Annotated in this window: 56 protein-coding genes, 1 tRNA gene and 1 pseudogene (2 of these 58 running past the window's edge); 16 read left to right on the forward strand and 42 right to left on the reverse strand. The window is 67.3% G+C overall.

Going from position 1 to position 54717, the window contains the following annotated elements; translation table 11 throughout:
- The 13 genes from ureA to hemN form a co-directional block, all read right to left on the reverse strand.
- Positions 1-192: the 5' portion of an urease subunit gamma gene (gene ureA / locus DIE22_RS12730; RefSeq protein ID WP_006406310.1), read on the reverse strand. It extends 111 nt beyond the left edge of the window; 192 of the gene's 303 nt are visible here — the first part of the coding sequence; the start codon lies at positions 190-192; its stop codon lies beyond the left edge, outside the window.
- Between the two features lie 239 nt (positions 193-431).
- Positions 432-1307 (reverse strand): urease accessory protein UreD, encoded by an 876-nt coding sequence (locus DIE22_RS12735; RefSeq protein WP_124605228.1) that lies wholly within the window; start codon positions 1305-1307, stop codon positions 432-434.
- A 234-nt stretch (positions 1308-1541) separates the two neighbouring features.
- A complete protein-coding gene (locus DIE22_RS12740) occupies positions 1542-2534 on the reverse strand; it encodes a nucleotidyl transferase AbiEii/AbiGii toxin family protein (protein ID WP_124605229.1) in 993 nt (330 codons plus the stop codon).
- Positions 2534-3265: a type IV toxin-antitoxin system AbiEi family antitoxin domain-containing protein gene (locus DIE22_RS12745; RefSeq protein WP_124605230.1), complete on the reverse strand. Its 732-nt coding sequence runs from the start codon at positions 3263-3265 to the stop codon at positions 2534-2536. The genes DIE22_RS12740 and DIE22_RS12745 overlap by 1 nt, the downstream gene beginning before the upstream one ends.
- Positions 3266-3745: 480 nt before the next feature.
- A complete protein-coding gene (gene urtE / locus DIE22_RS12750; RefSeq protein ID WP_124605231.1) occupies positions 3746-4438 on the reverse strand; it encodes an urea ABC transporter ATP-binding subunit UrtE in 693 nt (230 codons plus the stop codon).
- A gap of 4 nt (positions 4439-4442) precedes the next feature.
- On the reverse strand, positions 4443-5300 hold the full coding sequence (gene urtD, locus DIE22_RS12755; RefSeq protein ID WP_124496871.1) for an urea ABC transporter ATP-binding protein UrtD: 858 nt from the start codon (positions 5298-5300) through the stop codon (positions 4443-4445).
- On the reverse strand, positions 5297-6484 hold the full coding sequence (urtC, locus tag DIE22_RS12760) for an urea ABC transporter permease subunit UrtC (protein ID WP_124496870.1): 1188 nt from the start codon (positions 6482-6484) through the stop codon (positions 5297-5299). The genes urtD and urtC overlap by 4 nt, the downstream gene beginning before the upstream one ends.
- A gap of 1 nt (position 6485) precedes the next feature.
- Entirely contained in the window at positions 6486-8105 is a 1620-nt protein-coding gene (gene urtB, locus DIE22_RS12765; protein WP_124605232.1) for an urea ABC transporter permease subunit UrtB, read from the reverse strand.
- A gap of 141 nt (positions 8106-8246) precedes the next feature.
- Positions 8247-9554, reverse strand: a complete 1308-nt coding sequence (urtA, locus tag DIE22_RS12770; protein ID WP_124496868.1) for an urea ABC transporter substrate-binding protein — start codon at positions 9552-9554, stop codon at positions 8247-8249.
- Between the two features lie 363 nt (positions 9555-9917).
- Positions 9918-10241, reverse strand: coding sequence for a rhodanese-like domain-containing protein (locus DIE22_RS12775; protein ID WP_124496867.1), 324 nt, complete (start codon positions 10239-10241; stop codon positions 9918-9920).
- Between the two features lie 14 nt (positions 10242-10255).
- The gene (locus DIE22_RS12780; RefSeq protein ID WP_124496866.1) at positions 10256-10912 is read right to left on the reverse strand and encodes a protein-L-isoaspartate O-methyltransferase; all 657 of its coding nucleotides are present in this window, start codon (positions 10910-10912) and stop codon (positions 10256-10258) included.
- 104 nt (positions 10913-11016) lie between these two features.
- Positions 11017-11274, reverse strand: coding sequence for a hypothetical protein (locus tag DIE22_RS12785; protein ID WP_124605233.1), 258 nt, complete (start codon positions 11272-11274; stop codon positions 11017-11019).
- A 72-nt stretch (positions 11275-11346) separates the two neighbouring features.
- Positions 11347-12738 carry an oxygen-independent coproporphyrinogen III oxidase gene (gene hemN / locus DIE22_RS12790; RefSeq protein WP_124605234.1) on the reverse strand — a complete coding sequence of 464 codons (1392 nt, stop codon included), beginning with the start codon at positions 12736-12738 and terminating at the stop codon, positions 11347-11349.
- A gap of 173 nt (positions 12739-12911) precedes the next feature.
- Here hemN and DIE22_RS12795 point away from each other — a divergent pair, with 173 nt between their 5' ends.
- The 3 genes from DIE22_RS12795 to DIE22_RS12805 all read left to right on the forward strand — a co-directional run bounded on the left by DIE22_RS12795 (position 12912) and on the right by DIE22_RS12805 (position 14852).
- Positions 12912-13229, forward strand: a complete 318-nt coding sequence (locus DIE22_RS12795; protein ID WP_124605235.1) for a YkgJ family cysteine cluster protein — start codon at positions 12912-12914, stop codon at positions 13227-13229.
- Positions 13230-13364: 135 nt separating this feature from the next.
- A complete protein-coding gene (locus DIE22_RS12800) occupies positions 13365-13946 on the forward strand; it encodes a DUF1439 domain-containing protein (protein ID WP_124605236.1) in 582 nt (193 codons plus the stop codon).
- A 75-nt stretch (positions 13947-14021) separates the two neighbouring features.
- Positions 14022-14852, forward strand: coding sequence for an undecaprenyl-diphosphate phosphatase (locus DIE22_RS12805; RefSeq protein WP_124605237.1), 831 nt, complete (start codon positions 14022-14024; stop codon positions 14850-14852).
- A 118-nt stretch (positions 14853-14970) separates the two neighbouring features.
- Here the strand turns inward: DIE22_RS12805 and trmB are convergent, their stop codons facing one another.
- Positions 14971-15738, reverse strand: a complete 768-nt coding sequence (gene trmB / locus DIE22_RS12810; protein WP_124496861.1) for a tRNA (guanosine(46)-N7)-methyltransferase TrmB — start codon at positions 15736-15738, stop codon at positions 14971-14973.
- 132 nt (positions 15739-15870) lie between these two features.
- A tRNA-Gly gene (locus DIE22_RS12815) sits at positions 15871-15945 on the reverse strand.
- 289 nt (positions 15946-16234) lie between these two features.
- On the opposite strand from DIE22_RS12815, the gene DIE22_RS12820 reads away from it, so the two are divergent.
- Positions 16235-16579: a cupin domain-containing protein gene (locus DIE22_RS12820; RefSeq protein WP_027788152.1), complete on the forward strand. Its 345-nt coding sequence runs from the start codon at positions 16235-16237 to the stop codon at positions 16577-16579.
- A gap of 63 nt (positions 16580-16642) precedes the next feature.
- Here the strand turns inward: DIE22_RS12820 and DIE22_RS12825 are convergent, their stop codons facing one another.
- The 3 genes from DIE22_RS12825 to DIE22_RS12835 form a co-directional block, all read right to left on the reverse strand.
- A complete protein-coding gene (locus DIE22_RS12825) occupies positions 16643-17740 on the reverse strand; it encodes a GlxA family transcriptional regulator (RefSeq protein ID WP_124496860.1) in 1098 nt (365 codons plus the stop codon).
- 291 nt (positions 17741-18031) lie between these two features.
- Positions 18032-19426 (reverse strand): GABA permease, encoded by a 1395-nt coding sequence (gabP, locus tag DIE22_RS12830; protein ID WP_124605238.1) that lies wholly within the window; start codon positions 19424-19426, stop codon positions 18032-18034.
- A 567-nt stretch (positions 19427-19993) separates the two neighbouring features.
- Positions 19994-20278: a hypothetical protein gene (locus DIE22_RS12835; RefSeq protein ID WP_124496858.1), complete on the reverse strand. Its 285-nt coding sequence runs from the start codon at positions 20276-20278 to the stop codon at positions 19994-19996.
- Positions 20279-20768: 490 nt separating this feature from the next.
- Here DIE22_RS12835 and DIE22_RS12840 point away from each other — a divergent pair, with 490 nt between their 5' ends.
- Entirely contained in the window at positions 20769-21929 is a 1161-nt protein-coding gene (locus tag DIE22_RS12840) for an enolase C-terminal domain-like protein (protein WP_124605239.1), read from the forward strand.
- Positions 21930-21931: 2 nt separating this feature from the next.
- Here DIE22_RS12840 and DIE22_RS12845 read toward each other — a convergent pair.
- Both DIE22_RS12845 and DIE22_RS12850 read right to left on the reverse strand, forming a co-directional pair.
- Positions 21932-22225, reverse strand: a pseudogene (locus tag DIE22_RS12845) (chromate transporter); the annotation flags it as partial.
- Between the two features lie 129 nt (positions 22226-22354).
- Positions 22355-23110 carry a DeoR/GlpR family DNA-binding transcription regulator gene (locus tag DIE22_RS12850; protein WP_124496856.1) on the reverse strand — a complete coding sequence of 252 codons (756 nt, stop codon included), beginning with the start codon at positions 23108-23110 and terminating at the stop codon, positions 22355-22357.
- An 81-nt stretch (positions 23111-23191) separates the two neighbouring features.
- On the opposite strand from DIE22_RS12850, the gene DIE22_RS12855 reads away from it, so the two are divergent.
- Entirely contained in the window at positions 23192-23797 is a 606-nt protein-coding gene (locus DIE22_RS12855) for an NUDIX domain-containing protein (RefSeq protein ID WP_124496855.1), read from the forward strand.
- A 79-nt stretch (positions 23798-23876) separates the two neighbouring features.
- Complete coding sequence (locus DIE22_RS12860; protein WP_124605240.1) at positions 23877-24779, forward strand: SIR2 family NAD-dependent protein deacylase; 903 nt, start codon at positions 23877-23879, stop codon at positions 24777-24779.
- A gap of 43 nt (positions 24780-24822) precedes the next feature.
- Here DIE22_RS12860 and DIE22_RS12865 read toward each other — a convergent pair whose 3' ends face one another.
- Positions 24823-26034 (reverse strand): S53 family peptidase, encoded by a 1212-nt coding sequence (locus tag DIE22_RS12865; RefSeq protein ID WP_124496853.1) that lies wholly within the window; start codon positions 26032-26034, stop codon positions 24823-24825.
- Positions 26035-26447: 413 nt separating this feature from the next.
- Between DIE22_RS12865 and crcB the strand changes: the two genes are divergently transcribed.
- Positions 26448-26834, forward strand: a complete 387-nt coding sequence (gene crcB / locus DIE22_RS12875) for a fluoride efflux transporter CrcB (protein WP_124496851.1) — start codon at positions 26448-26450, stop codon at positions 26832-26834.
- 24 nt (positions 26835-26858) lie between these two features.
- Entirely contained in the window at positions 26859-27209 is a 351-nt protein-coding gene (locus DIE22_RS12880; RefSeq protein ID WP_034183430.1) for a DUF190 domain-containing protein, read from the forward strand.
- A 9-nt stretch (positions 27210-27218) separates the two neighbouring features.
- On the opposite strand, the gene DIE22_RS12885 is transcribed toward DIE22_RS12880, so the two are convergent.
- Both DIE22_RS12885 and DIE22_RS12890 read right to left on the reverse strand, forming a co-directional pair.
- Complete coding sequence (locus DIE22_RS12885; protein WP_124496850.1) at positions 27219-27782, reverse strand: YggT family protein; 564 nt, start codon at positions 27780-27782, stop codon at positions 27219-27221.
- Positions 27783-27858: 76 nt separating this feature from the next.
- A complete protein-coding gene (locus DIE22_RS12890; RefSeq protein WP_124496849.1) occupies positions 27859-28788 on the reverse strand; it encodes a Rossmann-like and DUF2520 domain-containing protein in 930 nt (309 codons plus the stop codon).
- Between the two features lie 512 nt (positions 28789-29300).
- On the opposite strand from DIE22_RS12890, the gene DIE22_RS12900 reads away from it, so the two are divergent.
- Positions 29301-29600, forward strand: coding sequence for a hypothetical protein (locus tag DIE22_RS12900; protein ID WP_124496847.1), 300 nt, complete (start codon positions 29301-29303; stop codon positions 29598-29600).
- Between the two features lie 103 nt (positions 29601-29703).
- Here the strand turns inward: DIE22_RS12900 and DIE22_RS12905 are convergent, their stop codons facing one another.
- Both DIE22_RS12905 and DIE22_RS12910 read right to left on the reverse strand, forming a co-directional pair.
- The gene (locus DIE22_RS12905; RefSeq protein ID WP_124605241.1) at positions 29704-30375 is read right to left on the reverse strand and encodes a LysE family translocator; all 672 of its coding nucleotides are present in this window, start codon (positions 30373-30375) and stop codon (positions 29704-29706) included.
- Positions 30376-30409: 34 nt separating this feature from the next.
- A complete protein-coding gene (locus DIE22_RS12910) occupies positions 30410-31966 on the reverse strand; it encodes a UbiD family decarboxylase (RefSeq protein ID WP_124496845.1) in 1557 nt (518 codons plus the stop codon).
- A gap of 596 nt (positions 31967-32562) precedes the next feature.
- Here DIE22_RS12910 and DIE22_RS12915 point away from each other — a divergent pair.
- Positions 32563-33687: a lytic transglycosylase domain-containing protein gene (locus DIE22_RS12915; RefSeq protein ID WP_124496844.1), complete on the forward strand. Its 1125-nt coding sequence runs from the start codon at positions 32563-32565 to the stop codon at positions 33685-33687.
- Positions 33688-33808: 121 nt separating this feature from the next.
- Here DIE22_RS12915 and DIE22_RS12920 read toward each other — a convergent pair whose 3' ends face one another.
- The 9 genes from DIE22_RS12920 to DIE22_RS12960 form a co-directional block, all read right to left on the reverse strand.
- Positions 33809-35005, reverse strand: a complete 1197-nt coding sequence (locus DIE22_RS12920) for a pyridoxal phosphate-dependent aminotransferase (RefSeq protein WP_124605242.1) — start codon at positions 35003-35005, stop codon at positions 33809-33811.
- Positions 35006-35075: 70 nt separating this feature from the next.
- Positions 35076-35513 (reverse strand): transcription antitermination factor NusB, encoded by a 438-nt coding sequence (gene nusB / locus DIE22_RS12925; protein WP_124605243.1) that lies wholly within the window; start codon positions 35511-35513, stop codon positions 35076-35078.
- Positions 35510-36028 carry a 6,7-dimethyl-8-ribityllumazine synthase gene (gene ribH, locus DIE22_RS12930; RefSeq protein WP_124496842.1) on the reverse strand — a complete coding sequence of 173 codons (519 nt, stop codon included), beginning with the start codon at positions 36026-36028 and terminating at the stop codon, positions 35510-35512. The genes nusB and ribH overlap by 4 nt, the downstream gene beginning before the upstream one ends.
- A gap of 53 nt (positions 36029-36081) precedes the next feature.
- Positions 36082-37224 (reverse strand): bifunctional 3,4-dihydroxy-2-butanone-4-phosphate synthase/GTP cyclohydrolase II, encoded by a 1143-nt coding sequence (ribBA, locus tag DIE22_RS12935; protein ID WP_124605244.1) that lies wholly within the window; start codon positions 37222-37224, stop codon positions 36082-36084.
- A 187-nt stretch (positions 37225-37411) separates the two neighbouring features.
- Entirely contained in the window at positions 37412-37930 is a 519-nt protein-coding gene (locus DIE22_RS12940) for a DUF1993 family protein (RefSeq protein WP_124496840.1), read from the reverse strand.
- A gap of 180 nt (positions 37931-38110) precedes the next feature.
- Positions 38111-38740, reverse strand: a complete 630-nt coding sequence (locus tag DIE22_RS12945) for a riboflavin synthase (RefSeq protein WP_124605245.1) — start codon at positions 38738-38740, stop codon at positions 38111-38113.
- Between the two features lie 14 nt (positions 38741-38754).
- Complete coding sequence (gene ribD / locus DIE22_RS12950; protein WP_124496838.1) at positions 38755-39876, reverse strand: bifunctional diaminohydroxyphosphoribosylaminopyrimidine deaminase/5-amino-6-(5-phosphoribosylamino)uracil reductase RibD; 1122 nt, start codon at positions 39874-39876, stop codon at positions 38755-38757.
- Positions 39877-39891: 15 nt separating this feature from the next.
- Complete coding sequence (hemL, locus tag DIE22_RS12955) at positions 39892-41175, reverse strand: glutamate-1-semialdehyde 2,1-aminomutase (protein ID WP_124605246.1); 1284 nt, start codon at positions 41173-41175, stop codon at positions 39892-39894.
- A 190-nt stretch (positions 41176-41365) separates the two neighbouring features.
- The gene (locus DIE22_RS12960; RefSeq protein ID WP_124496836.1) at positions 41366-41818 is read right to left on the reverse strand and encodes a hypothetical protein; all 453 of its coding nucleotides are present in this window, start codon (positions 41816-41818) and stop codon (positions 41366-41368) included.
- 243 nt (positions 41819-42061) lie between these two features.
- Here DIE22_RS12960 and DIE22_RS12970 point away from each other — a divergent pair, with 243 nt between their 5' ends.
- Positions 42062-43279: a Bcr/CflA family multidrug efflux MFS transporter gene (locus DIE22_RS12970; RefSeq protein WP_124605247.1), complete on the forward strand. Its 1218-nt coding sequence runs from the start codon at positions 42062-42064 to the stop codon at positions 43277-43279.
- Positions 43280-43381: 102 nt separating this feature from the next.
- On the opposite strand, the gene DIE22_RS12975 is transcribed toward DIE22_RS12970, so the two are convergent.
- From DIE22_RS12975 to zwf, 3 genes are all read right to left on the reverse strand, one after another.
- A complete protein-coding gene (locus DIE22_RS12975) occupies positions 43382-45310 on the reverse strand; it encodes a bifunctional transcriptional regulator/glucokinase (RefSeq protein WP_124605248.1) in 1929 nt (642 codons plus the stop codon).
- Complete coding sequence (pgl, locus tag DIE22_RS12980; protein ID WP_124496833.1) at positions 45288-45968, reverse strand: 6-phosphogluconolactonase; 681 nt, start codon at positions 45966-45968, stop codon at positions 45288-45290. Before pgl ends, DIE22_RS12975 begins: the two co-directional genes overlap by 23 nt.
- An 87-nt stretch (positions 45969-46055) precedes the next feature.
- A complete protein-coding gene (gene zwf / locus DIE22_RS12985) occupies positions 46056-47525 on the reverse strand; it encodes a glucose-6-phosphate dehydrogenase (protein ID WP_124496832.1) in 1470 nt (489 codons plus the stop codon).
- A 429-nt stretch (positions 47526-47954) separates the two neighbouring features.
- On the opposite strand from zwf, the gene DIE22_RS12990 reads away from it, so the two are divergent.
- The 4 genes from DIE22_RS12990 to DIE22_RS13005 all read left to right on the forward strand — a co-directional run bounded on the left by DIE22_RS12990 (position 47955) and on the right by DIE22_RS13005 (position 52357).
- Complete coding sequence (locus tag DIE22_RS12990) at positions 47955-49202, forward strand: ABC transporter substrate-binding protein (RefSeq protein ID WP_124496831.1); 1248 nt, start codon at positions 47955-47957, stop codon at positions 49200-49202.
- 138 nt (positions 49203-49340) lie between these two features.
- Positions 49341-50279: a carbohydrate ABC transporter permease gene (locus DIE22_RS12995; protein WP_124496830.1), complete on the forward strand. Its 939-nt coding sequence runs from the start codon at positions 49341-49343 to the stop codon at positions 50277-50279.
- Complete coding sequence (locus tag DIE22_RS13000) at positions 50269-51126, forward strand: carbohydrate ABC transporter permease (RefSeq protein WP_124496829.1); 858 nt, start codon at positions 50269-50271, stop codon at positions 51124-51126. Before DIE22_RS12995 ends, DIE22_RS13000 begins: the two co-directional genes overlap by 11 nt.
- Positions 51127-51238: 112 nt before the next feature.
- The gene (locus DIE22_RS13005) at positions 51239-52357 is read left to right on the forward strand and encodes an ABC transporter ATP-binding protein (RefSeq protein ID WP_124496828.1); all 1119 of its coding nucleotides are present in this window, start codon (positions 51239-51241) and stop codon (positions 52355-52357) included.
- Between the two features lie 141 nt (positions 52358-52498).
- On the opposite strand, the gene DIE22_RS13010 is transcribed toward DIE22_RS13005, so the two are convergent.
- From DIE22_RS13010 to DIE22_RS13030, 5 genes are all read right to left on the reverse strand, one after another.
- Positions 52499-52699, reverse strand: coding sequence for a hypothetical protein (locus tag DIE22_RS13010; RefSeq protein WP_124605249.1), 201 nt, complete (start codon positions 52697-52699; stop codon positions 52499-52501).
- A 13-nt stretch (positions 52700-52712) separates the two neighbouring features.
- Positions 52713-53108 (reverse strand): hypothetical protein, encoded by a 396-nt coding sequence (locus DIE22_RS13015; protein ID WP_124496826.1) that lies wholly within the window; start codon positions 53106-53108, stop codon positions 52713-52715.
- A 2-nt stretch (positions 53109-53110) separates the two neighbouring features.
- Positions 53111-53680 carry a hypothetical protein gene (locus DIE22_RS13020; protein ID WP_124496825.1) on the reverse strand — a complete coding sequence of 190 codons (570 nt, stop codon included), beginning with the start codon at positions 53678-53680 and terminating at the stop codon, positions 53111-53113.
- A 167-nt stretch (positions 53681-53847) separates the two neighbouring features.
- Complete coding sequence (locus tag DIE22_RS13025; RefSeq protein WP_124496824.1) at positions 53848-54471, reverse strand: trimeric intracellular cation channel family protein; 624 nt, start codon at positions 54469-54471, stop codon at positions 53848-53850.
- On the reverse strand, positions 54458-54717 hold the 3' end of the coding sequence (locus tag DIE22_RS13030; protein WP_124496823.1) for a Smr/MutS family protein. It continues 520 nt past the right edge of the window; 260 of the gene's 780 nt are visible here — the last part of the coding sequence; the start codon falls outside the window, past its right edge — the gene reads right to left on this strand; its stop codon occupies positions 54458-54460. Before DIE22_RS13030 ends, DIE22_RS13025 begins: the two co-directional genes overlap by 14 nt.

A 54717-nucleotide genomic window follows, 5' to 3' on the forward strand; every position in this document is an offset into this window, starting at 1 on the left:
GAGCAGCGTCGTGCCGTAGTGCATCACCTCGGCGACGGTCTTGCCGTCGCGCGCGGCTTCCATCAGCGCGGCGGTGATGAACGCGACCGCTTCCGGATAGTTGAGCTTCAGCCCGCGCGCGCGGCGACGCTCGGCCAGCAGCGCCGCCGTGAAGATCAGCAGCTTGTCCTTCTCTCGGGGAGTCAGTTTCATGAAGGCAGTCGTTCAGGAAAACGTAATTTTTATCGATGCGCAGCGGTTCCGGCGACGGCGCGGTTCATCGTAGCACCGTGCCGATTTGCGCGCGTCGTGTATCCGTTATGTAAGCAGCAAGGGGCGTGCCATGCCGCTGGAACGCGCGGCGATGCGCGTTCGTGGTGCGCGATGCATGGATCGCGGGCACCGCGGGCGGCGGCGCTGCGCCGAAACGGTGCGTGCGGGGCCAGGCGCCTTCAGGTTTGCCAGAGGCGCAGCGGCCGTGCATCGACGCCGTGCACGAGCGGCCGCAGGTATAGCCAGCAGTCGGTGAAGTGACGCTGCAGCGCTTCCATCGAGGTCGACAGCGCGCGCACCAGCACGACGCCGGACGTCACGCAGGTCGCGCCCGCGCGCAGCGTGTCGTCGAACGGCATCCGCGCGGCGAGCGCTTCGGCGAGTGCCGCGTCGCACGCGGCGCCGGCCGCCCACAGCGTGCCGTATGCGGGAAAGCCGGCGAGACCCTGCAGCGCGCCGCGCAGCGGATCGTGCGCGTCGAGCAGCGCGCGCTCGGTCCACAGCGGCCGGCCGTCGGCATCGACGAGTGCGGAACCCGACGCGATGCGGCCTGCCGACCACGTCTCGCCGGCCGCCTGCCGGCCGAGCTGCGTCGCGTCCCAGCCGATCGCGCTCGCGCCGGCGCCGAGCGTCACGGTGAAGTCGAGCGCGGCGTGGGCCGCGTCGAAGAACAGGTTGTTCTGCGGCAGCCAGTCGAGCTTCGCGTGCGCGCCGACCGTGATGTCGATGCGTTGTGTCGCGTCGAGGCCGTTCGACTTGTACCACTTGGTCGCGCCGGGCGTCGTCAGTACCGCGTGCGTGCCGTCGCCGAGCGCGATGTCGATGTCGAGCCGGTCGCCGCCCGCGACGCCGCCCGGCGGGTGAACGATGACCGCGTGGCAGATCGCGTCGCCTTCCGGATACAGCGGCCGCTGCACGCGCAGCGGGCCATCGTGCAGCCGATGGACGAGCGTCGTGCGCGCGCCGTGCCGTTCGAAGCCGAGTTCGAGGCGGCCGCGCCACGATTTGGCGACGGCGGGGCGGGATAGCGGGGCGTGGGAGTCGGGGGCGGACATCGGCGGAAAGGGCGCGGAAAACGTGGATGCTACTGGAACAATAATGCAGATGCCGTCTGCGTTGAAAGCGCCGGGTTCGGGCGAGCCGCGAATCCGCTGGGTCACCGGCCTGGGCGGTTCCTTCGACGGGGCTTGGAAGCGTTCGAGGCCCGCCAAATTGCGGTGCTGACCGCTAGCACGCGACGCGCACGCTGGACGGAGCGGCGCGAAAACGGCGCCACGTGGCTGACGCCCTTACTCCGGGCTCCGTGGCGTGGTGTCGGTCACCGCGTCAGCTGGCGCATGTTCCTTGTCCTGCCTGGCGAAGTTCTCGCGGAGCGCCGACTCCTGCTGTGCGAACACCTCCGGTTTTTTCTTCTTGAGATTCTCGAGGTTGATGAGCTTCCCTCTCAGGGCCGGCAACTCGCGCAGATGCGCGTATGGCATCAAGGACCAGTCGGGCTCGGCCCGGACCAGCGATATCAGGAATTGACGATGGTTCTCCGTGAGCGAGGCCGGCAGTTCCCGATGGAGCCGCTTTTGCGTTTCTTCGAGCGTTGCCAGGTCGATGGGGTCGGCTGTCATGCCGACGAAATCGGCGTCATAGGCCTCTGCCATCGAATGCTTCGGTCCAAAGAGCACCTCGTGAATCGGCCTGTTATGCCCGGACAGGTAGCCCACGAACGCATCCACGATATCCGGGCGCAACCCATGGCGCGAGTACATATGCATCACGTCGAAAAGATCGCGCGGATGCTGGCGGTCCAATGCAGCCACCAGCTTGCTGCCGTAGAGCTCGGCTTCATGAAGCGTCGGGACTTCGATGCTGGTGCTGAACGTGTCCTCGGCCTGCTTCGTGAGGGCGCGCTGGACGGGGTCAAGCAATGTGCCTCGGAAGATGTAGTTGACTTCGACCTTGACCGCGGTCGCGCCGGAAATGACCACGAGCTTCACATCGTCGCCTTGCGCTTTCCCGGATGAGGAGGCGGCCGAGAACTCCGTCGCATGTCCGTCGGCCTCGATTTGCTTCCGGGTTCGATCCAGCTCTTGGTCGATCGCTTCGAGCGCTTCTTCGCGGTTCAGGCTTCGATCGGTGACCACGACATCGATATCGACCGAAAGACGCGGCATGTCATGCAGGAACAGGTTTAGCGCGGTACCGCCTTTCATCGCGAAGCACGGCGTGTCGAAGACGATCGGTGCAATCGCGAGCATCAGCCGGACGGTGTCTACATAGATCTGGTTCATCACGGTTTGAGTGTGAGTCGCTTGCCGTTCTTCATCTTGTTCGACCATCGCGTGCCTTCGCCGAGACGGTTGACATGCTTCTGAAGGTCTCGTGCCCATGGAAAATCCGCGCCCTGTCCAAGATCCCGCACCAGCCGTACGACCTTCACGCTCGTACAGTGGTGTAGAAGCACGTCCAGCGTCTTGACGTGCAGGTTGCGCAATCCGATCACTAGATTGGTCGTTTCCTCCATCGACTGGCCCTTTCCGATGTCGCTTGCAAGTTCCAATATGGCTCGCTCCGGAACGGACACAAGCACGTCAGGCCCCCCGGCGGGAAGCTGTGTCAGCCCGAACGAGTAGGGCAACGATTCGTCGAACAACGCAGTGGTCTGGTACGTGTAGGGCATGTGCTCCGCTACCCATGAGGGAATGCGATACGGTCGCGGGCCCCATAGAACGACCTTCTCCTTGAACGCGATGTTGTGGCGCACACCTTGCCAGGCGAGGGCTGTTTTGCCGCCGACGTGGATGCCGGGGACTCGTCGGCCAAGATACGCGATGATGCCGTCTCGCGAGGGTGTGTCACCGGTCAGCAGGTAGATGCCCTTTGAAAGGCGCTGCAGCCAGCCGGACTTGAGCATATGCGACGCCAAGGCCGCGCTGACACCCATGTTCCGAAGCGTTTCGGAATCGATGGGGTAGCCGCGCAGGGTCTCCTGCATCAACCGCTGGACTGTTTTGTTGCTCATCGAGGGTGACTAGGGCGTTGTCTGATTGCAGTATATACAGGGAATATTTGATTATCTGCAATTTTTTAACGCTATTGCGCCGAATCGCGCCGCACCTTGAGTCACCCGCCCAGGACACGGGCTCACGTGCGCCTGGCGGGATGGCGGTGTATCGGGATGACAGGACCCATTGCGGGGGCAACGCGTTGACTGTGTGCGAGAAATAGCGACTTTATTTGATAATTTGCGAATAATTAACGCATGGATCGTGACGGTCGGAAGCGACCTGGACACCGGCAACGGGAGCGCACGGTCTGTCGCAGTGCCAACTCCGCGTCGCCTCTTGTCATGGGGGGAGGAAGCGCGCCGGAATATCACACCGTGCGTGCGAACGACCTGCGCCGGCGGCAAAGTAGTCGCATTCGGCTGGCCTCAACCCCCGAACCATCCTTGCCGCAGGCGCGCAGGTCATTCGCGGCAATTTGGCCATTCGGGCGCACGTCACACCGCGATCAGTTCCCGCACGCCGTTCGCCTCCATGTCCCGCGCGTCGCCGCCCGCGACGATCTCGCCGCGGCTCATCACCCAGTAATGGTCCGCGATCGAGCGCGCGAAGTCGAAATACTGCTCGACGAGCAGCACGGTCATCTTCGATTCGTCGACGAGCTGGCGCAGCGTGCGGCCGATGTCCTGGATGATCGACGGCTGGATGCCTTCGGTCGGCTCGTCGAGGATCAGCAGCTGCGGCTCGCTCATCAGCGCACGGCCGATCGCGAGCTGCTGCTGCTGGCCGCCCGACAGGTCGCCGCCGCGCCGTGCGCGCATGTCCTTCAGCACCGGGAACAGATCGTAGATGCGGTCGGGCACCTTCGACGGCGCCTTGCGGCTCGCCGCGCCGACGAGCAGGTTTTCCTCGACGGTGAGCCGCGGAAAGATGTCGCGGCCCTGCGGCACGTATGCCAGCCCGGCCGCGACGCGCGCATACGGCGGCAGCGCGCCGAGCGCCGTGCCGCGCCACGACACGCTGCCGCTCTTCGCGGCGACGACGCCCATCAGGCAGCGCAGCAGCGTGCTCTTGCCGACGCCGTTGCGGCCGAGCAGCACGGTGAGCTTGCCGTCGTCGGCGGTCAGGTTCACGTTGCGCAGGATATGGCTGCCGCCGTAGTATTGGTTCAATGCATCGATCTTCAGCATCGCATCATCGTCCGAGGTAAGACTCGATCACCGCATCGTCGCGCTTGACCTGGTCGAGCGTGCCTTGCGCGAGCACCGCGCCTTCGGCCATCACCGTCACGCGGCCCGTGTCGCCCGCGAGCGCCGCGACGAACTCCATGTCGTGCTCGACGACCATCATCGAGCAGGTGCCGCGCAGCGTGTTCAGCAGCGCGGCGAGTTCCATCGTCTCGTGGTCGGTCATCCCGGCCGCCGGCTCGTCGAGCAGCAGGAGAGCAGGGCGCTGCATCAGCAGCATGCCGATCTCGAGCCGCTGCTTCTGTCCGTGCGACAACTCGCCCGCCGCGCGATACGCGTCGCTTTCGAGGCCGATCAGCGCGAGCGTCTCCTCGATCCTCGCCTGCGCGGTGCGGTCGAGCCGCGCGCGCAGCGACGCGAGCCAGCCCTTGTCGGTCTGCATCGCCAGTTCGAGGTTTTCCCATACCGGGTGCTGTTCGAACACGGTCGGCTTCTGGAACTTGCGGCCGATGCCCGCACGCGCGATCTCGGGCTCGTTCATCCGCGCGAGGTCGATGGTCTGGCCGAGAAACACCTTGCCCGCATCGGGACGCGTCTTGCCGGTGACCACGTCCATCATCGTCGTCTTGCCCGCGCCGTTCGGGCCGATCACGCAGCGCAGCTCGCCCGCGTCGATCGTGAGCGACAGCTTCTTCAGCGCGCGAAAACCGTCGAAGCTCACCTCGATATCCTCGAGGTAGAGGATCGTGCCGTGCGAGGTGTCGATGCCGGGCGGCACCACGCGGCCCATCGATGCGGTGCCGCTGACGGCCAGCAGCTCGTCTTCGGGCGGCGGCGTGAACTGGTAGAGGGCCGTGCCGTTCATCCGCGTTTCCCCTTCGCGAGCAGCGTTTCGACGAGGCCCATGATGCCGCGCGGCAGCAAGAGCGGCACGAGCACGAAGATCAGGCCGAGAAAGAACAGCCAGTATTCGGCGAAGTACGCGGTAAAGAGACTCTTCGCGCCGTTCACCGCGAATGCGCCGACGATCGGCCCGATCAGCGTGCCGCGCCCGCCCACCGCGACCCAGATCGCCATTTCGATCGAGTTGCCGGGCGACATCTCGCCGGGATTGATGATGCCGACCTGCGGCACGTACAGCGCGCCCGCGATCCCGCACAGCACGGCCGACAGCGTCCACACGAACAGCTTGTACGCGAGCGGGCTGTAGCCGAGGAACATCAGCCGCGTCTCGCCGTCGCGCACCGCGGTGACCACGCGCCCGAGCTTGCTGGTGACGATCGCGCGCGCGGCGATGAACGCGAGCACGAGCGTCGCGAAGGTCAGCAGCAACAGCACCGTGCGCGTGCCGGGCGACGTGATCGGAAACCCGGCGATGCGCTTGAAGTCGGTGAAGCCGTTGTTGCCGCCGAAGCCCGTCTCGTTGCGAAAGAACAGCAGCATCGCGGCGAACGTCAGCGCCTGCGTGATGATCGACAGGTACACGCCCTTCACGCGCGAGCGGAACGTGAAGAAGCCGAACACCCACGCGAGCACGGCCGGCACGAGCACGACGAGCAGCAGCGCCCACGCGAGATGCTGCGTGCCGCTCCAGTACCACGGAAGCTGATGCCAGTCGAGGAACACCATGAAGTCGGGCAGGTCGCTGCCGTATTTGCCGTCGCGGCCGATCTCGCGCATCAGGTACATGCCGATCGCATAGCCGCCGAGCGCGAAGAACAGCCCGTGGCCGAGGCTGAGGATGCCGCAGTAACCCCACACGAGATCGAGCGCGAGCGCGGCGATCGCGTAGCACATCAGCTTGCCGGCAAGCGTCATCGCATACGCGGACAGATGGAACGCGCTCGCCTCCGGCGCGACCAGCGCGGCGAGCGGCACGCCGATGCCGATCGCGAGGCACAGCGCGACGAGCGCGAGCCATGCGCGGCGCGACAGCAGCGCGGGGCGCGGCGGCAGGCCGAGTGCGAAGCCGCCTTCCGCGCGTGCGGCGGCGGAAGGCTTCGGCGTGCCGGCGACCGGGTTCGACAACGAATCGGTGAATGAAGTCATGTCAGGCCTCCGCGCTGCGTCCCTTCGGGGCGAACATGCCCTGCGGGCGTTTCTGGATGAACAGCACGATCATCACGAGCACCGCGATCTTCGCGAGCACGGCGCCCCAGAACGGCTCGATCGCCTTGCTGACGAGGCCGAGCCCGAAGCCGCCGAGCACGGTGCCGGCGATCTGGCCGACGCCGCCGAGCACCACCGCCATGAACGAATCGATGATGTAGTTCTGCCCGAGGTCGGGGCCCACGTTGCCGATCTGCGACAGCGCGCAGCCGCCGAGGCCCGCGATGCCCGCGCCGAACGCGAACGCATACGCGTCGACGCGCGCGGTCTTCACGCCGACGCACGCGGCCATCCGGCGGTTCTGCGTGACCGCGCGCACGAACAGGCCGAGCCGCGTCTTCGTCAGCACGCCCCAGGCGACGAACACGACCGCGAGCGCGAACGCGAGGATCGCGAGCCGGTTGTACGGCAGGATCAGGTTCTGCATCACGGTCACGCCGCCGCTCATCCACGACGGGTTCACGACCTGCACGTTCTGCGCGCCGAACAGCATGCGCGTTGCCTGGATCAGGATCAGGCTCACGCCGAAGGTCGCGAGCAGCGTTTCGAGCGGGCGGCCGTACAGGTGCCGCAGCACGAGCCGTTCGAGCACGATGCCGACCAGCGCGGCCGCCGCGAACGATACGGGCACCGCGACGAGCGGATACCAGTCGAACGCGGCCGGCGCGTAGCGCTGGATCAGCGTCTGCACGACATAGGTTGCATACGCACCGATCATCAGGAATTCGCCGTGCGCCATGTTGATCACGCCGATCAGCCCGTACGTGATCGCGAGGCCAAGCGCCGCGAGCAGCAGCACGCTGCCGAGCGACAGACCCGCGAACACGGTGCCGGCGATCTCGCCGCGGCGCTGCAGCGCGTGCAATGCATCGAGCCCTTGCTGCGCGGCTTCGCGCACGCGCGCGTCGGGTTCCATGTAGCTGCCGTCCGCGTTCTTCGCGACGAGCGGGCGCAACTGCTCGATCATGTCGAGATCGCGGCGCGCGGCCACCACCTGCACGGCATCGAGACGCTTCGCCGGATCGGCATCGTGCAGCGCGGCGATCGCCCACAGGGCGTCGAGGCGGCGCTTCAATGCCGGGTCGGTTTCCTTCGCGCGTGCGCGGTCGATCATCGGCTTGAGCGCCGGGTCGGGCGACTTCAGCAGCGCGTCGATCGCGTCGCGACGCGCGGCGACATCGGGCGATGCGAGCGCGAAACCCGACAGCGCGCCGGCGATCTTCGTGCGCAGCAGGTTGTTCAGCATCACGGGCTGCGCATCGCCGGCCGGCGTCGTGGCCTGCGTCAGTGCGTCGTGCGCGGTGTCGCCGGCCTGGATCAGCAGGCGGCCGTCGCCGGTCGCGAGCGCGTCGCCGGTCGACAGCGCATTGAGCAGTGCGACGGCGCGCGGATCGGCATCGGCGGCGAGCCGTTCGATCGCGGCCGTTTTCGCGTCGAAGTCGTCGCCGGCGAGCGCGGCGGTATCGGCGGCCGTCAGGGCGAACGCGGCGCGCGGCAGCGCGCACGCCAGCGCGGCACAGGCGACGACCGCGACGGCGGCGCGGCGAAAGCGTGTAGGCATCGGGAGATCCTGTCGGGCGTGGGAACGCGAATGCGTGCAGCGGTGCGCGGGCGAGTGCGGTTCGTCACCGCACTCGCGGCGGCCTGCCTGCAGCTGCGTGCGAGCGGCGCGCCACGCCGGTGCGCGGCGCGCCGCATCGCATCAGACGAGCGCCGCGCGCTGCCGGCGCAGGAACGCCGGAATCGAGCTGACGATGTCCGGCTTGCCCTGGTTGCCCGCGATGAACGGGCTCCACGGCTGCGCACGTACCGCGGTCTTGGTCTTCCACACGACGTTGAATTGCCCGTCGCCGCGGATCTCGCCGATCATCACCGGCTTGTGCAGGTGATGGTTGCCGTCCATCGCGAGCGTGAAGCCCGACGGTGCGGCAACCGTCTGGCCGATCATCGCGACGCGCACCTTGTCGACGTCGGTGCTCTTCGCCTTCTCGACGGCCTGCTTCCACATGTGGATGCCCACATAGGTCGCCTCCATCGGGTCGTTGGTCACGCGCTTCGCGCCGCCCGGCAGGCTGTTCGCCTTCACCCATGCGGCGAACTGGTCCTTGAACTTCGTGTTGGTCGGGTTCTTCACCGACATGAAGTAGTTCCACGCGGCCAGATGGCCGACGAGCGGCTTCGTGTCGATCCCGCGCAGTTCTTCCTCGCCGACCGAGAACGCGACCACCGGTACGTCGGTCGCCTTGATCCCCTGGTTGCCGAGCTCCTTGTAGAACGGCACGTTCGAATCGCCGTTGATCGTCGAGATCACGGTCGTCTTGCCGCCCTGCGCGAAGTTCTTGATGTTCGCGACGATCGTCTGGTAATCGCTGTGGCCGAACGGCGTGTAGACCTCCTGAATGTCGGCGTCCTTCACGCCCTTCGATTTCAGGAACGCGCGCAGGATCTTGTTGGTCGTGCGCGGGTACACATAGTCGGTGCCGAGCAGGAAGAAGCGCTTCGCGCCGCCGCCTTCGGCGCCCATCAGGTACTCGACGGCCGGGATCGCCTGCTGGTTCGGCGCGGCGCCCGTGTAGAACACGTTGCGCGACATTTCCTCGCCTTCATACTGCACCGGGTAGTAGAGCAGGCCGTTCAGTTCCTCGAACACCGGCAGCACCGACTTGCGCGACACCGACGTCCAGCAGCCGAACACGCACGCGACCTTGTCCTGCGTGAGCAATTGGCGCGCCTTCTCCGCGAACAGCGGCCAGTTCGAGGCGGGATCGACGACCACCGGCTCGAGCTTGCGGCCCATCACGCCGCCGTTCTTGTTGATCTCGGCGATCGTCATCAGCGCCGTGTCCTTCAGCGACGTTTCGGAGATCGCCATCGTGCCCGACAGCGAATGCAGGATGCCGACCTTGATCGGGCCGGTGCCCGCATCGGCCGCGTGCGCGAACGGACTCTTGCCCGCCAGCGCGAGTGCACCGGCCATCGAACCGAACTTCAGCAGACTGCGACGTTTCATCGGGTTCCCCTTGACGTGTTGGATACGCGTGCGCCGTGGCGGCGCCGGCATCGGAGTAACGCAAGGCATGTGCCAGTCGCGCGAATGCACGCCGGGCGTGCCTGTGCGGGAGGGCGCGGGGCGTCGGTGCGGTGCGGATGACACGTCGTGCAGCATGCGCGACCCGTTGCGGTGCGCTCGTGCGGGCGCAAATGGTGCACGGTGCGCACGCTTGGGCATCGAAGCACGCGAAGGCAGGGGAAGCACGGGAGCGGAAACGGAAACGGGCGCGCAAAGCGCGCCCGTTCGGCGGACCGGCGCGACCGGCGGCAGCGTGCCGGTCGGCATGGCGGCGCGCGATGCGCCGCCGGGAAGATCAGTCGTTCAGTAACGCGGCACGGAAGGATCGACGTCACGCGACCACGCGTCGATCCCGCCCTGCAGGTTGTACAGCTTCGTGAAGCCGCGTGATTCGAGGAACATCGCGACCTGCGCGCTGCGCATTCCGTGATGGCACACGCAGACGATCTCGGCTTCGTCGTCGAGCTCCTCGCTGCGCGCGGGGATCTGCTGCATCGGGATCGACACGCTGCCGGCGATCTGCGCGGTCGAGATTTCCCACGGCTCGCGCACGTCGAGTACGACCGGCGCGGGACGGGCCGGATCGCGCAGCCATTGCGCGAGCATCGCGGGCGTCAGGATCTGCATGGAAGCTCCGCTGCTCAGAACTTGAAGCGCGACGGTTCCATCGCGTTGACGAGGTGATTGACGTAGGTTTCGAACACGTCGGCGACGCGGTACTGCTTGTCGTCGATGCGCGTGATGATCTGCGCCTTCATCACCGGGCGACCGCCGACGAACGCCGACAGGCGGCCGCCGATCTTCAGCTGTTCGAGCATTTCCTGCGGCACGACGGGCAGGCCGCCCGCGACGCAGATCACGTCGTACGGCGCCTTGTCCGGCCAGCCGCGCGAACCGTCGCCGAGCACGACTTCCGCATTGGTCACGCCGTCGTTGCGCAGGTTGTCTGCCGCGAACTTCGCGATGGCCGGATCGATGTCGACCGCCGTCACGTGTTGCGCGCGATGCGCGAACAGCGCGGCCAGATAGCCCGAACCCGCGCCGATCACGAGCACGTTCTCGTGCTTCTTGACCGCCAGTTCCTGCAGCACGCGCGCTTCGACACGCGGGAACAGCATCTTGCTGCTGCCGCCGGGCAGCGGCAGCTCGAGGTCGGCGAACGCGAGATCGCGATGTTCCGGCGACACGTAGTTTTCACGCTTGACGATCGACAGCAGGCCCAGGACGTCCAGGTCCAGCACGTCCCACGGCCGGATCTGTTGTTCGATCATGTTGAAACGCGCGTTTTCGATATTCATGGTGTGGTCACGCAGCCAGGTCGGCCATCAGCGGGGATAGAGAAACTTCGTGATTGTACCAAACGGGGCGGCGGCGAAGCCTTCAGACGGCCTGCAACAGACCTTTACCCCTTGCTCTTCTTGATCTGCGCCTCGAACGCGAGGTCGAGCTTGCTCGCCTTGCGCGGCTTTTTGGGGCCGAATTCGTCGACGAACCTGACGAATTCGTCGAGCGGCAGCGGCTCGCTGCGCTTCTCGGCGGTGCCGCTCGAGCGGTCGACCAGATAGAACAGGCCGCCCGCCATCGCGACGGCCGCGAACTGCGGGTTGCCGGAACGGGTCTTCAGGCGTTCGACCGCGTGGGTTGCTTTGGTGGTGCGCATCGTGCGGGTGCTTGCAGGGGCGTTGAGCCCCTTACTTTATCAAACCGGCCGCCCGCATGCGGCCGCGCGGCGTCAGACGGTGCGCGAATAGCGCTGGCGCGGTGTCCGGCCGAGGTAGGCGTCGAACGCCATCGCGATGTTGCGCACGACCATCCGGCCGGCCGGATGGATCGTCAGGCGGTCGCCGGCGACGGTCAGCAGCCCGTCCTGCTCGAACCCGCGCAGCGCGTCGAGCTCGCGCGCGAAGTGATCGGCGAAGCGGATCCCGTGCGCGGCCTCGATATGCGAGAACGGCAATTCGAGGTTGCACATCAGCTGCGTGATCACGTCGCGGCGCAGCCGGTCGTCGGCCGTGAGCCGCACGCCGCGCGCGATCGGCGGCCGGCCCGCGTCGAGCGCGGCGCCATAGGCCGGCAGGTCCTTCGCGTTCTGCGCGTAGACGTCGCCGACCTTGCCGATCGACGACACCCCGAAGCCGACGAGGTCCGTATCCGCGCGCGTGCTGTAGCCCTGGAAATTGCGCTGCAGCGTGCCGTTTCGCTGCGCGCGCACGAGTTCGTCGGACGGCCGCGCGAAGTGATCCATGCCGATGTACACGTAGCCTGCCGACGTCAGCATGTCGATCGCGAGGCCGAGCAGCGCGATGCGCGTTTCGGGTGACGGCAGCGTCGCGTCGTCGATCTGCCGCTGCATCTTGAACAGGTGCGGCATGTGCGCGTAGCCGAATACCGACAGCCGGTCAGGTGCGAGTTCGATGATCGTCTCGAGCGTGCGCGCGAACACGGCGACCGTCTGGTGCGGCAGCCCGTAGATCAGGTCGACGCTGACCGAATGGAAGCCCGTCGTGCGCGCGGCGGACAGCAGGTCGGCCGTCATCGCGAGCGGCTGGATCCGGTTGATCGCCTGCTGCACGACCGGATCGAAATCCTGCACGCCGAGGCTCAGCCGGTTGAAGCCGATGTTGCGCAGGTGGACGAGTGTCGCGGGCGTGACGGTGCGCGGGTCGATCTCGATCGAGAACTCGGCGTCGGCGTCCGGCGCGAGCGCGAAATGCTCGCGGGTGGCTGCCATCAGTTCGGCCGTTTCGGCGTCGGACAGGAAGGTCGGCGTGCCGCCGCCCCAGTGCAACTGCGTGACCGGGCGCGCGGGATCGAACAGCGTGGCCTGCAGCGCCAGCTCGCGTTTCAGTTGCTCGAGATACGGGCGTGCGCGGCGATGGTTGTTGGTCGCGATCTTGTTGCATCCGCAATAGAAGCAGGCCGTGTTGCAGAACGGGATGTGGAAGTACAGCGACAGATCGCTCGACGACGCGCCGGGATCGCCCGCGGCGCGCACATAGTCGGCCGGGTCGAAATCGTCGCGGAACTGCAGTGCGGTCGGGTAGGACGTGTAGCGCGGCCCGTTCGCGCCGTACTTCGCGAGCAAATCGGGACGGAACAGTGTGTCTGCAGAACCGGAATTCATGATGGTCTCGCGCTTTTCAGATGCTTTCGAGTATATGAACGCGCGTTTCGGCTGCATTGTGTAATAACGTCGCAGCCGGCGGTGGCACAATGCGCGGTGGGCTGCCGCGCGCTGCGTCCGGTTGCCGCACCGTTTTTTTGGTTGTTTGTCGAGAGAGCCGAGTGTCCGTCGAAATGCCTGTCCGTCCGGCGTCCGCCGATGTCCCGCCGCCGCATGCATGCCGCGAGGCGTGCGGCGCGTGCTGCATCGCGCCGTCGATTTCCTCCCCGATTCCGGGGATGCCCGACGGCAAGCCGGCCGGCGTGCGCTGCGTGCAGCTCGGCGACGACCTGCGCTGCCGGATCTTCGGGCGGCCCGAGCGTCCCGCGTGCTGTTCCGGGCTGCAGCCGTCCGCCGAGATGTGCGGGGTGTCGCGCGACGACGCGCTCGCATGGCTGACGCGCCTCGAGATCGCGACGCAGCCGGCGCCCGGTGCCGGCGCGGCTCGCTGACGCACTGCCGTGCAGCGGCTCGCGCACGGAACCGGCGGTGTGCGCGCGAGCACTAACTTCGGTCCACGCCCCACACGCGGCGGAGCCGATGGCCCGACGGCCGCTTCGCCCGATACAGGAAGGAGATTGTCCAGCATGACCGCATCTTGCACGCCCGGCCGGCGCCGTTTCCTCGCCGCCTGCGCCGGCGCCATCGGCGTGTCGGTATCGCTCGCCGCCTGCGCGTCGACGTTCCCGTTCATCCCCGATCACTACACGTTCTCGCGCGGCGACGTGCAGAAAGCCGTCGCGCGCAAGTTCCCGTATCAGAAGACGGTCGCGCAGGTCGTCGACGTGTCGCTCGCGAATCCGGCCGTCAACCTGCTGCCCGACCAGAACCGCGTCGCCGTGCAGCTCGACGCGCATTTCGCGAGTCCGTTCCTGCGCGAACCGGTGAGCGGCAAGTTCACCGTGTCGGGCCAGCTGGCTTACGATGCGCCGAGCCGCTCGGTCGTGCTGAAGGCGCCGGCCGTCGACAGCCTCGTGCTCGACGGCGACGCGCAGATGTACGCGCAGCAGGTCGGCGCGGCCGCCGGCCTGCTCGCGACGCAGGTGCTGACCAACTATCCGATCTACACGTTCAAGCCCGAGCAACTGCAATTTGCCGGAGTGAACTACGAACCCGGTACAATTACGATTCTTACAAACGGCATACGCGTGGCGATCGTCGAAAAGTGACGGCACGCGCGCGGCCGGGCGGGCCGCGGCGGTGACGCGGCCCTTTCTTTCGACTACTTCGGAGTTGGGCCACGGATGGACTGGATCCTGATCTGCAAGGCATTGATCCTCGGCGTCGTCGAGGGGCTGACGGAATTCCTCCCGGTGTCGAGCACCGGCCACCTGATCGTCGCGGGCAGCTTCCTGAATTTCAACGATGCGCACGCGAAGACCTTCGACGTCGTGATCCAGTTCGGCGCGATTCTCGCCGTCTGCTGGGAATACCGGCAGCGGATCGTGTCCGTCGTGTGCGGTCTGTCGAGCCGGCCCGACGCGCAGCGCTTCACGCTGAACGTCGTGATCGCGACGATTCCCGCGATCGCGCTCGGCCTGCTGTTCGAGAAGAAGATCAAGGCCGTGCTGTTCTCGCCGGTGCCCGTCGCGTTCGCGCTCGTCGTCGGCGGCGCGATCATCCTGTGGGCCGAGGCGCGGCAGCGCGAACGCGGCGAGCCGCCGCGCGTGCAGTCGGTCGACGCGCTCACGCCGCTCGACGCGCTGAAGGTCGGCATCGCGCAATGCTTCGCGCTGGTGCCGGGCATGTCGCGCTCGGGCTCGACGATCATCGGCGGGATGCTGTTCGGCCTCGACCGGCGCGTCGCGACCGAATTCTCGTTCTTCCTCGCGATTCCGATCATCTTCGGCGCGACGCTCTATGAAACCGTCAAGGACTGGCAGGCGTTCACCGTCGATTCGCTCGGCCTGTTCGCGCTCGGGCTGGTCGCCGCGTTCGTCAGCGCGTTCGTGTGCGTGCGCTGGCTGCTGCGCTTCGTCGCGACGCACGACTTCACCGTGTTCGCGTGGTACCGGATCGCGTTCGGCCTGTTCGTGCTGCTCGTGGGTTACAGCGGATGGTTGAACTGGGCGTGATGCCGGCGCGGAGGTGAGGGCGCTTCCAATGGAAAACGGCCCGATCGGCAGCAGATGCCGGTCGGGCCGTTCTTCATGGCGAGGCGCGCAGCGTGCGATGCGCTGTCGCAGCAGGGATTCAGCCTCCGCGCTTGCGGAACACCAGGTCCCACACGCCGTGGCCGAGCCGCAGCCCGCGCCGTTCGAACTTCGTGACGGGGCGGTAGTCGGGGCGCGGCGCGTAGTCGGCGGCCGTGTTTTCGAGCGTGGGTTCGGCGCCGAGCACTTCCAGCATCTGTTCCGCGTAGTTCTGCCAGTCGGTCGCGCAATGCAGGTACGCGCCCGGCTTCAGGCGCGACGCGAGGTGCGCGACGAGCGGCGGCTGGATCAGCCGGCGCTTGTGGTGGCGCGCCTTGTGCCACGGATCGGGGAAGAAGATGTGCACGCCGTCGAGGCTTTCCGGCGCGAGCATGTGCTCGAGCACTTCGACCGCGTCGTGCTGGATGATGCGGATGTTCGGCAGGTCCTGCTCGCCGATCAGCTTCAGCAGCGCGCCGACGCCCGGCTCGTGCACCTCGACGCCGAGGAAGTCGTCGCCCTGGCGGTGCGCGGCGATTTCCGCGGTCGACGCGCCCATCCCGAAGCCGATCTCCAGGATGCGGGGCGCGCGGCGGCCGAACACGGCGTCCCAGTCGGGAATGTCGGCTGCGTACGGGACGACGAAGCGCGGGCCGAGATCGTCGAGCGCGCGGCGCTGGCCGGTCGACACGCGGCCGGCGCGTGTCACGAAGCTGCGGATGCGGCGGCGGTGCAGCGGATTGACTTCGTCGGCGCCGTCGGCGGCTTCGTCGGGAAGGGCGGCGTCGTCCGGCGGCAGGCCGGCTTCGTTCGGATCGTCGTGCATCATCGGTGACAGAGAAAGGCTCGGTTCGGGCGCAGGCCCGTTACGCGTAGCGGTGCGCCGGATGAACGGGCACATGGTACAAAAAAGCCGCCTTCGACGAGGCGGCTCTTGCGCTGGCTGCCATGCAGCCGAAGGTGGAGCGGGCGATGGGAATCGAACCCACGTCATCAGCTTGGGAAGCTGAGGTAATGGCCATTATACGACGCCCGCAGAACGGATGATTCTACAGTGTTTCGCCGGGATGTTGCAAGCGATGCGTTTTGACCGCTTGCCGCCGTGTCAATGCGCCAGTGACGCGAGCAGGCCGACCGCAACATGATGCGGCACGCTCGCGCCAGGGTGGCAACGCGAGTCCGGCCGAACGGCACACGCCAGCGGCGCGCCGGCCCGCGAGCCGGTGTCGAAATTAGACGAGTCGGTGTCGGAAGCATACAAGCCGCGCCAACGCTTTCGAACTAACGTGGCAGATCTCTTTTACGATCGTTAGTCTGGAGCCGACATGTCCGATTTCATCACCGTTCTGCGCGAAACCTGCCCGACCCCGGTCCTTGACGCGACCAAGTGGAAGCGCATCGGCGGCGATCCGCACACCGTGAACCTCAACGCTTACCTCTCCAAGGACGGCAGCAAGATCATGGGCACCTGGATCTGCACGCCCGGCAAGTTCGAGGTGAACTACGAGAAATGGGAGTACTGCCATTTCCTCGACGGCTACTGCATCATCACGCCGGAAGGCGAGGAGTCGGTGCACCTGAAAGCCGGCGACGTGTTCGTGATCGAACCCGGGATGAAAGGGACCTGGGAAGTGGTGGAGACGGTGCGCAAGTATTTCGTGTTCGCCTGACGCCCGCATGACGCGTCATGCCACCGGGATTTCAGCCGCAATGGCAACCCGGCGGATGCCCGCTCAATAAAACTCGTTCCGGTTCGGAAACAACTCGCCGAGCGTGGTCGCACGCTCGGCCGGCTCGACCATCCCGCCGAGCGTGCCGGGTGCCTGACGCTCCCGATAGGCGCTCGGCGACATCCCGTACGCCCGCCGAAACTCGCGCCCGAGATGCGACGCATCGGCAAATCCGCAGGCCGCCGCGATTTCGGAAATGTTCTTGTCCAGATGCATCAGCATCCAGGCGGCCGTGCGAATCCGGATCGCCCGGTAGCAGGCGGCCGGCCCGCTGCCGGTGGCTTCCCTGAACAGCCGTTCCAGCTGTCTTGCCGATAGCTCCAGCCGTCGCGCAAGCTCGTCGATCGTGATCGAGTGGCTGATGTGCTGTTCCATCAGCAGGATCGCGCGCTTCACCTTCGGATGCGCGTTGGGCGCGACACCGGGCGGATGCGGTTGCGGCGCGCTGACTGTTTCGCGCCCGTCGACCAGCAGGATCCGCAGCGCCTTGTAGACGATCGACGGCTCGATGTGCCGCACCAGGATCGCGGCCGCGACGTCGATCGACGCGCGCCCGCCGGAGCAGGTCACGCGCCGGCCGTCCAGCACGTAGAGGCGATCGGACACCACGAGCTTCGCATCGACGGACGGAAACCGCTCGATGAAGTCCCAGTAGTGAAACCAGCTGATGCAGATCCGGTGGCCGGCCATCACGCCCGCACGCGCCAATGCGAACGCGCCCGTGCAGATGCCGACCAGCATCGCGCCTGCCGATGCGGCCGCGCGAATGAATTCCAGCGTGGCCGCGTCGAGTTCCGATCGGGCGTGCAGGAGCCCGCCCACGACGACCACGTAGTCGTATTCCTGGCGCGCATTCAACGACTCCCACGCCGGGATCTGGATCCCGCAACTCGCGCGAACGGGGGCGGCCATGTCGCCGAGGATCGTCCACGACAACCTGACCGGCCGGCTGTTATCGCCCTCGTCGGCCGCGAGCCGCAGCACGTCGATCATGCCCGAGAACGCCGTCAGCGTGAAATTCGGCAACAGGATGAAGCCGAACCGGATACGTGCCGGCGTGTCGGGTTCCGGCGGGCTTGCGACAGGCGTTGCATGAGTCATGATGACGCGCGGATCGTGCAACTGCTCGCGCAGATGCGAAACAAGGAACGCCGGCGCGATTCTCGGTGAATCGCGCCGGCCGGCCAACGTGGGCCGCAGACTCGGGCTGCGGGGCGGATCCGAGCCGCGAACGACGCGGCCCGGACCTCATCGTCCGGGCCGCGTCGAAAACATCGCGTTGCGCGGCGGTCGTCGGCGAAGGGCGCGACGCATTCGAAACGCGCGAAGCCCGATGCGACCGACTTGCCGGCCGCGGCAACCGCGCGCCCGCCTGCGCGCGGCGCTTCGTCCTCAGGCCGACGACACGCCGCGGCGGTCGAGGCTCGACCGCGCATCGCGGCTGCGCTGGTTCAGCCGCCCGGCGACCAGCACGAACCCGGCGAGCACGCCGGTTGCCGCGACTTCCATCCGATGGCCGTCGAGGAACAGCATCGTGACGAGCGTCCCGCAGATGAATACGATGACTGCCCACGTGAGCCACGGGAACATCCACATCCGCAGCGTCAGCGCCGAACCGCTCACGTCGAGCATGCGGCGCATCCGCAGTTGCGACACCGCGATCACCAGATACACGAGCAGTGCGATCGCGCCGGATGACGCGATCAGCACGTTGAACACCTGCTCCGGCACCACGTAGTTCGCGATCACGGTCAGGAAGCCGAACGCGGTCGACGCGAGCACGGCCGCCCGCGGCGTGCCGGTCGAATCGGTGCGCTGCAGGAATGCCGGTGCGTCCTTGCGCTTCGCGAGCGAGAACAGCATCCGCGACGCCGTATACAGCGCCGAGTTCAGGCAGCTCGCGACCGACACCAGCACGATCACGTCGATGATCGCCTTCGCATGCGGGACGCCGAGCAGTTCCATCACGCGCTGGGAGGAGCCGTGCACCGGCAGCAGCGGATCGTTCCACGGCACGATCGCGGTGACGAACAGGATCGAGCCGAGATAGAACAGCGAGATGCGCCAGATCACCGAATTCGTCGCGCGCACGATCTGCCGCTCCGGATGCTCGGATTCGGCCGCGGCGATCGTCACGATCTCGGTGCCGACGAACGAGAACATCGTCATCAGCATGCCGGCGAACACCGCGCCGATCCCGTTCGGCATGAAGCCGCCGTGCGTGACCAGGTTCGAGAAGCCCGACGCGTGGCCGCCCGGCAGCAGCCCGAACACGGCCGCGCCGCCGATCGCGATGAACAGGGCGATCGCGACGACCTTGATCAGCGCGAACCAGAACTCGAATTCGCCGTAGTTCTTGACGGAGAAGAGGTTGGTGACCGTCAGCAGCAGCGTCACGCCGAGCGCGAAGATCCACGTTGCGATACTCGGGAACCATGCATTGAGAATGGTGGCCGCCGCCGTCGCCTCGATCGGGATCACCAGCACCCAGAACCACCAGTACAGCCAGCCGATCGTGAAGCCGGCCCAGTGGCCGATCGCGCGATCGGCATAGGTGGAGAACGAGCCGCTGTCCGGATGGGCGACGGCCATTTCGCCGAGCATGCGCATCACGAGGACGACGAGCGCGCCCGTCAGTGCATAGGCGATCAGTGCCGCCGGCCCAGCTGCCGCGATCGCGTGGCCGGAGCCGACGAACAAGCCTGCGCCGATCACGCCCGCGATCGACAGCATCGTGACGTGGCGCTGCTTCAGGCCTGTTGCCAGGCCCGTATGACTACCATTCATGTCGTCCTCCAATCCCTGTTTCCAGTGTCGGTTTGTTGTTCAATGAACTGCGCGTTGCAGGGAGGCGTCACGACGCTTCGGCACGCTTTGGCCCGCCCGGCGACATGTATCTTCTCGGCACAAAACCATGCGATCTAGAAAATATCCGACCGCCACCCATAACAAATACGACGCGCTGTTGACCGGCAGCGACACTTTTCGCGTGCAAGGCCGATCGGCGAGGCGATGCGACAGTACAAAGGTAAATTGCGGTGCGCTATCGGATATCGGCAAGCATTGGCGATATCGGGCATGGAGGGCGTGGAGCGACGCGTGAGTGGCGGCTTGCATCGACGAGCCGGGCCTTCGATGGCCGATGAAATTCGCACAAGCGCGTGATGGCGCGGAAGGACCTCATACCGAGGATCCGTCGTTTCGCGAGAGCGTGTCCCGCAAGCGGATCGCGCCTTTCGCGATCCTCGGGCGTGCGGTGACGATCGAAGGGGTGCCGACCGGTCTGGCCGGCTCGGCGATTCGTGCAGACAAGAAGCGCAGCCGATCGGCGGCTGTCGCAACAGGCGGGATGCGTCAGTGCATGTCGGCGAAGAGCGGTTGCTTGCCGTGGTTGCCGTCGATGATTTCCTCCGCGTAGCGAAGCGAAGCCCGGCGTGCTTCGCCCGCCGACTCGAACGGCGCGTGCTCGGGCAGCCGGAATGTTTCGCTGCGGGTCAGCGTGTCGGTGGTACCGCGCAGACAGATCTTCACGGCCGCGTCGAAGCCGGCGTCGTAGTTGTGCGTGTTGCCGTTCTGCGCCGGAACGTGCGGATATATCAGTGGATAGATTTCGAAGCCACGATAGAGATGCATGCTCATGATGAACTCCTGGGTTCGTTCGCGACAAATCGCGTGGACGAACGCGTCCGACCGGTATCACCGCTGCGCGGCGCGACGGGTAGGGTGAAAGGGCAGCAATGTGTGCGGATCAACGCGCAACGCAGCATGGGGGCAGACGGCGGGGCGAGCGGTCGGTGAAATGGCCGGTGCTCGGACGAATTCATCATACGCGCTTCGTATTGGATGTCCATCTTATTCTCGGCCGTGCCGGTGGTGCGCGCTGATCGGCCGCGCCGCGCGTCACGCGCATCGGGCACGACGAATAATTCGTCTGTACTCCGATATTGTTTGACGCGATTCGGACAATGCCGAACAAGCCGCGCGGCTTCACGGCTTCACGGCATCGCGACGGCCGCGCGCCTGCAAGACCTCGCGCAAGCGCCTATGATGCAGCGATCCGCCAGTCGCTGCCGGCCGCGATGCGTGCATGGCCCGCGAACGCCGAACGTTTTCCGCCGGAACCCTGACCATGCGCATCACCGACATCCGCGAGCAAGCGATCCCGGTTTCCCGTTATGCCGACCCGGCGATTCCGTCGGGCGGCCTGACGACGAGCGTCGTCGTGATCGTCACGGATGTCGTGCGTGACGGCCGCCCGGTGACGGGTTACGGCTACGCGTCGGTTGGCCGCCATGCGCAGGGCGGGCTGATCCGCGAACGGTTCGGGCCAAGGCTGCTGGCCGCCGCGGACACCATTGCCGACGACGCCGGCACGAACCTCGATCCGTTTCGCGCATGGCGCGCGATGATGGCAGGCGAGAAGCCCGGCGGTCACGGCGAACGCTGTGTTGCGGTCGGCGTGCTCGACATGGCGGTCTGGGATGCCGCCGCGAAGATCGCGGGCCTGCCGCTCCATCGCTTTCTTGCCGGCCGGCTCGCGCGCGACGCCGCGGCCCGCGTGCGCGTCTACGCGGGCTGCGGCTACCGCTATCCGCACGACGATCTCGCGCGCCTGTCGGACGAGATGCGCCGCATCGCCGATCTCGGCTACACGCACGCGAAGATCAAGATCGGCCATCCGGATCTCGACCACGACAAAAGACGCATCGAAGCCGCCGCGGCCTGTCTTGCCGACAGCTCGCATCTCGCGGTCGACGCGATGAACCTGTACGACGCGGCGAGCGGCCGCGCAGCCGCTGCGATGCTGGCACCGTTCGCGCTCTGGTGGTTCGAGGATCTCTGCGATCCGCTCGACCTGCCGCTCCATGCGGACCTGACTGCGCAATACGTGCCGCCGGTAGCGGCCGGCGAGGCGCTGTTCTCGCTCGCGGAAGCGAAGCTGCTCGAACGCTACGGCGGCCTGCGCCCGGATCGCGATGTGCTCGTGTTCGACCCGGTGCATTGCTACGGCCTGCCGGGCTACCTGCAGATCGTCGACCATTTCGTGTCGAACGGCTGGCGGCGCGGTGCGTTCTGGCCGCACGGCGGTCATCTGTTTGCACTGCACGTCGTGGCGGCGCTCGGGCTCGGCGGTGCGGAGGTCAGTCCGTTCGCGTTCCGTCCGTTCGGCGGGCTGGCGGACGGCGAAACGGTCGACACCGGCTGCGCGGCCGTGCCGCAGGCGCCAGGCATCGGCTTCGAGCTTCATGCCGACGCGTATCGCGTGTTTCGAACGGTAGCGGGCTGCTGAGCGGTGAAGCCGGCCACCGCGCCGCGCCACCCGGCCAGCCGGTAGCCGATCCAGATCGCGAGGTTCTTCACGTTGACGCCCGGCAGCGCCTGCGACAGCGCAAGACCGTTGAGGAAGGCTTCTTCATCGAGCCAGCGACGCTCGTGCACGAAGTCGCGCATCATGCGTCCGCTCAGCCCGCCGCCGAAGCTGGTCAGGCCGATCCGCGCGAAGGCGACGAACAGCGCGATGACGCCGGGTGGCGGGGTATCGCCGTGGGGCGGCGCGGGCGCGATCGGGGCGGAGGGCGAACACATCGGGCGGACGGGACGCGGCGGGTGGGCAGTCGCCCATGGTAGCAAGCGGTACCTGTCGGCACGCTGACACCGAGCCGGCGACGATGTCGGTGCAACGCCGCTGGTGCCGCCATCGAAGCCGTCGCGCGGCTATGCCCGCACGACCGTCACGCCCGCTGCCTCGATCGGCTCGGTCAGCGCCGCGTCGGTTTCCTGTTCGACCACGATGGCTTGCGCGAGCGCAAGCTCGCCGATCACGAACTGCGAAGCCGCGCGCAATTTGGATTGCGAAGCAAGGACGACCGTCTCGCCGGCGCGCCCGGCCAGGGCACGCTTGATCGCCGCTTCCTCGAAATCGCCGGTGCTCAGCCCCGCGACCGGATGAACGCCGGTCACGCCCATGAAATACAGGTCTGCATGGATGCGCGAGATGCCTTCCATCGCCGCGGCGCCCACGGCCACGATCGAATGCTTGTACAACCGTCCGCCGATCAGGATCACGTCGATCGACGGATGCGCGGCCAGCGCGACGGCGACGCTCGGGCTGTGCGTGACGATCGTCGCGCGCAGGTCGGGCGGCAACTGGCCGACGAGCAGCGCCGACGTGGTGCCGCCGTCGACGATCGCGACCTGGCCGGGCGCGATCATCTGCGCGGCCCGGCGCGCGATGCGCCGCTTTTCCGCAGTTTCGAGCGTCTCGCGCTGCGCGAACGGCGCGACGGCGGGCGATGCCGGCAGCGCGCCGCCGTGCACGCGCTGCAGCAGGCCTTCGGCCGCCAGTTCACGCAGGTCGCGGCGGATCGTGTCTTCGGACACGCCGAATTGCACGCTCAGCTCGACGGCCAGCACCTGGCCGTCGCGGGCGAGCGTGTCGAGGATCGCTTTCTTGCGCTGGGTCGTCAGCATCGGATTTGCACGAAATTTCTTGAAATTGCACGAGTGTGCACGTTACCATGAGCCTCGTCACATGTCGAATGGGGAAGCGCCATGACTGCAACGCGGGACCGCGTCCGCATCGTCGATACGACGGTGCTGTCCGATGACTGGTATGTGCTGAAGAAGGTGACGTTCGATTTTCTGCGCCGCGACGGCACGTGGCAGCGCCTGAGCCGCGAAACCTACGACCGCGGCAACGGCGCGACCATCCTGCTGCGCAACGCGGCGACGGGCGACGTGCTGCTCACGCGGCAGTTCCGGATGCCGGCGTTCGTCAACGGACACGACGGGATGCTGCTCGAAGCCGCCGCGGGCCTGCTCGACGACGCGACGCCCGACGCACGCATTCGCGCGGAAGCCGAAGAGGAGACCGGCTATCGCGTGCGCGGCGTGCGCAAGGTGTTCGAGGCGTTCATGAGCCCGGGCTCGGTGACGGAGAAGCTGCATTTCTTCGTCGGCGAATACGATGCGTCGCTGCGTACGGGCGACGGCGGCGGCATCGCGGAGGAGGGCGAGGATCTCGAGGTCGTCGAGATGCCGCTCGCCGCGGCGCTGGATGCCGTCGAGCGCGGCGAGATCGTCGACGCGAAGACGATCATGCTGCTGCAGTACGTCGCGCTAAGGGAACCCGCGGGTATGCGCGCCGCGACTGCATGATGCCGCGGCGCGGTGCTCGAACGGGCGTATGATCGCGCGACGCCCTTCGCGCACCGTTCGACGCCACCGCCGCTCCATCATGCCGCCTTCCGATTCCTCCGATTCCTCCGACTCCACCGGTTCCTCCGACTCCACCGGTTCCAGCGCCGCCGGCGCGCAACTGCCGGCCCATCTGGTCGCGTCCGCCGTCGAGGCACTCGCGCGCGCCGATGCGCTGCTGGTGACGGCCGGCGCCGGCATCGGCGTCGATTCGGGGCTGCCCGATTTCCGCGGCACGGACGGCTTCTGGCGCGCGTATCCGGCGCTGCGCCACGAGCGCTTCGAATTCCACGAAATCGCGTCGCCGCAGGCGTTCCGCGCGCATCCGCAGCTCGCGTGGGGCTTCTACGGACACCGTCTCGAACGCTACCGGCAGACGTTGCCGCACGCGGGCTTCGCGATCCTGCGGCGCTGGATGGACGCGATGCCGAACGGCGGCTTCGTGCTGACGAGCAATGTCGACGGCCAGTTCCAGAAGGCCGGTTTCGATCCGGCGCGCGTCGTCGAGATCCACGGTTCGATTCATTCGATGCAGTGCCTGCGACCCTGCTCGGACGACACGTGGGACGCCGCGCCGTTCACGCCCGACGTCGATGCCGCCGCGTGCCGGCTGGTCGGCGAACTGCCGCGCTGCCCGCGGTGCAGCGGCCTGGCGCGGCCGAACATCCTGATGTTCGGCGACCATGGCTGGCTCGGCGAACGCTACGACGCGCAGGAGCGGGCGCTGCAGGACTGGATCGCGCAGGCAGGATGGGTGACCGTCGTCGAGATCGGCGCGGGCACCGCGATTCCGACCGTGCGGCTGCTGAGCGAACGGCTCGGGGCCGACGTGATCCGCATCAACGCACGCGAGGCCCATGCGCGCCGCACGGACGTGATCGGGCTGAAAGGCGGCGCGCTCGCGACGCTCGTCGCGCTCGACCGCGCGTGGCGCGGCGGCTGAGCGGCGCGGGACGAATCTTGCGGCGGCGGCTGCCGCCGCGCGGTTACGGTTGCGCGACGAGTGCCTGGACGAGCGCCGGCGCGTTCGGCGAGCCGAGCCCCGTCACATAGTCGTAGCTGCCGGCTGCGTTGCAGACGCTGCCGCAATTGCCGTTGGATCCGGTCGTCACGTCGTGGTAGTCGCTGCCGTAGGCGCTTTTCCCGACCGTATAGAGCGTGTCGTAGGTGCCGCTCAGCGCATGCTTGCCGGCGGCCGCGCGCAGCGAATTCGCGATCGCGACGAGCGCCGACCATTGCGGCGCGCCCGCGCTCGTGCCGCCGACCTGGAACCAGCCGGCCTGCCCCTGATAGGTGACCGAGTCGTACACCGCGAAACCGCTGGACGGGTTCGCATCGTAGCTGACGTCGGGCACGCCGCGCTTGCCGGCCACCGGAATCGGCCAGCCGGCCTGTCCGGCCGGCTCGGCCTCGACGGTGCTCACGCCGCCGCCGCTGCCGCTCCAGGCTGCTTCGCCGACGTAGCTGCCGGACGCATCGGTGGACAAGGTCGTGCCGCCCACCGCCACCACGCGAGGCGATGCGGCCGGGTACTCGGTGCCGGCGCCGCTGTCGCCGGACGACGCGACGAACGTGACGCCCGGCACGTTGAAATGGCTGTCGAAGCCGGCTTCACTGCTGAATTCGTTGCCGCCGAAACTCATCGACACGACCGACGCGCCGCGCTTGACCGCAACGTCGACTGCGGCCATCAGGTCGTTGAAGCTGGCCGACGCGGCCTCGACGAGCACGATCTTCGCTTTCGGCGCGATCGCGTGCACCCATTCGACGTCGAGCGATATCTCGAGCGACCAGCCCGCATCGGTCCTGGGCCGCGGGCCCCGCGCATACACCTTGGTGAAGCAGCCGTTCGCCGTGGTGCAGGCGGGCAGCGAAAACGCATTGCTGAACACGCCGAGATCGGCCTCGATCTTCGGGTCGTCGTATGCGTCGACGATCGCGACGATCATACCGTCGCCCTGGTTGGCGATCGTGTCGAACCCGTATGCATGTCGTGCGAGCGCGGGCGTGAGGCCGGCTACCGCGGCCGTGCTCGCGCGCGGCTTGGTATGGAACGGCGGGCGCGCGAATCCTTTCGGCGCGCGGTTGCCTTCGACATAGGACGGTGGTCCATTGTCCTCGGCGAGCGCGATGCTCGATGCGAGCAGCGACGCGCACAGCGCCGGAATCAACATGGATGACAGGCGGATATTGTTCATTTTCTGAATCTCCATGTCGATGGAGTAGGGTGGCCAAATGATTTTACGGAATCGGCAATGCCGATTGCATCAAATATCGGCCGAATTCGGGAAAGTCTGATAAGGGAAAGTACGCGGAATGGCCGTGAGACAAGGCGTCCAAGGGATTGCTGCGAGCCGGATAAAATAATCCCCGGGATTCCAAAATCTGACAAATAATCGATCCATTCATGATGGATTTGTAATGTCCTGAGTAATGCTCCGGAAAATATCGATTGCGCGATGCGCGCGGGAATAATCGAATGCATGGTGCCGGCGCGACGCGTTCCGGCGCACGCCGGCCCGGTTCGCCGGCATTGCCGTCGCGGTGCGATTCCGCATACAGTTCGGCGTAGGCCGCACCCGCCATGCGGCGCCGTCAGCGAGGAGTTCCCTTGTTCTATTCGATCGTCGCGATCTTCGTCGGCGCGGGGCTCGGCGCGTTGCTGCGCTGGTTCCTGAGCCTTGCGCTCAACGCGTACTTTCCCGCCGTGCCGCTCGGCACGCTCGCCGCGAACCTGATCGGCGGCTACGTGATCGGCGTGGCCGCCGTCGCATTCACCACGCGCGTCGGGCTGCCGCCCGAGTGGCGGCTGTTCGTGATCACGGGCTTTCTCGGCGGCCTCACGACGTTCTCGACCTATTCGGTCGAAGTGATGACGCACGCGGTGCAGGGCGAATTCGGATGGGCGTTCGCGGTGGCTGCCCTACACTTGACTGGTTCGTTCACGCTGACGGCGCTCGGCATGTGGACCGCGCACGCGTGGTTCGCGGCGGCCTGAGCGCGCCGGCACCGGGAGGAGGCGATGGACAGGGTCTTCTTGCGCTTCTACGTGCACGAGCAGCACCGGCTGCACTGGAAGCCGCTGTGGGAGTGGCTGCTCGAGGAAGCGAACCGGATGGGGGTCGCGGGCGGCTCCGCGTTTCGCGCGATGGCCGGCTTCGGCCAGCATCGCGTGCTGCACGAGGACCGCTTTTTCGAACTGCAGGGTTCGCTGGCGATCGAGGTCGAGTTCATCGTCACCGAGGACGAGGCGCAGCGACTGCTCGAGCGGCTGTCGCGCGAGAAAGTGCGCGTGTGCTACGCGATGATTCCGGCGCGCTTCGGCGTGATCGACACGCTCGGGGCGCCGCCGGCGCAGGGGCCGGCAGCGTAGCGCAACGCGTCAGATGCCGAACATCGTCAGCGACACGGCGGCGCGCGTGACGATCATCAGCAGCACCTGGACGATCACGAACAGCAGGATCGGCGACAGGTCGATGCCGCCGAGGTTCGGGATCACGCGGCGCAGCGGGTTCAGGAACGGGGCGGTGAGCTGGTAGAGGATCGGCATCGCCGGCGAGCGCGGGTTGAGCCACGACAGCAGCGCCATCAGGATCGTCATCCAGATCACGAGATTCAGCGCCCACTTCACGACGGTGAGCAGCGCGACCACGACGAGCGTCGCGATCACCGAGGCCGGATCGAAGCCGGCCATCACGACCATCAGCACCACGTAGACGAGCGCGGTGAGCAGCGCGGCGACGACGCTCGCCCAGTCGATGCCGCGCACGCCCGCGATCACGCGGCGCAGCGGCAGCACGAGCCAGTTGGTCGCCTGCAGCACGGCCTGCGTGACGGGGTTGTACGGCGGCACGCGGACGGCCTGCATCCAGACGCGCAGGATCAGCGCGGCGCCGAACAGCGTGAAGAGGGTATTGAGCAGAAAACGGGCGATCTCGCCGAACATCGTTGGCATCCTTTTTATACAGTCGAGTAGCGTGCGGCCGCCAACGCCGGATGGCGGCGCATCGGCCGACACCTTATCACGCCTCGTCTCGCGGCGGGGAGGGGTGCCCGGTCGTGCGCGCGAGCGACGTTTCGACGGCCTGCGCGAGCGCCGGCAGCGCGGCCGGCGGCGCCGCGCGCTTCGCCGCGAGCGCGACCGCGCGGCGGGTCATCAGTGCATACAGCGTCGCGTGATCGCCGCCGCGCGCCTCGAGCAGCGCGAGCTGGCGCTCGACGATGCCGGTGTCGCCGCGCGACACCGGGCCTGCCAGTGCGTTCGCGAGACCCTTGTCGCGCGCGGTCTCGATCGTGCCGGCGAGCATCGGCAGCAGCGCGCGCAGCGCGGCTTCCTCGTCGAAGCCGAGGCCGCGCCACAGCTCGACCGCTTCCGACAGCCCGCATAGCGCGAAGCTCGCCGCGTAATGCGCGGCCGCGTGATAGAGCATCCGGCCGCCGGCCGGAATCGACAGCGGATGGCAGCCGAGTGCGGCGGCAAGCCGCAGCAGCGTCGCGTGCAGCGCGCCGTCGGCTTCGAGCGTGACCGAGCAGCCGTCGATGCGGGCGAGATCGGCGTCGGTGCCGCCGAACAGGTAGAGCGGATGGAAGCCGCCGGTCGCCGCGCCTTGCCGTCTTGCCGGTTCGAGCAGTTCGACCGCCGATGCGCCGCTGCAGTGAACGAGCGCCTGCCCCGCCGCGCGCGCCGCGTCGAACCGCAGCGCCGCGGCGCTCGACGCGAGATGGTCGTCGGGCACGGTCAGGAAGATCAGGTCGGCGGCATCGACGACCTGCTGCGACGTGTCGACTGCCCGGCAGCCGTCGATGCGCGCGGCGAGTGCGGCGGCCGATTCCGTCGTGCGGCTCGCGATCGCGACGACCGGAAAGCCGGCCGCCGCGAAACGCCGGGCGACGCAGCGCGCCAGGCGGCCGGCGCCGATGAAGCCGAGGCGGGGAGTGTCGGGGAGGGGCATGGCGGGTCACGAAGCGAAAACGGAGCAGCCGCCAGTATCGCAGGAATGACGGGGCGGCCGCGGATGGACGGTGCCGGGCGGGGACGACCTCGACGGCGGCGTTCGATGCGGGCAACCGGTCAATTCGCGCAGCGGATTCGCGGCCCGATGACGACCGTCGAATCCGGCCCCGAATCGCGCGGGGGCCGCGTCCCTCTTGAATTGTCGGCGTCTTGTCTCGAATTTGTAATCGTTCATTACGGAGGCGTGCACGCCATGCTTGCCGGATCCGGTAAGACTGACCGGCCGGTGCGTCGCGATTTTGCTGGTCGGACGGAATCGCGCGATCCGCAAGGGGGATCGCGAGGCCGGGCAGCCCTGCCGCACGGTGGCTGCAGCCGGGTGGAATTGCAATTTGCAACAAATGCGCAATACGCGCGGGGCGGGTTTTCGCTACATTGCTTGCATGCGACGTGCATGCCCGCCGTTGCCGACAGGAGCGCACAAATTACCGCTCCAGCAGGAGAATCGAAGTGAAAAAGCTCATTCCGTTCATCGCCGCCGCTGCGCTGGGCCTGGGTGCCGCGAGCGCCGCGCAGGCTCACGTGTCGATCGGGGTCGGCATCGGCGTCCCGGTCGCACCTGCGTATCCCGTGTATGCGGCGCCGCCGCCCGTGTACTACGCACCGCCGCCCCCGCCCGTGTATTACGCGCCGGCGCCGGCCTACTATGCGCCGCCCGCCGTGGTCGTCGGCGGCTATGGTGGCTACTACGGTCGTCCGTACTGGCGTCATGGTTACGGCGGCTGGGGTCACCATGGCTGGCGTCGTTGACGCATTCCGCGCGGCGGCCTGACCGCGCGCGGCAAAACGGCGCAACGTCCCTCGCGGGGCGTTGCGCCGTTGTTCATTTGGGGCGCGGCTCGGCGCGCGACGGTCACACCGCGTGGACGATCAGGTCGCGATAGCCGCCGACGATCACGCTGTACGAGAAATACGCGAACAGCAGCGCCGACGCGACATGGCACACGCGCATCAGCCCCGCGCCCGCGCGCTTGCGGCCCTGGCTCGCGAGCGTGCACATGAAGAGCGTCCACGCGAGGCCGCCGAGGAAGAATCCGGACAGGAACACCGATGCCGTCGCCGGCGTGGTCGCGCCGGCTTTCGCGATCAGCGCGCCACCGACCGCCGCGAACCACAGGATCGCGCTCGGCGACGACATCGCGAGCAGCATCCCGCGCATGAAGCTGCGCCGCGCGCTGGCCCGCGGCTGCGGCGTGTCGTCCGCAGCGGCATCATCGGCGCCGCCGGCCGGGGCGAGCGCTTCGCGTGCCATCTTCCACGTGAGGAACAGCAGCACCGCACCGCCGCCGATCCAGACGATCCAGCGCACGGCCTCGAACTGCAGCAGCACGGCCATGCCCGCGAGCGCGAGCGCCGCGTAGACGAGATCGCCGACGCACGAGCCGATGCCGAGCCAGAAGCCCGGCCGGAAGCCGTGCGACAGCGTCAGCGACAGCATCGCGACGTTGACGAGGCCGATGTCGAGACACAGCGACAGCGACAGGAAGAATCCGTCGGACAGCATCGAGGCGGGAGGAAAGCTCATCGTCGTGCCTGCCGGGTGCGTTCAACGCGCGGACTCACAGGCCGATCTCCTGCCAGAGCCGGTCGACGCGCGCCTTCACGGCGGCGTCCATCTCGATCGGGCGGCCCCATTCGCGGTTCGTCTCGCCGGGCCACTTGTTGGTCGCGTCGAGCCCCATCTTCGAGCCGAGGCCCGGGACGGGCGACGCGAAGTCGAGATAGTCGATCGGCGTGCTGTCGACCATCACGGTGTCGCGCACGGGGTCGACGCGCGTCGTGATCGCCCAGATCACCTCATTCCAGTCGCGGATGTTCACGTCCTCGTCGACGACCACGATGAACTTCGTATACATGAACTGCCGCAGGAAGCTCCACACGCCGAACATCACGCGCTTCGCATGGCCCGCATAGCTCTTCTTCATCTGGACGATGGCCATCCGGTAGCTGCAGCCTTCCGGCGGAAGGTAGAAGTCGGTGATCTCGGTGAACTGCTTCTGCAGCAGCGGCACGAACACCTCGTTGAGCGCGACGCCGAGCACGGCCGGCTCGTCGGGCGGCTTGCCCGTATAGGTCGAGTGATAGATCGCGTCGCGGCGCATCGTGATGCGCTCGACGGTGAACACCGGAAACCACTCCTGCTCGTTGTAGTAGCCGGTGTGGTCGCCGTACGGGCCTTCGAGCGCGTGCTCGTACGCGGCGGCCGCGTTGCCGGCCGGACGCGGCGGTGCGCCGGCGGCGGCAGGGGCGGGCGTGCCTTCCTGCGGATGGATGAAGCCTTCGAGCACGATTTCCGCGCGGGCGGGGACCTGCAGCGTGTCGACGCCGGGCGTCAGGCACTTCGCGAGCTCGGTGCGGCTGCCGCGCAGCAGGCCGGCGAACTGGTATTCGGACAGCGAATCGGGCACGGGCGTCACCGCGCCGAGCGTCGTGGCCGGATCCGCGCCGAGCACGACCGCGACCGGATACGGCTTGCCGGGGTTCTTCAGCGCGAATTCGCGGAAGTCCAGCGCACCGCCGCGATGCGCGAGCCAGCGCATGATCAGCTTGTTGCGGCCGATCAGCTGCTGACGGTAGATGCCGAGGTTCTGGCGCGGCTTGTTCGGCCCGCGCGTGACCGTGAGGCCCCACGTGACGAGCGGCCCCGCGTCGCCGGGCCAGCAGGTCTGGATCGGCAGCTTGTGCAGATCGACGTCGGCGCCTTCCCAGACGATCTCCTGGCACGGCGGCGACGATACCGATTTCGGCGCCATGTCCCACACGGCCTTCGCGAGCGACAGCAGCTTGCCGGCGTCCTTGAGGCTCTTCGGCGGATCCGGCTCCTTCAGCGCGGACAGCAGCCGCCCGAGCTCGCGCAGCGAGCCCAGCGCGGCCTCGTCGCCTGCATCGACGCCCATCCCGAGCGCGACGCGGCGCGGCGTGCCGAACAGGTTGCCGAGTACCGGGAACGCATTGCCGGGCGGCGCGTTGAACAGCAGCGCCGGGCCGCCCGCGCGCAACACACGGTCGCACAGCTCGGTCATTTCGAGCACGGGCGACACGGGTTGCGTGACGCGCCGCAGTTCGCCGAGCGCCTCGAGGCGCTGGATGAAATCACGTAAGTCTTTGTATTTCATGAAGAAGGTCCGGGCCGCCCGCGGGGCGGGCAGCGATGGGCGGGCGCAGCGGCTGGCTGCGGCCCCGAATCGACCGACGATTTTACCCGGGCCGCCGCGCGCACGCCCGGCACAGAAAAAAGTCGATCACGCGCGGAGCCCCTGCGGCAGAGGGCTCGCGATCTGAAGGGCGACTCAAAATTACTTTTTGTTATAATTTGGAGGTTTTATAGTGTTGACGATCTATAAAACCCTGCTAGAATCCGCTCACATTGGCTGCAGGGTAAAAGGCTTCGAGCCGCCAATCACCGATCTTTGACGCAGCGCGTCACCGTCCGCCGAAACCTGCACGGCGTATTCGACGGCCTTTGTCGTAGTCCCAGCCAGCGCCACCAGACGCTGGTTTTTTGCGTGGGTGCCACCGCGTATGCCCGCCTCGCCCAGTGTGCGAAGGTGCCGGCCTTCTTACACCGTGGCCTCGAACGGTACTTATACCGTTTCCCCGATGCTTGCGCGTCCCAACCAAGGCGTGCGGCGTCGTGATTCCGCGGCGCGTTTTCTGTCTCGCCATCGAGCTGAGCGAGCCGCACGAGTCATGTTCATGGGAGATGATCTGAATGAACGCTTGGTTATCGTGGCGTCCCAGTGAGCAGCATGCGCAGTTCGTGCGCAACATGCTGCGTCGCGGGACGCGTGTCAGTCACCACCTTTTCAGCGTTGTCGGCTGTTGCGCTGTCGCGGTCGCGCTTGCCCTGTGGCTGCTGCCGACCGTGCGCGGGAACCTCGCCGCGAAGCTGATGCCGGTCGTATCCGCGGCCGTGCAGGCCGGTCCGGCCCGTCTGCTGACCGGTCATCCGCTGCCGAACTTCGCGCCTGCCGGCGCGCAGCCGCAGCAGGAAGACGCCCCCGAAACGGACGCGCTCGCCGTCGGTCTCGACGTCGCGCCGGAAACCGCCGCGCAGAACGATGCGTCCGATCCGGCTCGCAACGGCCCGTCGCCCGTCGCGCTCGCGAAACTGATCCCGACCCAGCGGGTCCCGGCCGATGCGCGCGACGATCGTGCGCTCGCGTCGAACCGCGGACAGGCGCTCGTCGCCACCTACCTGTCGCGCCGTTACCGGGTCGCGCAGGAGCCGGTCGGCCAGCTCGTCAAGGCTGCGTTCCAGACCGGCCACGACGTCGGCCTCGATCCGCTGCTGCTGCTGTCCGTGATGGCGATCGAATCGGGCTTCAACCCGTACGCGGAAAGCGGCGTCGGCGCGCAAGGCCTGATGCAGGTCATGTCGAAGGTCCATTCCGACAAGTTCGAGTATTTCGGCGGTACCGATACTGCGCTGCAACCGCTCGCGAACCTGCAGGTCGGCGCGCTGGTGCTGAAGGACTGCATCGCCCGCGGCGGCTCGCTCGCGAACGGCCTGCGCCTGTACAACGGCTCGACCAATCCGGACGACACCGTCTACGGCTCGAAGGTCATGGCCGAGCGCGGCCGTCTGCGCGACGTCGCGCGTGGCCGCAGCGTGCCGACCAACGCGCCGCAGGCGCCGGCCCAGCCGTCGAAGCCGATCGTGACCGCGGCCGTGACGGCAGCGGCAGGCGGCGCGAAGCGCGTGCACGCGACGCTCGACGCCGCGCAACCGATCACCGCGAAGGCCGCTGCCGCGCCGAAGGGCGCCCCGCAGGACGACGCGAGCGTCGACACCGCGAAGCCGTCGCACGGCGACCACTCGGAACTCGGCGCGTAACGCCACGCCGCGCCGCGCCGCGCCGGCCGGACCCAAGCAAAAGGCACCCGATTTCGGGTGCCTTTTCTTATTGCGCGGACGGAAACGGCCTGGCACGCCGGCCGGGAAGGCCGGCCGCGCGTCAGTGCTGGCCGAACAGCGTCGCGAGCCGCTCGACGGCCTCTTCGAGGCGCGTGTAAGCGGTCGCATAGGACAGCCGGATATAGTCGCGCGGCGCATGGACGCCGAAATCCATGCCCGGCACCAGCACGACGCCTGCGTCGTGCAGCATCGCCTGCGTGAGCGCCGCGCTGTCGCCGGCCGCCGGATGGGCGACGCCGCCGCAGTGCGCATACACGTAGAACGCGCCGTCCGGCATTACGGGTACCGTGAAGCCGAGCCGTTCGAGCGCCGGCGCGATGAAGTCGCGGCGACGCTTGAATTCGAGGCGGCGCGCTTCGTAGATGTCGAGCGCCGCCGGTTCGAAGCATGCGAGCGCCGCGTGCTGCGCGAGCGCGGACGGGCAGATGAACAGGTTCTGCGACAGCTTTTCGAAGGTGCCGACGAGCGCGGGCGGCACGACCAGCCAGCCGAGTCGCCAGCCGGTCATGCTGAAGTACTTCGAGAAGCTGTTCACGGTGACGACATCGTCGCCGAACGACAGCGCCGACACGGGCGCCGCGTCGTAGCTGAGCCCCTGGTAGATCTCGTCGACGATCGTGAAGCCGCCGCGTGCGCGCACGGCTTCGACGATCCGCTTCAGCTCGTCCGGCTCGAGCGACGTGCCGGTCGGGTTCGACGGCGACGCGAGCAGCACGCCGCGCGTGCGGCTGCCCCAGCGCGTGCGGACATCGTCCGCGGTGAGCTGGAAGCGGGCTTCCGGGCCGCTTGGCACGAGCACCGGGCGGCCTTCGGCCGCCGCGACGAAGTGCCGGTTGCACGGATACGACGGGTCGGGCATCAGCACCTCGTCGTCGCGGCCGACGAGCGCGAGGCATGCGAGCAGCAGCGCGGCCGACGCGCCGGCCGTGACGACGATCCGCTCGGGGCTGATCGTGAGGCCGTAGGCGCGCGCATAGTGCGCGGCGATCGCTTCGCGCAGCGGCGCGATGCCGAGCGCGCTCGTGTACTGCGTGACACCGCGGCGCAACGCGGCCGCGGCCGCCTCCACGACGGGCTCCGGCGCGGTGAAATCTGGTTCTCCGATGCCCATGTGGATAACATCGCGCCCGGAGGACTCGAGCCGCTGTGCCTCCTTCATCAGTTCCATCACGTAGAAGGGCTGGATCGCGTCGACGCGTGCGGCGAGCGTGACGAGCGAATCGGCGGTGGTATTCATCGGTCGGGCGGGGCGGGGAAGGGGAGGGAGAAGGAAAAACGGGCGCTTGCGCGCCCGTGTACAAAGGGAATCAGCCGTTGCGGCGCGCCTGCGTTTCGGCGGGACGCAGCTTCGCGGCGAGCTTGTCGAGCACGCCGTTGACGTACTTGTAGCCGTCGGAGCCGCCGAACGTCTTCGCGAGTTCGACCGCTTCGTTGATGATCACGCGGTACGGCGTTTCGACATGATGCGTGAGCTCGAACGTCGCGATCAGCAGCACGGCGCGTTCGACCGGCGACAGCTGGTCGACCGGACGGTCCAGCGACGGCGTGAGCGCTTCGACGAGCGTCGCATGCTCGCGAATCACGCCGTGCAGGATCGCGTCGAGCAACTCCTTGTCGGCCTTGTCGTACCCGAGCGCGCCGCGCAGTTGCGCGTCGATCTCGCCGGTGGCCGCGTTCGACAGCAGCCACTGATACAGGCCCTGCGTCGCCAGCTCGCGCGATTGTCGGCGGGCGCTCTTCTTCATGCGCGCTCCTCTTCGTCGTCTTCGTCTTCTTCTTCGTCTTCTTCGTCGTCGCCGAGCTGGTCGAGCGCCATCGTCAGGTTCGCCATCTCGACCGCGACGCGTGCGGCGTCACGACCCTTTTCGGTCATGCGCGCGACGGCTTGCTCGTCGTTTTCGGTCGTCAGGACCGCGTTGGCGATCGGCAGGTTGAAGTCGAGGCCGATGCGGGTGATGCCCGCGCCGCTTTCGTTCGACACGAGTTCGAAGTGGTACGTCTCGCCGCGGATCACCGCGCCGAGCGCGATCAGTGCGTCGAACTGGCCGCTTTCCGCGAGCTTCTGCAGCGCGAGCGGGATTTCCAGCGCGCCGGGCACCGACACGAGCAGCACGTCTTCACCGGAGACGCCGAGGCGCTCGAGTTCTTCGACGCATGCATCGGCGAGGCCGTTGCAGACGGGTTCGTTGAAGCGGGATTGCACGATGCCGATACGCAGGCCGTCGCCTTCGAGATTCGGTTGGTATTGTCCGATTTCCATGATCTGGTCCGTGGTGTGGATGAACGGTTATAGGGCGAAAGCGCCGTGGCGGGTTACGCGTTGGACGCCGGGCAGGACTTGGCTTCGCCGCCGGGCATCGGAATGAAGCCCGTGACTTCGAGGCCGTAGCCGGACATGCTGCCCAGCTTGCGCGGATTCGACAGCACCTGCATCTTGGCGACGCCGACATCGCGCAGGATCTGCGCGCCGATGCCGAACGTCTTGAAATCGACCGGCCGGCGCTTCAGCGCAGCGGCCTTTTCTTCCTCGTCGAACGCCTTGAAGACGTCGATCAGATGTTCCTTCGTGTCGCCGCAGTTGAGCAGCACGATCACGCCGAGGTCGCGTTGCGCGATGTCGCGCATCGCCGCGTCGAGCGTCCACGAGTGCGTCGAGATGCCCGTCTCGAGCAGGTCGAGGACCGACAGCGGCTCGTGCACGCGCACGGGCGTATCGACGTCGGGCGACGGCGTGCCGCGCACCAGCGCGATGTGCGGCGAGCCGCTCGGCTGGTCGCGGTACAGCACGGCGCGGAACGTGCCGTGCGCGGTCTGCATCGTGCGCTCGGCGATCCGCTCGATGATCGATTCGGTGCGGCTGCGGTACTGGATCAGGTCGGCGATCGTGCCGATCTTCAGGCCGTGTTCCTTCGCGAACTCGAGCAGGTCGGGCAGGCGCGCCATCGTGCCGTCGTCCTTGATGACCTCGCAGATCACCGCGGCCGGCGTGAGCCCGGCGAGCGCGGTGAAGTCGCAGCCGGCCTCGGTGTGGCCGGCGCGCACGAGCACGCCGCCCGGCTGCGCCATGATCGGGAACACGTGGCCCGGCTGCACGATGTGCTCGGGGCGGACGTCGTGCGCGACCGCCGTGGCGATCGTGTGCGCGCGGTCGGCGGCCGAGATGCCGGTCGTCACGCCTTCGGCCGCTTCGATGCTGACCGTGAACGCAGTGCCGTACTGGGTGCCGTTGCGGTAGGTCATCAGCGGCAGGTGCAGCTGCTTGCAGCGTTCCTGCGTCAACGTCAGACAAATCAGGCCGCGGCCGTACCTGGCCATGAAGTTGATCGCTTCCGGCGTGACGAATTCGGCGGCGATCACGAGGTCGCCTTCGTTTTCGCGGTCTTCTTCGTCGACCAGGATCACCATCCGGCCGGCTTTCAACTCCGCGATGATGTCGAGCGTGGAGGCGAGCGTCATAAGGGGGCGAGAAAGAGGAAAGTGCGTATTTTACGCCAGCCGGACGGCGTTTCGGCTGGCACCGGCTGTGCGCGGCCGGCGAGCGCGCCGGAAAGCGGTGCGACCGGCCTGCGAGGCGGGCCTGCACGGGCCGCCGCGGCACGCCCGAGGACGGGCGGCAGCAGGTCGGCCCGGGCGCGGCCGTGCGTCACGCGTGCTCGTTGCGGCCGCCGAGGTAGTCGAGCTTGCCGAGTTCGACGCCGCTGTGGCGCAGGATGTCGTACGCGGTCGTCACGTGGAAGAAGAAGTTGGGCAGCACGAAGTTCAGCAGGTACGACTGCCCGGTGAACTCGATCGGGCCGACCCGCATTTTCAGTACGACCTGGCGCGCTTCGCTGCCGTCGATCTGCGCGGCCTCGAAGCTCTTCAGATAGTCGATCGTCTTCTGGATGCGTGCATGCAGTTCGTCGAACGTCTGCTCGACGTCCGGATAGCTCGGGATGTCGACGCCGGCGAGCCGCGCGGCGCAGCCCTTGGCCGTGTCGGTCGCGATGTACACCTGGCGGACGAGCGGCAGCATGTCCGGATAGAGGCGCGCGCCGATGAACACCGACGGGTCGATCTGCTTCTCGGCCGCATGCGCCTGCGCCTTGCCGAGGATGTGCTGCAGGTTGGTGAGGCCGCGGATCAGGACGGGCAGCGAAGCCTGGTACATCGAGATGGACATGGAACGACTCCTGGAGGAAAAGGGGCAGCCGGTACGCGGCGCACCGTGCGTCGCGGCGCCGAATCCGCTGCCGTTGCATCTTAGCGCGACGGGATGACTCGTGCGCGTCGTTGGCCGTCAGGCCAGGTGTCGGGCCGAACCGCCGGCCGCCATTCCATGTCCGGGGGCGCAGCCGCCCGCTCAGTCCTGATGCACGCCCTGCGATGCCGACAGCATTCGCTCGACATACCGCGCGATCATGTCGACTTCGAGGTTGAGCTGGTCGCCGGCCTTCACGTGACGCAGCGTCGTGACCTCGACCGTATGCGGAATCAGGTTGATCGAGAATTCGCAGCCGTCCGCGCGATCGTCGACCGTGTTCACGGTCAGGCTCACGCCGTTGACCGTGATCGAGCCCTTGTACGCAAGGTAGCGGCCGAGCTCGCGCGGCGCGACGATCCGCAGCTCGTGCGATTCGCCGACCGGCGCGAAGCGCGTCACGGTGCCGAGGCCGTCGACATGGCCCGACACGATGTGCCCGCCGAGGCGGTCGTGCGCGCGCAGCGCCTTCTCGAGGTTCACTTCGCCGGGTTGCCCGAGGCCGACCGTGCGGTTCAGGCTTTCGCGCGACACGTCGACGTCGAATCCGGTTTCGGTCTTTTCGACGACCGTCATGCACGCGCCCTGGATCGCGATGCTGTCGCCGAGCGCGACATCGGCCAGGTCGAGCCCGCCGGCCTGCACGGTCAGCCGCACGCCCGCGTCGGGCGACGCGCCGAGCGGGTTGATCGACTCGATGCGGCCGACGGCCGCGACAATTCCGGTAAACATCGTGACGGCTCCGTTCAGTGGGGGGCGGGGGGCGGCGCGACACGCGCCAGGATCCGCAAGTCGTCGCCGATCCGCTCGACGCTGTGGAATGCGAGCCGCGTGCGGGCGTCGAGGCTGGCCGGTGCGGCAAGATCGAACATCGCGGCCGCGTCGCTGCCGAGCAGGCTCGGCGCGAGATAGACCAGCAGCTCGTCGACGCACTGCTCGCGCAGCAGCGAGCCGTTCAGCTTGTGGCCGGCCTCGACGTGCAGCTCGTTGACGCCGCGCGCGCCGAGCGCCGCCAGCATCGCGGGCAGGTCCACCTTGCCGTGCGCATTCGCGAGCGGCACGATTTCCGCGCCGCGCGACTTCAGCACGTTCGCGCGCACTTCACCGGCGGCATCGAGCCGGCCGCAGAAGATCAAGAGCGGAGCGCCTTCGAGCAGGCGCGCATCGAGCGGCAGGTCGAGGCGGCTGTCGACCAGCACGCGCTGCGGCTGGCGCGGCGTGTCGATGCCGCGCACGGTCAGCAGCGGGTTGTCCTCGCGCACGGTGCCGATGCCGGTAAGGATCGCGCACGCGCGCGCGCGCCATGCGTGGCCGTCGAGGCGCGCGGCCTCGCCGGTGATCCACTGGCTTTCGCCGGACGGCAGCGCAGTGCGTGCATCGAGCGACGCGGCCGTCTTCATCCGTACCCACGGGCGGCCGCGCGTCATCCGCGACACGAATCCGATGTTCAGTTCGCCCGCCTCGTTCGCGAGCAGCCCGCAGCGCACGTCGATGCCCGCGTCGCGCAGCATCCCGAGGCCGCGCCCCGACACCTGCGGGTTCGGGTCTTCCATCGCCGCGACGACCTTCGCGACGCGCGCGTCGATCAGCGCGTTCGCGCACGGCGGCGTGCGGCCGAAGTGGCTGCACGGCTCGAGCGTCACGTACACGGTGGAGCCGGCGACGTCGTGGCCGCGCGCACGCGCGTCCTTCAGCGCCTGCACTTCCGCGTGATCCTGGCCGGCCGGCTGCGTGAAGCCTTCGCCGATCACGTCGCCGTCCTTGACGATCACGCAGCCGACGCGCGGGTTCGGCGCGGTGGTATACATGCCGCGCGCCGCGAGCGTCAGCGCGCGCTCCATGTGGGCGAAATCGGTATCCGAGAACATGCGCGCGGACCCGGGTCAGGCGGCGAGGGCCGCGAATGCGCGGCGGGCCGCCGCGAGCGTCGCGTCGATCACCGCGTCGTCGTGCGTACTCGACACGAAGCCGGCCTCGTATGCGGACGGCGCGAAGTACACGCCTTCGTCGAGCATCAGGTGGAAGAAGCGGTTGAAGCGCTCGATGTCGCTCTTCGTGACTTCCGCGAAGCTGGTCGGCACGCGCTCGGCGAAGTACAGGCCGAACATCGCGCCGATCGAGTCGGCCGCGAACGGCACGCCGGCCGCGCGCGCTTCGGCCGCGAGGCCGTCGGCGAGGCGCTTCGTCTGCGCGGTGAGCGCTTCGTAGAAGCCGGGCGCCTGGATCAACTGCAGCGTCTTCAGGCCCGCGGCGACCGCGATCGGGTTGCCCGACAGCGTGCCGGCCTGGTACACGCCGCCGAGCGGCGCGAGGTGGGCCATGATGTCGCGGCGGCCGCCGAACGCGGCAGCCGGCATCCCGCCGCCGATCACCTTGCCGAGGCAGGTGAGGTCGGCCTTGATCCCGTAGTGTTGCTGCGCGCCGCCGAGCGCGACGCGGAAACCGCACATCACCTCGTCGAAGATCAGCACGGCGCCGTGCTGCGTGCACAGCGCGCGCAGCGCGTCCAGGAATTCGGGCGTGCCGCGCACGAGGTTCATGTTGCCCGCGACGGGCTCGACGATCACCGCGGCGATCTCGTCGCCGAACGCGCCGAACGCTTCTTCAAGCGCGGCGACGTTGTTGTATTCGAGGACGGTCGTGTGCTTCGCGATGTCGGCGGGCACGCCGGCCGACGTCGGGTTGCCGAACGTCAGCAGGCCCGAGCCGGCCTTGACCAGCAGGCTGTCCGCGTGGCCGTGGTAGCAGCCCTCGAACTTGACGATGCGGCTGCGGCCGGTGAAGCCGCGCGCGAGACGCAGCGCGCTCATCGTGGCCTCGGTGCCGCTCGACACCATCCGCACCTGTTCGATCGACGGCACGAGCTTGCAGATTTCCTCGGCGATCTCGATTTCCGCCTCGGTCGGCGCGCCGAACGAGAAGCCGTCGGCGAGCACGTTCTGGACGGCCGCCAGCACGTCCGGATGGACGTGGCCGACGATCATCGGGCCCCACGAGCCGATGTAGTCGATGTACTGCTTGCCGTCGGCATCCCAGAAATACGGGCCCTGTGCGCGCGAGACGAAGCGCGGCGTGCCGCCGACCGAACGGAAGGCCCGCACCGGCGAGTTGACGCCGCCCGGAATGGTCTTTTGGGCGCGTTCGAAGAGGATCTGATTGTTGGACATGAGCGAAACCTGCGTGAGAAGGGCGCGGGGGCCTGTGCACGGGCCGCGGCGCCTGGGCGGAACGATCGTCTGATTGTACCGGAGACGCGCGCGGCGGGCCCGCCGGGCGGTCTGCGGCCTTTCGGCGCGTGGGGGATCGGGCCGCCTCGAACGGCGGGGGCGGGCGGAATCCGACCCCTGTCCGACCGGCTTATCGTGGCGGCTTGCGCTTGCCGGTCAGCTCGGCCCAGCGCTTCTCCAGCGGGCCTTCGACCATCGGCTTGATCGACGTGCCGGAGCTCTGCGCGTCCCAGGTCTGCACTGAGTACGGATGCACGCGCAACGCGTCGCGCGGGATCACGACGTCCTGATGGGCATCGACCAGCCAGTCGTAGGCGAAGTCGATGCACAGCCGGTAGCCGCGCTTCGTCGCAGGGTCCGGCACCTCGTAGGGCGCCCGCGTCACGTAGCCCGAGCCGAACACGCCCTTCGGCTCCTTCGCGACGCGGTGCAGGAACACGCGGTCGCCCGGCAGGATGCCGCGTGCGAAGCCGCAGCCCCACACGTCATGCACGGCCTCGCCGGCCTTCACGCGCGCGGCGACGTCGGGCAGCTCGGGCCACGGCCATTTCTTGGGGCTCCAGATCAGCAGGAAGGCGGTCATCGGTTCGGTCGCGCGTCGAATGGGTCAGACAAGAAAAGCAGCAAGCGGCCAGCTTAATCGAATTGGCCGGCGACCACGCACGACACCGCCGCGCGGGCGGTTCACGGCCGTGCGCGGCACACGGCCGGCGGCACGCGAAAAAGTTGCGCGTACAATCATGGGCCTGAGCGCCGTCCGCGGCGCGGTCTCCCGTCTTCACCGCCACGCGCGCCCCGATGCGCGCGGGCTCCATTCCGGATACCCATGTCCCACGTCGTCCGGCGCCGGCCCGATGCCCGGCTGATCCTGTTGCTCGGCGCGCTCGCCGCCTGCGGGCCGATCGCCACCGACATGTACCTGCCGAGCCTGCCGTCGATCGCCGACGGTTTCGCCGTGAGCCCCGGCGCCGCGCAGCGCACGCTGACGAGCTTCATGGCCGGTTTCTCGATCGGCATGCTGCTGTACGGTCCGCTGTCCGACACGTGGGGCCGCCGCCCCGTGCTGCTCGGCGGCATTGCGCTGTTTACGCTCGCGAGCATCGGCTGCTTCGTGTCGAACTCGATCGACATGCTGATTCTCGTGCGCTTCCTGCAGGCGCTCGGCGCGGGCGCGGCGTCGGTGCTGTCGCGCGCGATCGCGCGTGACGCGCACGAGCCGACCGACGCGGCGAAGGTGCTGTCGATGGTCGCGATCGTCACCGCGGTCGGGCCGCTGCTCGCGCCGCTGATCGGCGGGCAGATCCTGCGTTTCTCGGGCTGGCGCGGCGTGTTCGTCGTGCTGGCCGTGTTCGGCGCGGTGTGCGCGGCGACCGCGTACCTGCGCGTGCCCGAGACCTGGCCGAAGGAGCGGCGCAAGAGCGCGGCCGTGCTCGCGTCGTTCGCGTCGTACGGGCGCATCCTGTCCGATCCGGTCGCGTGGGGGCACATGATGTGCGGCGGGATGGCGTTCGCGTCGATGTTCTCGTACATCACCGCGACGCCGTTCGTGTACATCGAGTATTTCCACGTGTCGCCGCAGCATTACGGGCTGCTGTTCGGGCTGAACGTCGTCGGGATCATGATCGGCAACTTCACCAACACACGGCTCGTCGGCCGCATCGGCTCGCTGCGCATCATCGCGGCCGCGTCGCTCGTGAGCTGCATCGCATCGCTCGCGGTCGCGCTCGTCGCGTTGACGGGGTGGGGCGGGCTGTGGTCGATCGTCGTGTGCCTGTTCTTCGTGGTCGGCGTGGTGGGGATCCTGTCCGCGAACTGCACGACCGACCTGATGCATCGCTATCCGCACAACGCGGGCGCGTCGGCGGCCGTGTTCGGCGCGATGCAGCTCGCGCTCGGCGCGCTCGCGAGCGTCGCGATCGGCGCCCTCGCGGACGGCACGCCGTTCGCGATGGGCGTGACGATCGGCATCAGCGGCGTGCTGTGTTTCGTCGGACGCCACCTCGTGCTGCGCTGGCATGGCCGGCCGGTGAAAGCGGGCGCCTGAGCCGGCGCGGCCGCGGAATGAAAAACGCCACCGCGCGCGATGCGCCGGTGGCGTTCTTTTTCGTGCGGGCGCCAGGCCGTCGGCGCCGGACCGTGTCGAGCGTCAGTCCCGCGCGACGTCCTTCGCCGCCGGCGACGCGCCGTGGCTCAGCCAGTCGAGCACGTCGGCCGTTTCGTCGTCGCTCGCCCGTGCGCGCGCCTGCGCGACGGCCTCCGGCAATTCGCCGTTGGTCGACGCGCGGCGGATCGCGACGCCGACCGCGAGAATGTCGATCATCAGCAGATGCAGGATCCGCGAGATCATCGACAGTTGCGACTCGCGCATCTCGATGTGGTCGGTCTCGAGCGCGACGGTCGCGCGCTTCGCGAGCGGCGTGTTGCTCGACGTGATCGCGATCACCTTCGCGCCGGCCTGCATCGCGACCTCGAGCACCCGCAGCAGCTCGGGCGCGCGTCCCGATTTCGACACCGCGACGATCACGTCGCCCTTGCCGAGCAGCGCGGCCGACGCGGCCTGCATGTACAGGTCGCCGTACGCGATCGTCGGGATCCCGAAGCGGAAGAACTTGTAGTGCGCGTCCTGCGCGACGATGTTCGAGTTGCCGAGCCCGTAGAACTCGATGCGGCGCGCGCCGTTCAGGATCTCGATCGCGTTCTCGACGTGCTCGAAGTTCAGGTGTTCGCGCAGCTGCAGGATCGCGGACACCGTGTTGTCGAGCACCTTCGCGCCGAAGTCGGTGGCCGTGTCGCCGAGATGCACCTGGCTGTGGCTCATCGGAATCGTGCCGGTGAGGCCGGTCGCGAGCTTCAGCTTGAAGTCCGACAGCCCCTGGCAGCCGAGCGAGCGGCAGAAGCGGATCACCGTCGGCTGGCTCACGTCCGCCTTGCGCGCGATGTCGACGATCGGGTCGTTGATGATCGAGCGCGGATGGTTCAGCGCGAGATCGGCGACGCGGCGCTCGGCCGGCGTCAGTGCGTCGCGCATCTGGCGGATCCGCTCGAACACGGCCGACGACGCGCCGCCCGAACGGTTCGACAGCTGCTCCGCGAGAATCGCCGACACGCCGAGGAACGCCGGATATTCGGCGGTGATCAGGTAGGTCGGGATGTTCTGGAGATACTGGGTGAAACGGCCCTTCGCCTCGAAGCGCGCACGGAAGGACGAGCGCGTGAACAGTTCGCCGAGCTTCAGCGCGACGCCGCCGCCGATGTAGACGCCGCCGAGCGCGCCGAGCGTCAGCGCGACGCTGCCCGCGAACGCGCCGAGAATCCCGCAGAAGCATTCGACCGTCTCGAGCGCGAGCGCGTCGCCCGCATGCGCGCGCTCGACGATCTCGACCGTGTCGACGGTCGCCGCGACGCGCTTCTTGTCGCGCGCGGCGAGCGCACGATAGACGATTTCCATGCCGGGGCCGGCGCACACGCGCTCGAACGACACGTGCGGAAACTTCTTGCGCGCGTACTGCAGCACGAGATCCTCGCGCTCGTCCTGCGGTGCGAACGACGCATGACCGCCTTCGCTGCCGAGCGCGATCCAGCGGTCGTCCGCCGGAATCAGGCCGGACACGCCGAGCCCGGTGCCGGGCCCGAGCAGCCCGATCACGCTGTTCTGGCGGCGCGTGCCGCCGCCGATCTGCACGCGCTGCGCGTCGGTGAGGCCGGGCAGCGCCATCGCGAGCGCGGTGAAGTCGTTGACGACGAGCAGCGTGTCGAAGCCGAGCGCGCGGCGCGTCGCCTCGATCGAGAAGCTCCAGTCGTGATTGGTCATCGTGACCTGGTCGCCGTCGACCGGGTTCGCGATCGCGATCGCCGCGTGGTTCACGCGGCTGATCTTCACGTCCTTCAGATACTTGCGGATCGCGTCGGTGAGCGTCGGATAGTCGGCGCCGGGATAGACGCGGATCTGCGTGATCTCGCCGGGGCCGGTTTCCAGCGCGAAACGCGCGTTGGTGCCGCCGACGTCCGCGAGCAGGCGCGGGCCGTCGGCATGCTGGCCCGCGACGACGGCCTTACTTTGCGCACCAGTAGACATCGAGCTGGGTCCCCTTGTCGTTGGCCAGTTGGGAAATCGCGTTGTTCTGCAGCGTGGCGGCCGCGGCGTCGAGCACGTCGCGTTTGCGGCTGCCCGCGATCAGCAGGAAGAGCCGGTCGACGCGCTTCAGCGCATCGAGCGAAAAGCTCACGCGCGCATGCGGCGCGGCGCCGGGATGCACGGCGACGAAGCGCTCGGGCGTCGCGATCGCGTGGTCCCATTCGGGCGCGTCCGCGAAGATCGACGCGGTGTGGCCGTCCTCGCCCATGCCGAGCACGGCGACGTTCGGCACGCGGTAGTCGGCGTTCGCGTTCAGCGCGGCGACGTGCGCGTCGAGCGAGACGCGCGTGTCGACGAGCGGCAGGAAGCGGGCGGGGGCCGCCGCGTGCTGCAGCAGCGTGTCGCGCACCAGGTGCGCATTGCTGGCCGCGTCGTCCTCCGGCACCCAGCGGTCGTCGACCAGCGTGACGTCGACGCCGGCCCAGCCGAGCGCCGCGTGCGACAGCGTTTGCAGGAACGGGCGCGGGCTCGTGCCGCCGGACACCGCGAGCGTCGGGCGCGCGGGGCCGGCGAGCGCGGCGCGCAGCGCATCGCCGACGGCGCGCGCGAGCGCTTCGCTTTGCGCTTCCTGGGTGTCGAAAGCGTGGATCTCGATCACATCTCCTCCGGACTGCTTTGTCTGTTCAATTCGTGTGAATCGTGGGGGCACGTTGCCGCACGCTTGCGCGCACGGCAACGGTCTGCATCAGTTTTCTTCTTCGAGCCAGCAGGTGCCGTGCTGCGCGAGCATCGCACTCGCCGCGGCCGGCCCCCACGTGCCTGCCGCGTAAGGCTTCGGCGGCTTCAGCGAGCGCGCCCATTCGTTCAGGATCGGCTCGACCCAGCGCCACGCGGCTTCCTGTTCGTCGCGACGCACGAAGAGGGCGAGGCGGCCGTTGATCACGTCGAGCAGCAGGCGCTGGTATGCCTCCATCTGCCCTTCCTTGAAGAACCGGTCGAACGCGAGGTCGAGGTGCACGCTCGCGAGGTTCATCCCTTCGCCGGGCTGCTTCGCGAGACAGTAGAGGCGAATCGTCTCGTTCGGCTGCAGCCGGATCACGAGGCGGTTCGACCCGGCGCGCAGCGCGGTGGGCCCGAGCGCCGAGTGCGGCACCGGGCGGAAGTTGACCACGATTTCCGCGACACGGTCGGCCAGACGCTTGCCGGTGCGCAGGAAGAACGGCACGCCGGCCCAGCGCCAATTCTCGATCTCGACCTTCAGCGCGACGAAGGTTTCGGTCGGGCTGTCGGCCTTCACGCCCGGCTCGGTTGCGTAGGCCGGCACCTGCGCGCCCTTGATCACGCCCGCATGATACTGGCCGCGCACCGCGACCTTGCCGATGTCGCGCGCATCGACCGGCTTCAGCGCGCGCAGCACGCGCAGCTTCTCGTCGCGCACCGAATCGGAATCCATCGAGTGCGGCGGCTCCATCGCGACGATCGACAGCAGCTGCAGCAGGTGGTTCTGCACCATGTCGCGCAGCGCGCCCGTATTGTCGTAGAAATCGCCGCGCGCCTCGACGCCGAGCTCCTCGGCGATCGTGATCTGGATGCTCTCGACCCATTCGCGGCGCCACAGCGGCTCGAACAGCGCATTGCCGAAGCGCAGCGCGAGCAGGTTCTGTACCGGCTCCTTCCCGAGGTAGTGGTCGATCCGGTAGATCTGGTCTTCCGCGAAGATCTCGCCGACCGCGTCGTTGATCGCGTTCGACGAGCGCAGGTCATAGCCGAGCGGCTTCTCGAGCACGATCCGTGCGCCTTCGTTCAGGCCGACCGACGCGAGCGCCTTGCAGATCGGCACGAACAGCGACGGCCCCGTCGCGAGATAGAACACGCGGATACCGGGCAGCTGCGCGACCGCGTCGCGCAGCACGACGTAGTCCTCCGCGCGGCCGAGGTCGAGCTTCACGTACTCGATGCGCTCGAGGAAGGACTTCCATGCGCTTTCGTCGAATGCCTTGCCGGCTGCCTTCGCTGCATGCGGCTTCACGTGCGTATCGACCCATTCGAGATAGCCGGCCCGATCCGATTCGTGCCGCGCGACGGCAACGATCCGGCCGTTTTCCGCGAGCATGTTGCCGCGGTGCGCTTCGAACAGCGCGGGCAGGATCTTGCGCATCGACAGGTCGCCGGTGCCGCCGAAAAGTACGAAGGTAAAGCTGGAATCGGTATGCATGTGTCTCCGCCGGTTGAGGTGCTGGGAAGCGATCCGTAGTGCGATAAAAATATTTTTGACACTGAATTGTAGTTTAACTACAATCCGCCGCAAGGGGTAGCACCTGGGTGAAGAAAAAAAGAAGTGCGGTCGATGAACTGCGCGAGCTTCGCCTTCGGGAACGCCTTGTGCCGAATGGTATCGGACATTGACGGTGCGCATCGTCCGCGCGCCGTCGCCCCGGGCTCGCGCCGCGGCATCGCGGCGGGCCAGAAACACAAAGAGGAGACACGCCGTTGAATCTCGATTCACGCTTTCTGTAAGAGCCCGGCCGGTCATCGGCCCCGTACGCTGCATGCGTCTCGCGGCTCGATTTCCCCGTCGTTTATCAAGAAGCCGGTTCCCCGCGGGGGAACTTCACGAGTTGATTCAGTCTGGAGGAGATAAGTAATGAAAGTTCGCTCGATCATGGGCGCGCTCTGCGCCGCGGGTCTGATGGCTGGCGCCGTGGCGGCGCAGGCGGCCGAGAATGTGACGGTGCTGCACTGGTGGACCTCGGGCGGCGAGTCCAAGGCCGTCGGCGTGCTGAAGGACGACCTGCAGAAGCAGGGCTACGTGTGGAAGGATTTCGCGGTCGCGGGCGGCGCGGGCGCGGCGGCCATGACCGCGCTGAAGACCAAGGTGATCAGCGGCGACGCACCGTCGGCCGCGCAGATCAAGGGGCCGCTGATCCAGGACTGGGCCGACCAGGGCGTGCTCGTCAACATCGATTCCGCCGCCGGCGACTGGAAGCAGAACCTGCCGCCGGAAATCGACAAGATCATCAAGTACAAGGGCCATACCGTCGCCGCGCCGTTCTCGGTGCACCGCGTGAACTGGCTCTATATCAACAAGGCCGCGCTCGACAAGGTCGGCGCGAAGGTGCCGACCACCTGGCCCGAGTTCTTCGCGGTGGCCGACAAGCTGAAGGCCGCGGGCATCCAGCCGGTCGCGATGGGCGGCCAGCCGTGGCAGGACCTGACGCTGTGGGAAGACGTCGTGCTGTCGCAGGGCCCGGCGTTCTACAAGAAGGCGCTCGTCGATCTCGACCAGGCCACGCTGACGTCGCCGCAGATGCTGTCGGTGTTCGACACGGTGCGCAAGATCCAGGGCTACTTCGACACCGGCCGCAACGGCCGCGACTGGAACCTCGCGACCGCGATGGTGATCAACGGCAAGGCCGGCATGCAGTTCATGGGCGACTGGGCCAAGGGCGAGTTCGAGAACGCCGGCAAGAAGGCGGGCAAGGACTATATCTGCGCGCCGGTGCCGGGTACGGCCAATTCGTACACGTTCAACGTCGACTCGTTCGTGTTCTTCCAGCAGAAGGGCCAGAAGGACGCGACGCCGGGCCAGATCGCGCTCGCGAAGACGATCATGACGACGGACTTCCAGGAGCAGTTCAGCCTGCTGAAGGGCTCGGTGCCCGTGCGCCTCGGCGTGAAGATGGACAAGTTCGACGATTGCGCGAAGAAGTCGTATGCCGACGAGCAGACCGCGATCAAGTCGGGCGGCTTCGTGCCGTCGCTCGCGCACGGGATGGCGCAGGGCGACGCGACGGCCGGCGCGATTACCGACGTCGTGACGAAGTTCATGACCTCGCAGCAGGATTCGAAGAGCGCGGTCGCCGCGCTCGCGAAAGCCGCGAAGGTGAAGTAAAGCGCGACAGGCGCCCGGCCGGAAACGCATCGTCGGCCGGGCGTTCCTGCATGTGCAGCAAACGGGCTCGCCCGCGGGCCCGTGCCGTACCCGGCGCCGGCCCGGCCTGCGCCGCCCTCGTTCCAGGAGTCGAATCAAGTGGCTGCCCCTCTTAGCGGAAACGGATCCGGCGCTGCCGCCGCACGGCGCACGTCGCCGATGTCGGCCTTCGCCGATCGCTGGATTCCGAAGCTCGTGCTCGCGCCGAGCCTCGCGATCGCCGTGGTGTTCATCTACGGCTTCATCCTGATTACCGGCTATCTGTCGCTGACCAATTCGCGGCTGTTGCCGAACTATGAATTCGACGGCTTCGGCCGTTACGCGGACCTGTTCCAGAACGACGTGTGGTGGACCTCCGCCGCGAACCTCGGCTGGTTCGGGATTCCGTTCATCGCGCTCTGCGTCGCGCTCGGGCTGTTCCTCGCGATCCTGCTCGACCAGCGGATCCGCAACGAAGGCGCGCTGCGCGCGATCTTCCTGTATCCGATGGCGTTGTCGTTCATCGTCACGGGCACCGCGTGGCAGTGGATCCTGAACCCGGGCCTCGGCCTGGAGAAGGTGATGCACGACTGGGGCTGGACGAGTTTCTCGTTCGGCTGGCTCGACGATCCGGACAAGGCGATCTTCTGTATCGTGATCGCCGCCGTGTGGCAGTCGACCGGCTTCGTGATGGCACTGTTCCTCGCCGGATTGCGCGGCGTCGATGCCGAGATCTTCAAGGCCGCGCAGGTCGACGGCGCGACGCTGCCGACCATCTACCGCAAGATCGTGATCCCGAGCATGCGCCCGGTGTTCTTCTCGGTGCTGCTGATCCTCTGCCACATCACGATCAAGACCTTCGACCTGGTCGTCGCGCTGACGGCGGGCGGCCCCGGCACGTCGTCGTCGCTGCCGGCCATGTTCATGTACACGTTTTCGTTCAACCGCGGCCAGCTCGGGCTCGGCGCGGCGTCGTCGGTGATGATGCTCGCGACCGTGGTCGCCGTGCTGGTGCCGCTGATGTATATGGAATCGAGGAGCACCCGCAATGCAGCCTAAGATGACGATCAGCCGGGCAGTGATCTATGCGGCGCTGATCCTGTTCGCGCTGTATTTCCTGTTCCCGATCTACGTGATGCTGTCGACGTCGTTCAAGGACCTCGACCAGCTGCGCACCGGCAACCTGCTGACGCCGCCGGCGCACTGGACCCTCGATCCGTGGGTGAAGGCGTGGAGCGGCGCGTGTACCGGCGTGCGCTGCGACGGAATGAAGCCGTTCTTCCTGAACTCGTTGCAGATGGTGATTCCGGCCGTGCTGATCTCGTCGCTGATCGGCGCGTTCAACGGCTACGTGCTCACGCACTGGCGCTTTCGCGGCGCGGATGCGCTGTTCACGATGATGCTGGTCGGCTGCTTCATCCCGTTCCAGGTGATCCTGCTGCCGATGGCGCGCCTGCAGGGGATGCTCGGCCTCGCGAACACGATTCCGGGCCTGGTGTTCGTGCACGTCGTGTACGGGATCGCGTTCACGACGATGTTCTTCCGCAACTTCTACGTGAGCGTGCCGGCCGAGCTCGTGAAGGCCGCGCGCATCGACGGCGCGGGTTTCTTCACGATCTTCACGAAGATCCTGCTGCCCGTGTCGCTGCCGATCTTCATGGTGTGCCTGATCTGGCAATTCACGCAGATCTGGAACGACTTCCTGTTCGGGATCGTGTTCTCCGGCGTCGACTCGATGCCGATCACGGTCGCGCTGAACAACCTCGTCAACACGTCGACGGGCGTGAAGGAATACAACGTCGACATGGCCGGCGCGATCATCGCCGCGCTGCCGACGCTGCTCGTCTACGTGGTCGCCGGCCGCTACTTCGTGCGCGGGCTGACGGCGGGCGCGGTGAAGGGGTAAGCGCGGCTTCATCCGATACGACGAACCGGCCGCGCACGACGCGCGGCGCATCGAAACGAACCCGACGCGGCGCCTGCGTGCGCCGCGCGAGACGAGACAGAGGATTCACAGCATGGCAAGCCTTTCCATCCGTGACGTGTACAAGACCTACCCGAACGGGGTGCCGGTCCTGAAGGGTGTCGACATCGAGATCGAGGACGGACAGTTCCTGATCCTGGTCGGCGGGTCGGGCTGCGGGAAGTCGACGCTGCTCAACATGATCGCCGGCCTCGAGACGGTCACGAGCGGCGAGATCTGCATCGACGGCAAGGTCGTCAACGACCTGTCGCCGAAGGATCGCGACATCGCGATGGTGTTCCAGTCGTACGCGCTGTATCCGTCGATGACGGTGCGCGAGAACATCTCGTTCGGCCTGAACATCCGCAAGGTGCCGAAGAGCGAGCAGCAGCAGATCGTCGAGCGCGTGTCGGCGATGCTGCAGATCCAGCATCTGCTCGACCGCAAGCCGGGCCAGCTGTCGGGCGGCCAGCGTCAGCGTGTCGCGATGGGCCGCGCACTGGCGCGCGATCCGTCGCTGTTCCTGTTCGACGAGCCGCTGTCGAACCTCGACGCGAAGCTGCGCATCGAGATGCGCGCGGAAATCAAGCTGCTGCACCAGCGCCTCGGCACGACGATCGTCTACGTGACGCACGACCAGATCGAGGCGATGACGCTCGGCGACCGGATCGCGGTGATGAAGGACGGCGTGGTCCAGCAGTTCGGCGCGCCGCAGGAAATCTACGATTCGCCGTCGAACCTGTTCGTCGCGGGCTTCATCGGCGCGCCGCCGATGAACTTCATCAACGGCCGGCTGGTCGAGCAGGGCAGCGGGATCGCGCTCGAGATCGACACGGGCGTCAAGCGCGGCGCGCTGAACCTGCCGTTCGATGCGGGCAAGCTGAAGTCGCACGTCGGCCGCGAGGTGATCCTCGGCCTGCGTCCGGAACGCATCACCGACGTGCGCCACGCGCACAACGGCGACGCGTCGCACCTGCAGCCGTTCGACGTGCGCGTCGACGTGACCGAGCCGACCGGCCCCGACACGCACGTGTTCGCGCAGGTCAACGGCAAGCGGATCGTGAGCCGCGTGCATCCGGCCGCGAACCCGCAGCCCGACCAGACGCTGTCGCTGCTGTTCGACGTGTCGAAGGCGGTGCTGTTCGATCCGGCCTCGGAAGAGCGGATCGCTTGAGGCAAGCGGAATCAGGGCATCGAAGGCGCGTCCGGATCATCGTGCGATCCGGATGCCGTCGATTGCCGCGATTCATTGAGGTAGCGGATTTGTTCGAGCAGGTGCCGCGCCCGCGCACCTCGTGATAGCCGAGGGAGGTAATCACGGATTCGGCAGTGACAAGAAGTACGAACCGATCGCGTGCATGATCGGCATGAACAGAAGGCACGCGAAGATGGCCGGAAAATAAAACCTCGAGCGGCGGACGGTAGAGAACAACCCGGCCACTGCGACGGCCAGACAGACGGTCGCGAGTGCGCCGAACAGGTCGCTATCCGCGATTACCGAAAAGAACGCGCGCATGTTTGCCCCGGCATTACTGATTGAATGCGGCGAAATTCCAGCGATACAGCTGGAATTGCTTTAGAAAGTCCTTCACTTCGGCACCGGTCGTCAACTTGATCGGCAACCCGCGCAGGGCGGCGAACTGTACAAGCAACCGTAACGCGAAGTCCTCGCATGTAAATCGGTTCGTGCGCGTGCTGCCGTTGCGGTCCCAGTACGTTTCCGTCTGCAGTTGTCTTGCCAGTTGCGGAACCGCCATCTGGTATTCGGCGACGTCGGTGTCGGTCCATGTGCGGACCGTTTTCCAGAATGTCTTGAATCGGACGGTGACAGGCTGCGGCGACACATCGTCTGTCGGCGTGGTCTTGCGTGCCGCGATTCGTATGTATCGATTGCCTTCGGGAGAAACGTGGACGCGTTCGGGCATGGTTATTCCGCGAGATAGATCGTGATGTTTTCGGCACGTGAAGTGGACGCGAGCAGGTGCGTTTGCCCATGCGCGTCCGTTCGTCCGTATTCAAACGGTCCGGTGTCTCGCTGCAGTGCATAAGCGACGTCGCTCAGAGGGGCACCCGTGGCGCCCCGAAGAATGTAGCGATCGTTATAGGCCAGCTGAGTCGTTGCCGTGGCCGCATCTGTCGTGACGAGCACGGACTCCATGCCGATGTCGCAATTCGACGCTTCTATTTTCCATTGGCGACCATATCGGGCAATGATGCGAGGAGGGCGCTCACAGCAACATCGGACCCAATCGTTGCTCAAGGCCTGAACTCTTCCCGCGGAAGTGAAGTCGTGGAGTCGCATTTTGCTGGGCGCGCCAGGCGCGGCTTCAATTGTTCCGGTGCTCTCGCAAGTGCTGCACCACGCGCGTTGCCCGACGAACGTGATTCTGCGGCGTTTGCCGTCGTCACCCACGATCGTTCCACACTCACCGCCGTCGACTACGTAGCCGCCGCTGTCCAGCGGATCGTCTTCAACTACCGCGTAAAAAATAGTCATGCCAGTCCACTCGTTTCCGTTGTCGCGTGGAACGTAGCACCGCACGGTCGATCGTGAAAGCGAAGTGTAAAGAACTGTGTCGTGACAGATCGCGTGTTTTCGCATCACCGTCATGCAGCGACGAGGGTCTTTTCAATGGCCTCTCGTGGCTCAGGCGATGGCTGGATTCAGTGCGGCAGCCGCACGTCGAACTTGAACGTCGCGAGCCGCGCGACGAGGATGAAGCCGGTCGCGAGCAGCACGCTGTACACCGAGTCGAACTGCAGCCATGCGAGCAGCAGGTAGAACCAGCAGCCGACGAACGCGCAGGTCGCGTACGGCCGCGAATCGCGCAGGATCAGCGGGATGTCGTTGCACAGCACGTCGCGGATGATGCCGCCGACCACGCCGGTGATCACGCCCATCATCACCGCGATGAAGCGCGGCATCTCGGCATCGAGCGCGATCGCGGTGCCCGAGATGCTGAAGATGCCGAGCCCGATCGCATCGGCCACCAGCAGCAGCCGCTCGGCCGACAGCCGCGACAGCATCCGCAGCACGAACGGCGCGAACAGCGCGAGCACGAAGATCGCGATCACGTAGTCGTCGTGCACGACCCAGTAGAACGGCCGGCGCTCGAGCAGGATGTCGCGCAGCGTGCCGCCGCCGAACGCGGTGGCGAGCGCCACGACGAACGTGCCGACCGAATCGAGGCGGTTCTTGCGCGCCTCGATGAAGCCCGAGATCGCAAAGGCCAGCGTGGCGATCGCTTCCAGTATCGCGATCGCGAGCGTCAGCCTAGGATGCGGCACGCGGCCCCCGGTCGCCGGGTGCCGCGACCGGCTGCAGCAGCACCAGCACCGCGCCCGCGCCGCCGTCGTGGCCGCGCGCCTCGCAGAACGCGATCACTTCTTCCTTCTGCACGAGCCACGCGCGCACCTTGCCTTTCAGCACGGGCTCCTTGCCGATCGAGCCGAGTCCCTTGCCGTGGATCACGCGCAGGCAGCGCAGCCCCTTCTTGCCGGCTTCGCGGATGAACTCGGCGAGCGCATCGCGCG

Source organism: Burkholderia sp. Bp9142 (genome assembly GCF_003853415.1).
Taxonomy (GTDB): Bacteria; Pseudomonadota; Gammaproteobacteria; order Burkholderiales; family Burkholderiaceae; genus Burkholderia.

What these genes read in the sequence shown, in the direction of transcription:
- DIE22_RS12735 (WP_124605228.1), bottom strand. Translation starts at nt 1,307, where the DNA reads ATGTCCGCCCCCGACTCCCACGCCCCGCTATCCCGCCCCGCCGTCGCC.
- DIE22_RS12740 (WP_124605229.1), bottom strand. Translation starts at nt 2,534, where the DNA reads ATGAACCAGATCTATGTAGACACCGTCCGGCTGATGCTCGCGATTGCA.
- DIE22_RS12745 (WP_124605230.1), bottom strand. Translation starts at nt 3,265, where the DNA reads ATGAGCAACAAAACAGTCCAGCGGTTGATGCAGGAGACCCTGCGCGGC.
- urtE (WP_124605231.1), bottom strand. Translation starts at nt 4,438, where the DNA reads ATGCTGAAGATCGATGCATTGAACCAATACTACGGCGGCAGCCATATC.
- urtD (WP_124496871.1), bottom strand. Translation starts at nt 5,300, where the DNA reads ATGAACGGCACGGCCCTCTACCAGTTCACGCCGCCGCCCGAAGACGAG.
- urtC (WP_124496870.1), bottom strand. Translation starts at nt 6,484, where the DNA reads ATGACTTCATTCACCGATTCGTTGTCGAACCCGGTCGCCGGCACGCCG.
- urtB (WP_124605232.1), bottom strand. Translation starts at nt 8,105, where the DNA reads ATGCCTACACGCTTTCGCCGCGCCGCCGTCGCGGTCGTCGCCTGTGCC.
- urtA (WP_124496868.1), bottom strand. Translation starts at nt 9,554, where the DNA reads ATGAAACGTCGCAGTCTGCTGAAGTTCGGTTCGATGGCCGGTGCACTC.
- DIE22_RS12775 (WP_124496867.1), bottom strand. Translation starts at nt 10,241, where the DNA reads ATGCAGATCCTGACGCCCGCGATGCTCGCGCAATGGCTGCGCGATCCG.
- DIE22_RS12780 (WP_124496866.1), bottom strand. Translation starts at nt 10,912, where the DNA reads ATGAATATCGAAAACGCGCGTTTCAACATGATCGAACAACAGATCCGG.
- DIE22_RS12785 (WP_124605233.1), bottom strand. Translation starts at nt 11,274, where the DNA reads ATGCGCACCACCAAAGCAACCCACGCGGTCGAACGCCTGAAGACCCGT.
- hemN (WP_124605234.1), bottom strand. Translation starts at nt 12,738, where the DNA reads ATGAATTCCGGTTCTGCAGACACACTGTTCCGTCCCGATTTGCTCGCG.
- DIE22_RS12795 (WP_124605235.1), top strand. Translation starts at nt 12,912, where the DNA reads ATGCCTGTCCGTCCGGCGTCCGCCGATGTCCCGCCGCCGCATGCATGC.
- DIE22_RS12800 (WP_124605236.1), top strand. Translation starts at nt 13,365, where the DNA reads ATGACCGCATCTTGCACGCCCGGCCGGCGCCGTTTCCTCGCCGCCTGC.
- DIE22_RS12805 (WP_124605237.1), top strand. Translation starts at nt 14,022, where the DNA reads ATGGACTGGATCCTGATCTGCAAGGCATTGATCCTCGGCGTCGTCGAG.
- trmB (WP_124496861.1), bottom strand. Translation starts at nt 15,738, where the DNA reads ATGATGCACGACGATCCGAACGAAGCCGGCCTGCCGCCGGACGACGCC.
- DIE22_RS12820 (WP_027788152.1), top strand. Translation starts at nt 16,235, where the DNA reads ATGTCCGATTTCATCACCGTTCTGCGCGAAACCTGCCCGACCCCGGTC.
- DIE22_RS12825 (WP_124496860.1), bottom strand. Translation starts at nt 17,740, where the DNA reads ATGACTCATGCAACGCCTGTCGCAAGCCCGCCGGAACCCGACACGCCG.
- gabP (WP_124605238.1), bottom strand. Translation starts at nt 19,426, where the DNA reads ATGAATGGTAGTCATACGGGCCTGGCAACAGGCCTGAAGCAGCGCCAC.
- DIE22_RS12835 (WP_124496858.1), bottom strand. Translation starts at nt 20,278, where the DNA reads ATGAGCATGCATCTCTATCGTGGCTTCGAAATCTATCCACTGATATAT.
- DIE22_RS12840 (WP_124605239.1), top strand. Translation starts at nt 20,769, where the DNA reads ATGCGCATCACCGACATCCGCGAGCAAGCGATCCCGGTTTCCCGTTAT.
- DIE22_RS12850 (WP_124496856.1), bottom strand. Translation starts at nt 23,110, where the DNA reads ATGCTGACGACCCAGCGCAAGAAAGCGATCCTCGACACGCTCGCCCGC.
- DIE22_RS12855 (WP_124496855.1), top strand. Translation starts at nt 23,192, where the DNA reads ATGACTGCAACGCGGGACCGCGTCCGCATCGTCGATACGACGGTGCTG.
- DIE22_RS12860 (WP_124605240.1), top strand. Translation starts at nt 23,877, where the DNA reads ATGCCGCCTTCCGATTCCTCCGATTCCTCCGACTCCACCGGTTCCTCC.
- DIE22_RS12865 (WP_124496853.1), bottom strand. Translation starts at nt 26,034, where the DNA reads ATGAACAATATCCGCCTGTCATCCATGTTGATTCCGGCGCTGTGCGCG.
- DIE22_RS12880 (WP_034183430.1), top strand. Translation starts at nt 26,859, where the DNA reads ATGGACAGGGTCTTCTTGCGCTTCTACGTGCACGAGCAGCACCGGCTG.
- DIE22_RS12885 (WP_124496850.1), bottom strand. Translation starts at nt 27,782, where the DNA reads ATGTTCGGCGAGATCGCCCGTTTTCTGCTCAATACCCTCTTCACGCTG.
- DIE22_RS12890 (WP_124496849.1), bottom strand. Translation starts at nt 28,788, where the DNA reads ATGCCCCTCCCCGACACTCCCCGCCTCGGCTTCATCGGCGCCGGCCGC.
- DIE22_RS12905 (WP_124605241.1), bottom strand. Translation starts at nt 30,375, where the DNA reads ATGAGCTTTCCTCCCGCCTCGATGCTGTCCGACGGATTCTTCCTGTCG.
- DIE22_RS12910 (WP_124496845.1), bottom strand. Translation starts at nt 31,966, where the DNA reads ATGAAATACAAAGACTTACGTGATTTCATCCAGCGCCTCGAGGCGCTC.
- DIE22_RS12915 (WP_124496844.1), top strand. Translation starts at nt 32,563, where the DNA reads ATGAACGCTTGGTTATCGTGGCGTCCCAGTGAGCAGCATGCGCAGTTC.
- DIE22_RS12920 (WP_124605242.1), bottom strand. Translation starts at nt 35,005, where the DNA reads ATGAATACCACCGCCGATTCGCTCGTCACGCTCGCCGCACGCGTCGAC.
- nusB (WP_124605243.1), bottom strand. Translation starts at nt 35,513, where the DNA reads ATGAAGAAGAGCGCCCGCCGACAATCGCGCGAGCTGGCGACGCAGGGC.
- ribH (WP_124496842.1), bottom strand. Translation starts at nt 36,028, where the DNA reads ATGGAAATCGGACAATACCAACCGAATCTCGAAGGCGACGGCCTGCGT.
- ribBA (WP_124605244.1), bottom strand. Translation starts at nt 37,224, where the DNA reads ATGACGCTCGCCTCCACGCTCGACATCATCGCGGAGTTGAAAGCCGGC.
- DIE22_RS12940 (WP_124496840.1), bottom strand. Translation starts at nt 37,930, where the DNA reads ATGTCCATCTCGATGTACCAGGCTTCGCTGCCCGTCCTGATCCGCGGC.
- DIE22_RS12945 (WP_124605245.1), bottom strand. Translation starts at nt 38,740, where the DNA reads ATGTTTACCGGAATTGTCGCGGCCGTCGGCCGCATCGAGTCGATCAAC.
- ribD (WP_124496838.1), bottom strand. Translation starts at nt 39,876, where the DNA reads ATGTTCTCGGATACCGATTTCGCCCACATGGAGCGCGCGCTGACGCTC.
- hemL (WP_124605246.1), bottom strand. Translation starts at nt 41,175, where the DNA reads ATGTCCAACAATCAGATCCTCTTCGAACGCGCCCAAAAGACCATTCCG.
- DIE22_RS12960 (WP_124496836.1), bottom strand. Translation starts at nt 41,818, where the DNA reads ATGACCGCCTTCCTGCTGATCTGGAGCCCCAAGAAATGGCCGTGGCCC.
- DIE22_RS12970 (WP_124605247.1), top strand. Translation starts at nt 42,062, where the DNA reads ATGTCCCACGTCGTCCGGCGCCGGCCCGATGCCCGGCTGATCCTGTTG.
- DIE22_RS12975 (WP_124605248.1), bottom strand. Translation starts at nt 45,310, where the DNA reads ATGTCTACTGGTGCGCAAAGTAAGGCCGTCGTCGCGGGCCAGCATGCC.
- zwf (WP_124496832.1), bottom strand. Translation starts at nt 47,525, where the DNA reads ATGCATACCGATTCCAGCTTTACCTTCGTACTTTTCGGCGGCACCGGC.
- DIE22_RS12990 (WP_124496831.1), top strand. Translation starts at nt 47,955, where the DNA reads ATGAAAGTTCGCTCGATCATGGGCGCGCTCTGCGCCGCGGGTCTGATG.
- DIE22_RS13000 (WP_124496829.1), top strand. Translation starts at nt 50,269, where the DNA reads ATGCAGCCTAAGATGACGATCAGCCGGGCAGTGATCTATGCGGCGCTG.
- DIE22_RS13005 (WP_124496828.1), top strand. Translation starts at nt 51,239, where the DNA reads ATGGCAAGCCTTTCCATCCGTGACGTGTACAAGACCTACCCGAACGGG.
- DIE22_RS13010 (WP_124605249.1), bottom strand. Translation starts at nt 52,699, where the DNA reads ATGCGCGCGTTCTTTTCGGTAATCGCGGATAGCGACCTGTTCGGCGCA.
- DIE22_RS13015 (WP_124496826.1), bottom strand. Translation starts at nt 53,108, where the DNA reads ATGCCCGAACGCGTCCACGTTTCTCCCGAAGGCAATCGATACATACGA.
- DIE22_RS13020 (WP_124496825.1), bottom strand. Translation starts at nt 53,680, where the DNA reads ATGACTATTTTTTACGCGGTAGTTGAAGACGATCCGCTGGACAGCGGC.